This window comes from Ruegeria sp. AO1 (assembly GCF_056535985.1).
This window is the reverse complement of the sequence record NZ_JBQFJC010000001.1, coordinates 956769-1013120: the sequence shown is the minus strand read 5'-3', so window position 1 is coordinate 1013120 and position 56352 is coordinate 956769. Positions and strand designations below refer to the sequence as shown.

Genomic DNA, 56352 nt, shown 5'->3' with positions numbered 1-56352 from the left:
CGCGGATTCAGAGCGAGTTGGCAACATGTATCCGCAGTGAAACGGTCAAATCCGCCGACGAAGCCACCGCCCCAGATAGATCACCGGCCAGCGCAGTATCGACATACCCATAACGAGGACTATCAGCCCGACCCATGGGCCGTTCTCATAGGTGACATATCCAAGCAGAGGGATACCGACCGCGATCAGGATATAGGCGCGGGTCCAGTGGTTGTCCTTGCTGGGGATCATCGCCAGAAGGTTCGCAACAAGGCCCCAAAGGGCCGCGAGGGCAAGAGAGAAGGTCATTCCATCACCTCTCCGCGCACCCATTTGCGCCAGTAATAGCGGATCGGGTTGCGGAACATCGAGACGAAACCTCCGAAGGCCAGAACCGACCAGACCCATCCATGGTCATAACCCAGCCAGATGATCATCACCGGCGCGCAGAGCAACAGGACAATACCCGGAGGGAATTGCAGCCGCATCGGCAACAAGGCCACGATAGTGGCGCTGATCGCCCAAAGGGCGGCAAAGATGGTCGAATAGTCCATTGTCCCCTCCTGGGACGCGGTCTTGGCAATAAGTCACACACCCTCAGGTTGTGCAGTAAATAAGATCAGCCGTCAAACAGCCTGTTTTCGTTGCAACCGCTCAGGCAACCCGTTCGCCCATGCGCTGATTGTCCCTGCCCCAAGGCATACGACCATGTCGCCCGGGCGAGCTTGTTCGCGGACCAGACGCTCCAGATCGTTTTCGTCCAGCAAGGCGCGTGCGTGGCGGTGGCCGTGACGGATGAGGCCCTGCACCAGATCATCGCGCGAAGCACCTTCGATCGGGTCCTCTCCGGCAGCGAAGATGTCGGCGATTGCAACCACGTCAGCGTCGTTGAAGCAGGTGCAGAAATCGTCGAACAGGTTGGACAGACGCGAATAGCGGTGCGGTTGGTGAACGGCGATCACGCGGCCCTCGGTCGCTTGGCGAGCGGCTTTCAGGACGGCGGCGATTTCGACCGGGTGGTGGCCGTAATCGTCGATGATGGTGACACCGTCGATCTCTCCGACCTTGGTGAAACGGCGATTGACGCCGCCGAAATTGGCCAGCGCCTCGCGGATTTCGGATGCCTTCATCCCCAGATGACGTGCCACCGCAACAGCCGACAACGCGTTCGAGACATTGTGGTCACCCGGCATCGGCAGAGTACAGCCTTCGATCACCTTGTCTTCGTATTGCAGGTGGATGTCGAAATGCGCGACGCCGGCTTTGTAGGTCAGGTTTTCGGCCCGCACATCGGCCTGCGCGTTGAAGCCATAAGTGCGCACGCGGCGGTCGGTAATGCGCCCGACCAGCGCCTGTACTTCGGCATGGTCCGTGCAGCACACCGCCAGACCGTAGAAGGGCAGGTTCGATACGAACTCATAGAACCCATCACGTAACCTGTCGAAATCACCCCAATGCTCCATATGCTCGGGGTCGATATTGGTGACGATGGCGATGGTTGCCGGCAGGCGGTTGAAGGAGCCGTCGGATTCGTCGGCTTCGACCACCATCCATTCGCCCTGCCCCATGCGCGCGTTCGAGCCATAGGCGTGAATGATACCGCCATTGATGACGGTTGGGTCGAAATCTCCGGCCACCATCAGCTCGGCCATCATCGTGGTCGTGGTGGTTTTGCCATGCGTCCCGGCGATTGCGATGTTCGAGCGCAGGCGCATTAGTTCGGCCAGCATATCGGCGCGGCGAACGACGGGCAGGCCCTGCGCGCGCGCTTCGTCCAGTTCCGGATTGCCCGGTTTGATCGCGGTCGAGGTAACGACCACGGCGGCGTTTTGCAGGTTTTCAGCCTTCTGACCCACAAAAATCTCGGCCCCCAGAGACGCCAACCGATCCGTGATTTTTGAGGCTTTCAGGTCCGACCCCTGCACCCGGTAGCCAAGGTTCAGCAACACCTCGGCGATCCCCGACATCCCGATCCCTCCGATCCCAACGAAATGGATCGGTCCTACGTCCTGCGGCAGTTTGGTTGCGGGGTTCATGTGGTCTCCTTCTGCGCCAGTTGCTCGACAAGGGCGACCAGGCGCTCGGTGGCGTCGGGGGCTCCTGTCGAGAGGGCGGCATGGGCCATTTTTTGTGCGGCTTCCGGGTTGGTTAAAACCGTGGTCATTTGCTCGGTCAGTGAGGGAACGTCAAGCGCCTTTTCGGGGATCATGATCGCCCCACCCGCCTGCACCAGCCCTCGGGCGTTGGCGGTTTGGTGATCCCCTGCAGCGGCGGCGAAAGGGATTAGGATCGAGGGTCGACCGATGACCGAGATATCGGCCACGCTCGACGCGCCCGAACGGCTGATGACAAGCTGCGCATCCGACATGCGGCGCGGAACGTCGTCAAAGAACGGCTGCACATCCGCGCGAATGCCGTGATCGGCGTAGAAGGCCGCGACCCTCTCGCCATCCTCGTCGCGGGCTTGATGCGAGACGCGGATGAATCCGCGCAGGAACTCCGGCAGAGCGGCGATCGCCTCGGGCAACACATCGCTGAGGATCCGTGCACCCTGACTGCCCCCCATCACCAGCACCGACATCGGATACTCGCCGGGTGGGATATAGGGCGCACCGGCCCGCTCCAGCACCGAAGCCCGGACCGGGTTGCCGGTGTGAATACCGCTGGACCCTTCGGGCAGATCGGTCGGCCAAACACCGCAGGCCACTTGCGCCACGCGTGTGGCGAAGAGCTGGTTCACACGCCCCAAAACGCCGTTCTGTTCGTGGATCATACGCGGCAGTTTCAGTAGCGTCGCGGCACCCAGTGCCGGGATCGACGGGTAGCCGCCAAAGCCCACAACCACGTCCGGACGGTCGCGTAACATCTGCATCGCCATGCTGGTTACGCCACCTACAATCTTCGGCCCCACCAGCGCTTTTGCGGCCAAACCGCCGCGTGCAAAAGTGGCCGAGGACGCCTCGACAATCTCGGTCGTGTGCGGGAAGCCCCCGGTGTAGCGAGCACCCCGAGGATCGGTCGACAGACGCACGCGCCAGCCTTTTTGCAGCATCGCTTCGGCCAGAGCCTGCGCCGGGAACATGTGGCCCCCGGTGCCGCCAGCCGCAATCATCAGGTAAGGTTTGCCCATCAGCCTCGTCCGCGCAGAATATCGCCAAGCTCACCCTGTGGGCGCGAGCGTGTGAAGGCCAGCAACATGCCAACCGCAATACCACCTGCGATCAGCGATGAGCCGCCATAGCTGACAAAAGGCAGCGTCATGCCCTTTGCAGGCAACAGGCGCACGGCCACACCCATATTGATCATCGCCTGAACGCCAAACATGCAGGCCAGCCCGGTGCCTGCCAGACGGATAAACATATCCCGCTCGCGCATCAGGCGCATCAGTGAGCGCACAACGATGATCGAATAAAGCGCGATGATGATCAGCACCAGGATCAGCCCATATTCCTCGGCCGCGACGGCGATGATGAAATCCGTATGCGCGTCGGGCAGAGACCATTTGACCTGCCCCTCCCCTACGCCGACGCCGAACAAACCACCCTCACGGATGGCATTGGTCGCGTAGCCCAGCTGAGTGGTCGGATCGACCTCCTGGTTCAGGAATCCGTCGATACGGCGAGCAAAGTGGTCCGAGTTGGAATAGGCGAACATCCCGCCCAGAACGACCACTCCGGCCATACCAACCAGCAAAAGCATCGGCGCACCGGCCACGAAATACATCACGCCCCAGCCGAAGAGGATCAGGCAGGCTTGCCCGAAATCAGGCTGCATCACCAGCATGCCGACAATCGCCATACACAGCGCAAAGGACCACAACCGCCCCGGAGGGCCATTGATCTCTTGCGAGGCCGCCAGCAACCACGCCGCAACGACTACAAATCCGGGCTTGAGAAACTCGGACGGTTGCAATGAGGCGAAGCCCAGCGAGTACCAGCGTACAGCGCCTTTGCCGAAATCCGTCCCGAAGACCGGCAGGAAGGCCAACGCCACGAAGGCCCCCAGAAAGCCCAATACCGCCAGACGGCGCACCAGTGTCGGAGACATCATCGAGGTCAGCAGCATCGCGATCAGCGCCAATCCGCCGAAGAGCGCCTGTCGTTCAACATAGTGAAACGGATCAAACCCGTTGCGCCCGGCCAGAGGCGGCGACGAGGCCAGCCCCAGCAACAATCCGATGACAAACAGAATCAGAACGCAGGACATCGTCCAGCGATCAATCGTCCGCCACCACTTTGGTAGAATCGGTTCCCCGCGCTGGTCCTGGACCGCGCCATACACCATCTCAGTCATGAGATACCGCCACTTACTGCCTCACTCGCGCCCCGTTTTCGGGATCTGTTTGAGAGTCTACAGTGAAATTGGCGTTTGGGCTAGGGAAATGAGCCGTGCAAACGAAAACGGCGCCTTAACGAGATGTCATCCGCCCCTGTTGGCATGAGCCGTTCTTTGAACCACTGGCTTGCCGTTTTTCACGTGCCGCTGAACTAGATTGCGCATTTGCCTCCCCCTCCTCGGGACCAGTCGCGCGGGTTCCGGCTTGTGGGTGTCTAAAAACAACTGCGGAAAAATTTGCCGCAATTCTTTGACCGCATCCTTTCCAATCGCCCTAAGCGCTTCGGGCCCCGTGAACAGGCTTTCCGTCGGCGCGCCCTCGGCAAAGATGACCTCGTGGCGGTCAAGGAGAAGGTGGATATACGTAACCGTCGCGCCTCCCGTCTGCACTGAAACGCCAGGCAGATCGAGCAGTTTGCAGGCCGGGACAAAGACCTCATCTTTGGCGAACATGCGCTCAGCAATGGCTGACTTGACCAGCATGCGGTGTTGTGGCGAGACACACAGATCACGCGCAGGAACGCCCTGTCCCAAAGCACCCTGCGCGATATGGATTGGCCTTAGCTTGGGTTTCAGCGTCAGATCTATTTTGTCGAGGTCCTGCGTGCCGATCCAACGGATCGGTTGAGCACCATTATCCTGAGCGAGAACCAAATCACCTGGGTTCAGATCGTCAATCAATCGTGGGCCATCAGGTGTATCGATCAAGGTGCCAGACGTGAAACAAGGCACCACAGTGTCGATGTCGATGTTCGGGCCGTTGTCGATGATTGCGGTGATCGTCAAAGTGGTGTTCAGCGGCGGTACGGTACCGCCAATAAATGCCATAAAGAACCCGTCTTCACTGTCGACCCCGATTGAGTTTCCGTCGCCGTTGATGTCATAGTCAAACAGGCCGATCTGATAGGTGTTGGTGCCATCCGTCACCGAAACTGTAAAATCCCAGAAGATCGTATTGCCATTAAATGTTTGTGTCAGATCGTTCGCGGTCTCGTTCGACTGATCGTCTCCATCAAAGATCGTATCGTCCGCCCCATCTTCGATGGTGATCTGGCTGTAGGCAGAGATTGTGAAAGTGGAGTTTACAACGGCGCTGGATGCGCCCGCATCGCTCAAGGTGGTATCGGAGCGAAAAGCACCAAAAATCGTTGAGGGCATAAAACCAAAACTCCGCCTACAATTGCAAACGCATAAATTTTCGCCGGCACTCTGGAAAATTGGTATGGCTTCGCGTCTAGGGGGTCAAGTTCAGCCGCCTTGTTTTCCTATTACTGTGGTTCCGCTACATCTTTGCCAGCTGCTGATTGTGCCGCTATTGCGTTTGCTGACAAACCAAGCCATTCGCAGCGCATGACCTATGACACGATCATCCTCGGGGCCGGTGCTGCCGGTATGATGTGCGCGGCGCATTGCGGCGGGCGGGTTCTGGTGATCGATCACGCAAAAGCCCCCGGCGAGAAGATCCGCATCTCGGGCGGCGGGCGCTGCAACTTCACCAATATGTATGCGGGGCCTGCCAATTTCCAGTCGCATAACCCGCATTTCTGCAAATCCGCGTTGGCGCGCTATACGCAATGGGATTTCATCGATCTGGTCGGGCGTCACGGCATCGCATGGCATGAGAAAACGCTGGGGCAGTTGTTCTGCGACGACACCTCGAAGCAAATCGTGCAGATGCTGCTGGATGAGATGACCCGGGCCGGGGCTGACCTGTGGCTGAGGACCGAGGTCAAAGCGCTGCGCAAGACCGAAGCCGGGTTCGCGCTGGAGGTCGACCGCGAAGGTGCGCGGCACAGCCTGACCTGTCGCAACCTTGTGCTGGCAACCGGCGGCAAGTCGATCCCCAAAATGGGTGCAACCGGTCTCGCCTATGACATCGCGCAGCAATTCAATCTGCGCGTTACAGATACCCGCGCTGCGCTGGTTCCGTTCACCTTCTCGGACGGGAGGTTCAAGGAGCTGTCTGGCGTCTCTCTGCCCGCACGCCTGTCCAACGATCGCACCAGTTTTGACGAAGCACTTCTGTTCACCCATCGCGGCCTCAGCGGGCCTTCCGTGCTGCAACTGTCCTCATATTGGCATGAGGGAGAAGCGATCCGCGTCAATCTGATCCCAGACCTGCCCTTGTTCGATCTTCTGCGCGATCAGCGACAAGCCGGAGGGCGCAAGGCTCTGACCACCGAACTCGCCCGGCACTTGCCATCGCGGTTGGTGGATCACCTCGCCCAGCATATCCCGATGAAGGGCAACCTTGCCGATCAGTCGGACGCGGCGCTGAACGATCTGATCTCGGCATTGTCAGAATGGCAGCTGACCCCCTCAGGGACCGAAGGTTACCGCACCGCTGAGGTCACTCTGGGTGGGATTGACACTGATGACCTGTCGTCAAAAACGATGGAGGCCAGGGATGTCCCCGGCCTCTATGCGATTGGTGAAGCGATGGATGTCACCGGTTGGCTTGGCGGCTATAACTTTCAGTGGGCTTGGTCCTCGGGCCACGCCGCCGGAAAGGCCATTTCCGCGCGTTAGCCGACGCGATCGATTGCGCGGCCCTAGCCGACGACGTTGTAGCCGCGTCCGCGCATGCAGTTGCGCACGATGACTTCCTTGTTCTGGTTCTTCGCGATCACGTCTGCCCCGGCCCCGATCAGAGCACCTGCCGCAGCAGCGCGACCCAGATTGTCGCTGCTGTCCTGAATGATGGCAGTGGTCGCCGCAGCACCGGCCGCACCAATCGCCGCGTTACCCGCGGTCGATCCATCGACCGCTGCCTGAGACGCCGCCAGTTGCTGACATTGCAGCAGGTCCGACTGGTAGTTGGGGCCAACCGGGCCATCAATAACGGGCACGTAGTTTGCGCCTGTATTCGTGCAAGCCCCAGCCAGCAGCAGAGCCGGGACGATCAGAAGGGATTTCGGGTTAGGCATATTCATGACCTCTTTTTGAATTTCCGAGCAGAAAAGCAAATCCTTAAACGGCTTCAAGCCGATACCCGCAAACTGTCGCCCAATCGGCAAGGAATTGCAAACGGGCTAGGCGTTTAGGCACTTTTGAACCTGCGCTGCGAAGTCATCCCCGCGCTGCTCAAAATTGTCATATTGGTCAAAACTGGCGGCTGCTGGGGCCAGCAAGACGGTCTCCCCTGCCTCGCTGTCGGCTATGGCCTGCTCAACGGCAGCGGCCATTGTGGTACAGACCTGCGCCTCGACCTTTAGCTGCATGGCGAAACCCGCCGCCTCGCGCCCGATCACATAGGCCTTGATAACCTGATCCGAAGCACCGTTCAGGGCGTCAATGCCTCCTTCTTTCTCCAACCCACCGCAAATCCAACGGATTTTCTTGAACGCACTCAGAGCTTTCACCGCACTGTCCACATTCGTCGCCTTGGAGTCGTTCACGAAAGTCACCCCACCCGCTTCGGCGATGATCTGACTGCGATGCGGCAGGCCCGGATAGCTGTGCAAGGCATCCTCAATCACGCGCGGCGCCAGACCCAGAGACCGACAAGCGGCATAGGCAGCACAGGCGTTCTGGTGGTTATGCGCGCCCGGCAGCCCCTTTATGCCGCGCAGATCAATCGAGCCGGTCTGCCGCCCTTTGCGATACTCCGAAAGGAAGCCTTTGCGGGCAAAGACCTGCCATCCCGGACCGGTAAGTTTGCGCTCAACCGAGATGCGGATCACCCGATCATCCGCCGGACCCTCGGCCAGTTGCCCTGCGAGGAACGCGCCTTCGGCTTCATCAATGCCAATCACGGCACGGTCTGGCCCGCCCTCGGCAAAGAGGCGTCTCTTGGCGGCGAAATAGCCACCCATTCCGCCGTGTCGATCCAGATGGTCCGGCGACAGGTTGGTGAACACCGCTACATCGGGCGTCAATGCGCGGGCCAGCTCGGTCTGGTAGCTCGACAACTCCAGCACAACGACCGATCCATCGCCGCCGGGGTTTATATCCAAGACGCCACGCCCGATATTGCCCGCCAACTGTGCCTCACGCCCCACCTCGGACAGGATGTGATGGATCAGGGCCGCCGTGGTCGATTTGCCGTTCGATCCTGTCACCGCGATCACACGCGGCGGTGTGTCGTAGTTGTTCCACTCCGGCCCCGCAAAGGATCGAAAAAACAGGCCGATATCGTTGTCCACCGGCACGCCGGCCTCCAACGCGGCGGCGACCACCGGGTTCGGTTGAGGATAAAGATGCGGAATACCGGGTGAGACGATCAGCGTGGCGATCTCATCAAACGCCCCGTGGCGGCGCAGATCAAGGCATTGAAACCCCTCACCTTCAGTAGTCTCGCGCGCGGCTGGATTGTCATCCCAGCAGATCGCCTCCGCCCCACCAGCACGCAACGCACGCGCCGTCGCCAAACCCGACCGACCAAGGCCCAAAACGGCGACCTTCTGCCCTGAGAAACCTTTGACCGGGATCATGCCGCCCCCCTTCTTTCAACTTGAATGCGCGCCACACTGCACTGAAGAAAATCCCAATGGCAAGGGCACTTCAGGCTCGCGTGCCAGCGCGAGCCGGGCCCAACAGGTGGCAAGAAGGCCGCAGGCCCTCTTAACCTGGCGGGAGGGCTATCGGACTTTCAGTGTCGCCAGACCGATCATCGCGAGGATCAGCGAAATGATCCAGAACCGGATCACGATGGTGGGTTCGGCCCAGCCCTTTTTCTCATAGTGGTGATGAATCGGTGCCATCAGGAACACGCGCTTGCCAGTGCGTTTGAAGTAAAGAACCTGAATGATCACACTCAGCGCCTCGACCACAAACAGGCCGCCGACCACGGCCAGCACCAACTCGTGCTTGGTCGCCACGGCAATCGCGCCCAGCGCGCCACCCAAAGCGAGCGACCCAGTGTCGCCCATGAACACAGCCGCAGGCGGGGCGTTATACCACAGGAACCCAAGGCCACCGCCGAACAGGGCCGAGGTGAAGATCAGAATCTCGCCCGTTCCGGGTACGTAGTGCACATCCAGATACTCAGTAAAGTCGACGCGCCCTACCGCATAAGCGATGATTCCCAGAGTCGTAGCAGCAATCATCGCGGGCATGATCGCCAAACCGTCAAGACCATCGGTCAGGTTCACGGCATTGGCAGAGCCCACAATCACGATAACGGCAAACGGGATGTAGAGGATCCCTAGATTGACAAGCGTATCCTTGAAGATCGGCACCGCCAGTTGGTTCTGCAAAGCCTCCGGATGATGCAAGGACGCCCAAAAGGCCGCCAACACTGCAATGATTATCCCCAGTGCCAGGCGCATTTTGCCAGACACGCCTTTGGTGTTCTGCTTGGACACCTTGGCATAGTCATCGGCGAACCCGATGGCCGCATAAGCCAACGTCACAAACAGCACCATCCAGACGTAGGGATTGTCCCAGCGCGCCCATAGTAGCGTTGACGTGACCAGCGCCCCTACGATCAGCAAGCCACCCATGGTGGGCGTTCCGGCTTTGGAGAAATGCCCCTCGGGCCCGTCATCACGGATCGGTTGGCCTTTACCCTGCCTGCGGCGCAGTACGTTTATCAAAGGTTTGCCAAACAGAAACCCAAAGATCAGCGCCGTCAAAAAGGCCCCACCCGCACGGAACGTAATATAGCGGAAGAGGTTCCAGAAATCCCCTCCGTCCGACAGGGCGGTCAACCAATACAGCATTACAGTACCTTTCTCACACGAGGCGCACGGGCGCGTTACCCGTCAAGCGCGCCCCCTTGCCCCATTTTCCGCAGACCGTCAACAATCCGGGCCAAAGCCATGCTAAGCGAGCCTTTCGCCAGCACGGTATCGCCACTTTCGATCAAGTCCGGCAGGTGTTCCGCCATCTCGGCGCTAGTTTCAAACCACAGGCCTCTCTTTGTATCCGACAAAGCCTCGTGCAGCGCTTTCATCAACGGACCGATGCAGTGAACCTGATCGACCCGCGTCATCGCGCTCACCTCGGCCATGCCTGCGTGCATTGCGACCTCTTGCGGGCCCAGTTCCTTCATGTCGCCCAAAAAAGCGATGCGGCGCGTGCCGTTCGAGGCGGCCAAGACGTCCAGCGCAGCCTCCATCGAGGTCGGGTTCGCATTGTAGCTATCATCCAGCAGTTCGATCCGACCACCACTCGCCACCGGCAGAGTCTCCCGAACCCCGCGCCCTTTGACCGGGGACCAACGGCGCAGACCGTCTATTGCCTGATCCAGGTCGACACCCATCTCAACACAAGCGGCCAACGCACCCAGCGCATTCATCGCAAAATGCGTACCTGCCGATTGGACGTCGAAGGCAAACACAGTGTCACCAACCTCAGCCCGTACTTGAACGGTTTCGGACCCGGTAGTCACTTCGATCAGCTTGTAATCTGCACCTTGCCGACCGAACTCAACGATTCCAGCGCCAAGGTTTTGTGCTGCCTGGCGCAATATACCCGCATGTTCGACATCCGCGTTCACGATGGCTGCACCACCGGGCTCCAACCCTTCAAAGATCGCCGCTTTCTCATGAGCGATACCGGCAACGGACTCGAACGCTTCGAGGTGCACAGCCGCCACCGTCGTCACCAAACCCACGTGCGGGCGCGCCTGACGGGCCAACGGAGCAATCTCGCCCGGATGGTTCATCCCGATCTCAATCACCGCAAATTCAGTGTCTTGCGGCATCCGCGCGAGCGTCAGTGGCACACCCCAGTGGTTGTTATAGCTGGCGACACTGGCATGGGTTTTTCCCTGCGTTTCCAGAATGGTTGCCAACATCTCTTTGGTCGAGGTCTTGCCGACACTCCCTGTCACGCCCACCACACGCGCCTCGGTCCGGGCGCGGGCGGCCTGTCCGAGCGCTTCCAGCCCGGATTGCACATCATCGACAATCAACAGAGGCGCATTTTCGGACACCCCTTCAGGGACATACGACACCAAGGCGGCGCCAGCGCCCTTCTCCAGCGCCTGAGCCACAAAATCATGGCCATCCCGCGCGGCCTTCAACGCGACAAACAGGTCGCGCGGTTGCAATGTCCGTGTATCAATCGACACGCCATCCACAGTCCAATCACTGGTGGCGCGCCCGCCAGTTGCAGAGGCGGCCTCCGCCGCAGTCCAGAGTGTCATGCGACCCTCCCGTCAAGGGCAGCCACGGAAATGCTGGCCTGCTCTACATCATCAAACGGCAGGACCTGATCGCCTACGATCTGACCTGTTTCATGGCCTTTGCCTGCAATCAGCAGCGCATCGCCGGGCTGCAAAGCGTCGATACCCCGCAGAATAGCCTCGGCGCGATCACCTACTTCGGACGCCTCTGGCGCACCGTCCATCACGGCGGCGCGGATGGAGGCCGGGTCTTCGCTGCGCGGGTTGTCGTCGGTGACAAAGACAATATCCGCGTGGTTGGCGGCGGCCTTTCCCATCAGCGGGCGCTTGGTGGCGTCGCGATCTCCGCCCGCACCAACGATCGCGATCAGACGCCCCATCACATGCGGGCGCAGCGCTTTCAAAGCCGTAGCGACCGCATCTGGCGTATGGGCATAGTCCACAAACACCGCCGCGCCATTGTCACGCGTTGCGGCCAGTTGCATGCGGCCTCGGACCGTTGTCAGATGCGGCAGGGTCTCGAACACCCGTTCGGGGTCGTCGCCTGCTGCGATGACCAGCCCACAGGCCAGTAGGATGTTTTCGGCCTGGAACCCTCCGATCAGGTTCAAGCGCGTCTGGAAGGTCTTGCCCTGCCACGAGAACCGCAAATCCTGCCCGGTCGAGTCAAAGCGTTGGTTCATCAAGCACAGGTCGGCCTCACCCAACCCAACGGTCAGCACAGACTGCCCCCGCGCCTCAGCGATCTTGCGCACCTGAGCGCCCTTCGGATCGCTCAGATTGATGACTGCGGTGCCGTCCTCAGGCAGAACCCGTTCGAATAAGCCCATCTTAGCCGCGAAATACGCTTCGAACGTCTCATGATAGTCCAGATGATCCTGCGTGAAGTTTGAGAAACCCGCAGCGGCCAGATGCACTCCGTCAAGGCGGCGCTGTTCCAGCCCGTGCGAGGACGCCTCCATCGCCGCGTGGGTTACGCCATTCTCGGCGGCCTCGGACAGGCAGCGATGCAGAGTGATCGGTTCAGGCGTGGTATGGGCCAGCGGCGCGGTCCATGTGCCTTCGACCCCGGTGGTTCCAAGGTTGACGGCGGCGTGACCAAGTTCGGACCAGATCTGGCGGACGAATGTGGCGACCGAGGTTTTGCCATTGGTTCCGGTGACCGCAACAATCGTCTGCGGTTGCGCACCGAACCAAAGTGCAGCGGACCCGGCCAATGCCTGTCGCGGGTCTTCAACCACCACCAAGGCAGCGTTGGATGCGGCCAGTTCCACCTCAGCGATCTGCGCGCCTTCGGCATCGGTCAGAATGGCGGCGGCCCCCATGCGCAGGGCATACTGAATGAACTCACCCCCGTGGACGCGCGTACCGGGAAGCGCAGCGAACAGGCAACCGTCTTTGACCTCGCGACTATCGACGGCCAATCCGGTGATGTCGGGATTCGCGCCTCCGCGTGCTGTCAGGGCCAGTTGGCTGAGTTTCTTTGTTCTTGCGCCCATGACCCACCTGTTCTCTGGCACCCTAATTCGAGGTCAGGGTTATAGCAGCGCTCGCCTCAGGCTCAAGCCGGGGTCGCAGGCCCAACAAGGGCGCGACCCGACCGATCAACTCAGCCGCCACGGGCACTGCCGTCCAGCCCGCCGTGCGGCGCTTTTCGCCATAAGCCAGGATAGAGGGTTCATCCAAAGTGACGATCAGTACATATTTCGGGTCGTAGGCCGGGAAGATGGTCGCGAAGGTGGCGATCACCTTGTCATCATAGTACCCGCCACGCGGTTTGGGCTTATCGGCGGTACCGGTCTTGCCCGCCACATCATAGCCTTTGACCTCGGCAAAACTGGCCGTGCCGTCCGTCACCACTTTGCGCAACATCTTCTGCGCCTGACGCGCTGTGTTCTCCGACATCACACGTGGGCCGTATTGAGGGCCATTGCGACGCAGGATCGTCGGGCTGACATAGTGCCCTCCATTGGCAATCGCCGCATACCCCGCCGCCAGATGCATCGGGCTGGTCGACAGACCGTGGCCGTAAGAGATGGTGACCGTGCTCAACTCACCCCATTTCTTGGGCTTGAGGGGCGCACCGCCTGCGGCTTCGACAATCTCGAACGGGGTGGGTTCGAACATGCCCAGCGTTTCCAGAAAGCTCTGCTGGCGTTTTGAACCGATCTGCAAAGCCAGCCGTCCAGTCCCGCGGTTCGAACTGTGAACGATCACGTCCGCCACGCTGATCTTGCCATAGTTCTTGCCGTTGAACTCACCAATTGGGAAACGGCCGATCTTCATTGGGCCCGAAGTGTCGATGATGGTGTCCGAATTCACCAATCCAAGTTGCACAGCCTGTGCGGCGGTGAATATCTTGAAGACCGATCCAAGCTCATAGACACCCTGCACGTAACGATTGAACAGAGGGCTGTCGGACGGATCAAAGCCCGAGGTCGGCGGGCGCGGACGGTCATTGGGGTCAAACGACGGCAGAGACGCGGCAGAGATTACCTCGCCCGTATGCGCATTCATCAGAACCGCCGAGGCGCCTTTGGCGTTCATGATCTTCATCCCGCCATACAACACCTGCTCGACCGCTGCCTGAATGGTCAGGTCGAGCGACAGTTGCAGCGGCTTACTGCCGTTGGCCGGGTCTCGCAGGTAGTCGTCGAACTTCTTTTCAACCCCAGCAACACCGATTACCTCGGCCGCGCTCACACCTTCGCGGCCAAAACCGGAGCCGCCAAGAATATGCGCCGCCAGCTTCCCATTCGGGTAGAGGCGCATTTCGCGTGGCCCGAACAGGATGCCCGGATCGCCGATATCATGCACCGCCTGTTTCTGCTCTGGTGAGATACGTTTCTTGATCCACAAGAACTTGCGCTTTCCAGTGAAGTCCTTGACGAGACGCTGTTTATCCAGATCCGGGAAAATCGCGACCAGCTGATCGGCTGCCGCAATCGGATCAATCATCAAAGGCGGCTGCGCGTAGACGGAATAAGTGTCCAGATTGGTCGCCAGAATACGCCCTTCGCGATCAACAATGTTGGCGCGCTGCATGGCAATCGAAGCACCGGGCGCGCTGGCCAGCGGCTCTTGCGCCTCGGACGTCGCCAGCATGCCCATGCGGACGCCCACAACCGAGAAGGCGCAAAAGAAGAACAGGCCCAAAACCAAAAGACGCCCCTCGGCACGAGCACGGGCGCGGTCTTTCATCTTTTCATGACGTTGGCGGATATTCTCGCGCTCGATTACTTTTGGGTTTTCACCCTTCGCGCGGGCATCCAGAACACGGGCAAGAGGGCGGAGGGGGGTGCGGGTCATGGAATCTGCACCTCACCCAGAGCCTGAATATCGGTGATCGCCTGCAGCTCGATCGGGTCAACCACGGGCAGGTCGGGGTCCTCGGCATAAGCGATCTGGTCCGCACGTCCGAATTGCTCAGCCCGCAAAGGCAAAAGGCCCATGCGTTCGAAATTCAAATCAGCCAGCTCACGCAGACGATCGGGGCGGTTCAGATAGGCCCATTCGGCGTTCAGAACCGCTAGCTTAACCTGCGCCAAGCCGATCTCACCCTGCAGCGCCTGCATTTCCTTTACAACTTGCTGGGTCCGGTAGTTCTCCTGATAGGCCCACAGAGCCAATCCAAACACGGACAGAGCGGTCAACACATACAGAATACTCTTCATCTTGCCCTTCCCCCAAGTTGCGGCATCCCGATGGCGCGAGCCTCAATTTCCCCCGCCGGAGCCTCAGTGCGGATCGCAACACGCAGCTTGGCCGAGCGCGCACGCGGGTTTTCCTGCAATTCCTGCTCGTCCGGCCCGACGGCCTTGCGTGTTTTGAGCGTAAATTGCGGCAGTTCCTGATCCATCTCGGGCGCATAGCGGTTGGCCCGCCCAGTCTTACCAGCCCGAGACTGGAAGAACCGTTTAACCATGCGGTCTTCGATGGAATGAAAGGTCACAACGGCCAGTTGCCCGCCGGGCTTCAAAGCCCGCTCGGCAGCCATAAGACCCTGAAAAAGCTCGTCATATTCCGCGTTCACCGCAATTCGCAGGCCCTGAAAACTGCGCGTCGCCGGGTGCGATTGTCCCGGCTTGGGGCGCGGCAGGCAGGATTCGATGATCTCGGCCAGACGCAAGGTCGTGGTGATCGGCTCCTCAGCGCGGGCTTTGACGATGGCCTTGGCGATACGCCGACTTGCACGCTCCTCACCGTAGTGGAACAGGATGTCGGCCAATTGCGCCTCGGTCGCCGTGTTGACCAAATCGGCGGCGCTTTCACCCTCCTGGCTCATGCGCATGTCGAGCGGGCCGTCTTTCATGAAAGAAAAGCCGCGCTCGGCCAGATCCAGCTGCATGGACGAAACCCCGAGGTCCAGTACAACCCCATCAAGATCCTGCGCATATTCATCCATGCGCGAGAACACTCCTGGCTGCATCACCAGCCGGTCGCCATAGTCACCCGCCCAGTCTGCGGCCATTTCAAATGCCAGCGGATCGCGATCCACGCCGATCACTTTCTCAGCCCCGGCCTCAAGCAAACCCCTCGTATAACCGCCTGCACCGAACGTACCGTCCAGCCAAGTGCCCGACACCGGAGACACCGCCGCCAGCAAAGGGCGCAGCAGGACAGGAATATGTGGGTTAGAAGATGAGGAGACCGCGCCGGACATGCCGTTACGCGTCCCCAACGCCGTCGAGGTAGACCATCGGGTCGAAATCATCCGGCAGATCGTCCATCCATTCCTCGGCTTTGGCGAGCTCTTCGACCTCATAGGTCTCAGGCTTCCAGATCTGGAAGGTGTCACCGGCGGCTATGAAGAAGGCCTCATTCTCAAGGTCGATCTTGTTGCGCAGCTTGGCCGGCAAAACCAGACGCCCGGTTTCATCCACATTGGTGGGAAAGGACTGACCATGGAACATACGCTGAAGCATCTTACGCTCCATCGAGCCACGCGGCAGAGCGTCGATCTTATCGTCGACCTCATCAATTGCCTGCATGGTATAGCATTCAAGGTATTTGCGGCGGTGGTCGCCATAGACAATCACAAGCTCAGGATTGTCACCGGGCTGCCAATTGGGGTCAGACGATTCAAGCACACGGCGAAACGAGGCCGGGATCGAGACCCTGCCCTTCGTGTCCACCTTATGGTGGCTTTCACCTCTAAACCTGCGCGCCAAGACGACTGTCCCTTTCGCTTGCGCCCCACTTGAATTTCACGTCCCCCCGGATGAAAAACGGCGGGTTGATCTGCTGCCACTGATCAACCCGCCGCATTGGCCCGCTTTGCGGGATGTCCAGCTGCACGCGCCACCTGGGGGGATGTCTGCTCGCCCGCGCGCCGGATCTCTTGAGTGATGAAAGCGAGATGCCTGTATGAAACCTGATTATTTTTGGTTGGGGTCGTTTGCTGCCCCTGCTGCCTCGTCCTCATCGGATGCATTAGGGATGACATGGGAATTCATGGAAATCAACAGGAATTTTTGAGCACCATCTAATACGGGTTATGAAAACAAGGTGTATTTTGAGCCAATTTCAGAACCAACACACCTCATATCGACACCAAAAGTCATTCGATCACTAGATATGGTGACCTCATGAACCTCCCGCGATCACCCATGATTTCCCAAAAAAAATTTCGAATTCTCAGAATAAATGCCGGCTGAGACCCGTCAGCAACGCAAAAAGCAAAGAATCACACAGAAGGAAACCGCGTGGAATTTGGCCGCTTTGATCTGCTCCCACGAATTCCCAAGCCACGATCTAAGATCGCTTTCCCGTGATCGAGTTGAAACAAAGCGTCCATCAAACGCACAAACTTTCGCAGCTGCGCTCAAACTCCGGGCAAGTCGAATGGTGAGAAGGAATCTTTGCTCGACCAAGACTTAGCGCCCAAGGTCCCGCAAACCCCAAAAAATCATGGGTGATTTCAAACCGCGACTGACAAGGCTCTGATATCCATGCATTTGCTGCATAGCAGCATTGACGTTGCGGGCTATTGTGCAATCGCAGCATTCACTTATTTTCATCCTCAAGCAAACGCTGGCACCGGTCAGCAAGACAAGAATGAACGGAACAACAAGATGGCAATGGCAACAAACACACCGGCACTCAAAGGCACTCACTTTGGCGGTATCACCACATTGGTCGAGGCCGCAAAGACACGTTTTGCCCGCTACCGCCTGTACCGCCAGACGGTAAGTGAGCTGTCGGCGCTGTCGAACCGCGAGCTGGCCGATCTCGGCCTGAGCCGCGCAATGATCCGCGGCCTGGCCCGTCAGGCGGCTGACGACTTCACAGCGCGTTAAGCGCAAACGAATACACGAGATCAGACCCTTCCTCCTCCCTTTAGGGTCTGTAATCAGCGGCGGCGTCTCTCCTCCTCCCTGACGTCGCCGCACCAAATACCGGCCTCGCAACGCTGGACCAAGACACACCGGGCTCTCCTCCTCCCTGCCCGGTGTTGAAAGCGCGCGGTGACGTCTTCCTTCTCCCTGACGTCGCCGCGTCTTCCTCATACCGGGCTCAAACCCGGGTTCAGATACATCGGGGCTCTCCTCCTCCCTGCCTTGATGTAGAAAAGAACGGCGGTTTCCCTTCCTCCTCCCTGGGAAACCGCCGTTTTTGCTTTTCGGGCAAACGGAATAATATCGGCGTAGTTACGATTACTCAGGAGTGAGTCATGGCCGCCTATTTCATCGCCCAGATTTCCATTCATGACCCTGACGGGTATCAGAAGTATCTTGAAGGTTTCATGCCCATCTTTGACCGTCACGGCGGGCGCCTGCTGACCATTTCGTCAAAACCCGTCGAGATCGTCGAAGGCAGTTGGGCCGAAGAAGGTATCGTGCTGATGGAGTTCCCGGACATGGCCGCAGCCCGGGCGTGGAAAGACGACCCAGACTATGTCGAGCTGGCCAAGATCAGACGCAAGACAGCAACGGCTAATCTGGTGCTGGTCGAAGGTCTCTAGCGGTCAGAACGGAACGTCGTCCTTGGCGGTCAGGAACCGAGAAACAACCTTTTTCACCCCCGCCTTATCGAAATCGACCTCGACCTTATCGCCTTCGATACCGGTAACCGCGCCGTAGCCGAATTTCTGGTGAAACACACGCTCACCCAAAGTCAAGCTGGCAATGGCCGTGGCATCAATCACCGTATTCCGACTTTCTTTCGGCTGGGACATCCCATACTGGCCCTGCCGCGCCTGCATCCGCTTCCACCCCGGAGAGTTGTAGACATTCGCCTCAGCCGCGCGGGTTTCGATCGTCGCGGCCGGTTGCCCGCCGCCATACAGCCCCGGAGGCGTCAGAACCTCCACATGATCCTCGGGCAATTCGTCGATGAACCGCGACGGCATCGCGTTCTGCCATTGCCCGAACACCCGTCGATTGGCTGCGAAAGAAATCGTGCAGACCTCCTCAGCGCGGGTAATGCCCACATATGCTAGACGCCGCTCTTCCTCGAGGCCTTTGAGGCCCGATTCGTCCATGGAGCGTTGCGAGGGGAACAAACCGTCCTCCCACCCCGGCAGGAACACGGCAGGAAACTCCAACCCCTTGGCCGCGTGGAGGGTCATGATCGAGACCTTCGCTCCGTCGCTCTCTTGTTCATTGTCCATAACCAAACTGACATGCTCCAAAAACCCTTGCAGGTTCTCAAAATTGTCGAGCTGATTCACCAGTTCCTTGAGGTTTTCCAACCGGCCCGGGGCCTCCGGCGTCTTGTCGTTTTGCCAATGCCCGGTATAGCCGGACTCGTCCAAGATGATCTGCGCCAGCTCGATATGCGTGTGTTCAGGCGCGCCGTAGCGAATAGGCGACACCCCGTCGTCAACGACCGAGTCGTCATCGACCTCGATCCGAGGCCCGCGCGTCAGCGCATTCCACCTCGCCAGCCCGTCGATCAATTCACGTAGCGCCTTACCGCCCTTACCCTTGATCAACTGGCTCTCAACTGCGATCCGCGCCCCTTCGACCAGAGACACCCCGTTTTGGCGCGCAACAACCTGAATCGTCTGCTGCGCCTTGTCACCAAGACCACGTTTGGGAGTGTTCACGATCCGCTCGAACGCCAGATCGTCCTCAGGGCTGACCACCAGCCGGAAATAGGCCATGGCATCGCGAATCTCCATCCGCTCATAAAAACGAGGGCCGCCAATCACCTTGTAAGGCAGACCAATCGTCAGAAACCGATCCTCAAACGCGCGCATCTGGTGTGAGGCGCGAACCAGTATAGCGATCTGGTCGAGGTTCATCGGACGCACACCTCGCGTGCCGCCCTGCATCGCGTCGATCTCTTCCCCGATCCAGCGCGCCTCTTCCTCACCATCCCAATGGCCGATCAGCCGAACCTTTTCCCCGTCCTCGGCATCGGTCCAAAGCTCCTTGCCCAGACGGCCTTCATTGCCACGGATCACATTCGACGCAGCCGCCAGAATATGTGGGGTCGAGCGGTAGTTCTGTTCCAACCGCACTACGAAGGCGCCGGGAAAGTCCTTTTCGAACCGCAGGATGTTGCCTACCTCGGCACCGCGCCAACCATAGATCGACTGGTCGTCATCGCCCACGCAACAGATGTTCTTATGCCCTCCGGCCAGCAGACGCAGCCAGAGGTACTGAGCGACGTTGGTATCCTGATACTCATCCACAAGGATGTAGCGGAACCAGCGCTGATATTGCTCCAACACGTCCTGATGGGTTTGGAAAATCGTGACCATGTGCAGCAGCAGGTCACCGAAATCCACCGCATTCAACTCGCGCAGGCGGGTCTGGTACTGGGCGTATAGCTCGATGCCCTTATTATTGTATGCCACCGCATCTATTGCGGGCACTTTATCAGGCGTAAGAGCGCGGTTCTTCCAATCATCAATGATCCCCGCCAGCATCCGGGGAGGCCAGCGCTTCTCGTCAATATTATTGACCTTTAGCAACTGCTTAATCAATCGAACTTGATCATCTGAATCCAGAATCGTGAAATTCGATTTTAGACCGACTAACTCTGCGTGCCTACGCAACAACTTAGCGCTGATTGAATGAAAGGTACCCATCCACCTTAGCGGTTCCTTAACGTAGTAAGGGGTAACTTCAAGCCGATCCTTCATCTCTCTAGCGGCTTTGTTTGTAAAAGTTACCGCGAGAATCTCGTTGGATTTAACGCCGTGTCTTTGTACGAGATGCGCGACACGGGCCATCAACGTCTTTGTTTTCCCCGTGCCTGCGCCAGCCAATATCAGCAGCGGACCATCAACTTGTTCAGCCGCTTCTCGCTGCGAGGGGTTAAGGTCTTCAAGATACAAACCTTCATTTTGCCCAAAGCGAGCCATCGCCCTCTGGGACAGCGATGCGCCCTCAAAGGCGTCCATTTCGTCAAAACTGCTCATATCGGTAAACTACGCTGGATGGGTCAAAAGGAAAAGGGTTTGTTCACGGCTTGTTCGCGCGAATTTTCCTTCGGGGTCATACAAATCTTAATCGTTTTCACGCCCCCACATGCAACGAAGTTTACACTCTGTCAAAACCTCTTGCCGATGCTCCTCCGCACTTTGTGGGAGAACGCGGGTATGGAACAGACGGCAAAAGCACGCCTTATGGGCAAGCTAAAGGTCTTTGTCAGCTCGGCAACGCTGGTCGCTCTGACAGCTTTGGCTGGTTGGGGGATATATACTCTGCCCGCACCGCTTGTAGACCGCATGCTGGAATCGGATCTGCGCCATCACGCCGTACGCCTTGAAAGGAAAGTGGAAAGCCAGCTTTTTGACGTCAAGACCAGCTTCGAACGGCATATCCTCAGCCAACATGATGAGGCTTTTCTAAGCTTGCTGCCTGAAACCTCGGATATCTACCGCTTCAAACTGTTCGATTCCTCGGGTGAGGTGTTCTGGTCCACGCGGGACGGCGATGTCGGTTCGGTGAATACCAAACCGTATTTCAAGGACGTGGTGGCCATGGGCAACCTGTTCTACAAGCATGAGGAAAAGCCCATCGCCGAGGTGGACTCGCTGAACGCCGACCAGTTGGAGAATCTGGACAGCAACACCCGCCACGTAGCCGAAATTTATACGCCTGTGATTCAGAGCGGCAAGTTCCTCGGCGCTATTGAGTTCTATTCTGACATCACGGATGTGAGGAACCTGTTCATTGATCGGGTTCAAATGTCGCTGATCGCGATCAGTGCTGTGGTCCTGCTGGCGTTGTCGGCTGTAATCCTGATCGTGCACAGCAACAATCGCAGGCAGTTGGGCGTGCTACGCGTGCGTGCGCAAAAAGAACGAGAGTTGATGGACGACCAACTGCGCCTCGCACGCGAGGTCCGACTGCTAGGCGAGTTGAATGAATGGCTGCAGTCCAGCCGCTCGCTGGATGAACTGTTTGACATGGTCTCACGTTTCATGACCCACATCCTGCCCGAGGCTGAGGGCAGTGTTTATGTCTATTCCAACTCGCGCGATGTTCTGGACGGATGTGCCAGTTGGAACGGTGGCACCCATAAGGCGCATATCCACCCCGAGGGCTGCTGGGGCTTGCGCCGTGGACGGACCTATGAATTCGGTGCCTCCGAGATTGATTTTGTCTGCGAGCATGCCGAGCCCCATGACGGTCGGGCCTATTTCTGCTTTCCGATTCTCGCGCATGGCGAAACGGTCGGTCTGTTGCACCTGCGCGCGCATGAAGGAAAGTGTGAGGCCTTTCACGCCAGCAAGAAACTGGCGCAGCTCTGCGCGGAACAGATCAGCATGGCGATTGCCAATGTGCGAATGCGTGATCAGTTACACGACCAGTCCGTGCGCGATCCTCTGACAGGATTGTTCAATCGACGCCACATGACTGATAGCCTCCGCCGGGGAATCAGCCGCAGCCAGCAAACCGGAGCACCGCTCAGCCTGATCGCAGTGGACGTGGATCATTTCAAGAAATTCAACGACACACATGGGCATGACGCGGGTGATATGGTTCTGCGCGCCGTGGGCGCCGCCTTGGAACAAGGGTGCGACCGCGATGAGATCGCCTGCCGCATCGGTGGCGAGGAGTTCATGCTGGTTCTCCCCGACAACACGCCAGATGATGCGGTGACACGGGCTGAAACCCTGCGCCAAGCGGTCGAGGCCGTGTCGGTTAGATATGGTGACAAGTCCCTGCCTCGGATCACGATCTCGGTCGGAGTAGCGCATTACCCTGCACATGGGACAATGCCGCAAGACCTGATGCGAGCGGCTGATGACGCCCTCTATTCAGCCAAGGACAACGGCCGAAATCAGGTTCGCGTTGCAAGTGGTCATACCGACTCGGCGGCTGAATGTCCGGGGCCAAAATCGCTCAAACAGAAGCCTGATGCGGCGTGATCCTCTTGCCGAATCGCAGCGCAGGTTGGATCAAACGCCATGGACCTGCACAGCACCTATCCCGGCATCGCCGACCTGAAACGCCGCGCCCGACGACGGCTTCCGCATTTTGTTTGGGAGTATACCGAAAGCGGAACAGGGACCGAAACGGCCATGCTTCGAAACCGAACGGCATTGGACTCGGTGCGGCTACTCCCCGCGATTCTAAAAGGTGAACTGGAATACGACACCAGCAAGCGCTTTCTGGGGCAGGACTGCCCACTTCCTTTCGGAATCGCGCCGATCGGCATGTCGGGTCTGATCTGGCCGGACGCAGAGGGCATTTTGGCGCGTGCGGCGGCGCAGGCCTCTCTGCCCTACACATTGTCAACGGTAGCCAGCCAATCCCCGGAGGATCTGGCCCCTCATCTGGGTAAAAACGCCTGGTTCCAGCTTTACCCGCCTAGGGACCCCGAGATTCGAGCAGATTTTCTGGCCCGCGCCCGACAGGCTGGATTTAAAACGTTAGTCCTGACGGCAGATGTTCCTTTCGCGTCCCGCAGAGAGCGTCAGACACGTTCAGGGCTGACCCATCCGCCAAGGCTGACGCCGAGATTGTTGGCCCAAGTCGCGCGGCGCCCCGCTTGGGCGTTTGGGATGCTGCGACAGGGCATGCCCAAAATGCGCACGTTGGACAAGTACATCGACAACACAATATCGATGCCGCTCACGGCCCATGTCGGATACTTGCTGCGCACGTCACCGGACATGGAATACGTCAAACGGTTGCGCGATCAGTGGGATGGGCCCTTCGTAATCAAGGGAATCATGTGCCCAGACGATGCCGAAATGCTTGAGGAAGCCGGGGTGGACGCGCTTTGGGTCTCGAACCACGGAGGCCGTCAATTTGACGGTGCCCCCGCCAGCATCGAAGTTCTACCGGAGATTCGCAGCGCCACCGGACTGCCTCTGATCTTCGACAGCGGCGTCGAAGGCGGGTTGGACATCCTTCGCGCTTTGTCCAAGGGGGCCGATTTCGTCATGCTTGGACGGGCCTTTTTGTATGGCCTGGCGGCACTTGGCCCCAAAGGGCCAGCTCATGTGATTGATCTGTTACGGCAGGATATGCTCGCAAATATGGGACAGATGGGCCTTGCCGACCTGACCCAAATCAAGACGATTCATCACGAAGATTGATGCTGCGGCGCAGCAACGCTACAAGAAACGCGCGAACAATGGCCGTTTGCGAGCGTTAACATGCCGGTTATACCCAGAACCACTGATACACCTGCGCGTATTCTCCGCCTATGAACACGGCCGAAACACCAAGACCGGGACCCAAAATGACCGATTTCAAGAAGATCCTGATCGCCAATCGCGGCGAGATTGCCATTCGCGTGATGCGCGCAGCCAACGAGATGGGTAAACGCACCGTTGCGGTCTTTGCCGAAGAAGACAAGTTAGGCCTGCACCGCTTCAAGGCGGACGAAGCCTACCGAATTGGCGAAGGTCTTGGCCCTGTCGCGGCATATCTGTCGATTGACGAGATCATCCGCGTTGCCAAGGAATCGGGTGCGGACGCTATCCACCCTGGTTACGGTCTGCTATCCGAGAACCCGGACTTCGTGGATGCCTGTGTTCAGAACGGCATCACGTTCATCGGCCCTAAGGCCGAAACCATGCGCGCCCTAGGCGACAAGGCCAGTGCCCGCAAGGTTGCCATCGCCGCCGACGTGCCGGTTATTCCCGCCACCGAAGTTCTGGGCGATGACATGGCCGCGATCAAGAAAGAGGCGGTCGAGATCGGCTACCCTTTGATGTTAAAGGCCAGCTGGGGCGGCGGTGGACGCGGCATGCGCCCGATTCTGTCCGAGGATGAGCTGGAAGAGAAAGTTCTGGAAGGCCGCCGCGAAGCCGAGGCCGCATTTGGCAATGGCGAAGGCTATCTGGAAAAGATGATCACCCGTGCCCGTCACGTCGAGGTTCAGATCCTTGGTGACAAGCATGGTGAGATCTACCACCTGTATGAACGTGACTGCTCGGTCCAGCGCCGGAACCAGAAGGTCGTTGAGCGCGCCCCTGCCCCCTATCTGACCGAAGAACAACGCGCCGAGATTTGTGAACTGGGCCGCCGTATCTGCGCCCATGTGAACTATGAATGCGCAGGCACCGTCGAATTCCTGATGGATATGAACACCGGCAAGTTCTACTTCATCGAAGTGAACCCTCGCGTTCAGGTGGAACACACCGTCACCGAAGAGGTCACCGGCATCGACATCGTGCAGGCTCAGATCCTGATCGCCGAGGGCAAGACGCTGGCCGAGGCCACTGGCAAAGCCAATCAGGATGAGATCCGCCTGAATGGCCACGCACTGCAGACCCGTGTGACCACCGAAGACCCGCTGAACAACTTCATCCCGGACTATGGCCGCATCACCGCCTATCGCTCGGCCACAGGTATGGGCATCCGTCTGGACGGCGGCACCGCTTATGCGGGCGGCGTAATCACGCGCTACTATGACTCGCTGCTGACGAAGGTCACCGCTTGGGCACCGACGCCCGAAAAGGCGATTGCCCGGATGGACCGCGCCCTGCGTGAATTCCGCGTGCGCGGCGTCTCTACCAACATCGCATTTGTGGAAAACCTGCTGAAGCACCCGACCTTCCTGTCGAACGAATACACCACCAAGTTCATCGACGAGACGGCAGACCTGTTCGCCTTCAAAAAGCGCCGTGACCGGGGTACCAAGGTTCTGACCTATATCGCGGACATCACCGTCAACGGCCATCCCGAAACCAAGGATCGCCCCGAGCCGCGTGCTGATTTGAAAGAAGCAAAAGCCCCCGCTCAGAAAGCCGAACCCCAGATGGGTACGCGCAACCTGTTGGAGCAAAAGGGGCCTCAGGCCGTGGCCGACTGGATGAAAGCCCAGCGTCAGCTGCTGATCACTGACACCACCATGCGGGATGGTCACCAGTCGTTGCTGGCGACACGGATGCGCTCGATCGATATGATCAAAGTCGCGCCCAGCTATGCCGCGAACCTGCCGCAGCTGTTTTCGGTGGAATGCTGGGGTGGCGCGACATTCGACGTCGCTTACCGCTTCCTTCAGGAATGCCCCTGGCAGCGTCTGCGCGACCTGCGCGAGGGGATGCCGAACCTGATGACCCAGATGCTGCTGCGCGGCGCGAACGGAGTTGGCTATACCAACTACCCTGACAATGTGGTGCAGGAGTTCGTGCGCCAGGCCTCGCAAGGGATCGACGTGTTCCGCGTGTTCGACTCGCTCAACTGGGTTGAAAACATGCGCGTGGCGATGGATGCGGTCGTTGAAAGCGGCAAGATCTGTGAAGGCACCGTTTGCTATACTGGCGATATTCTGGACCCGGATCGCTCGAAATACGATCTGAAATACTATGTCGGCATGGCGAAAGAGCTTCGCGATGCAGGGGCGCATATTCTTGGCCTGAAAGACATGGCAGGTCTGTTGAAGCCGGCCTCGGCCAAGATCCTGATCCGCGCGCTGAAGGAAGAGGTCGGCCTGCCGATCCACTTCCACACGCATGACACCGCAGGCATCGCCAGCGCCACCATTCTGGCGGCGTCCGAGGCGGGCGTCGACGCGGTAGATTGCGCGATGGACAGCTTCTCGGGCAACACGTCTCAGGCCACGCTGGGCACTGTGGTCGAAGCGCTGCGCCATACCGAGCGGGACACCGGCCTCGACATCAAATCGATCCGTGAGATCAGCGATTACTTCGAGGCTGTGCGTGGCCAGTACGCGGCCTTTGAATCCAGCCTGCAGGCTCCGGCCTCTGAGGTGTATCTGCACGAGATGCCCGGCGGCCAGTTTACCAACCTCAAGGCGCAAGCGCGTTCTCTGGGGCTGGAAGAGCGCTGGCACGAGGTCGCGCAGACCTATGCTGACGTGAACCAGATGTTCGGTGACATCGTGAAGGTGACTCCGTCGTCCAAGGTTGTCGGTGACATGGCGCTGATGATGGTCAGCCAGGGCCTGACACGCGAAGAAGTGGAAAGCCCAACAACCGATGTGGCCTTCCCCGACTCGGTCGTGGACATGATGCGCGGCAACCTGGGCCAGCCTCCGGGCGGCTTTCCGCCTGCGATCCTTCAGAAGGTCCTCAAGGATGAGGCCCCCAATACCGAGCGCCCGGGCAAGAACGTACCCGCCGTCGATCTCGAGGCCACCCGCGCCGACCTGTCCAAGCAGCTGGACGGCAAAGAGGTCGATGACGAGGATCTGAACGGCTACCTGATGTATCCGAAGGTGTTCCTTGACTACATGGGTCGTCACCGCACCTATGGTCCGGTGCGCACCCTGCCGACCCGTACCTTCTTCTACGGCATGGAGCCGGGCGAAGAGATTACGGCTGAGATCGATCCGGGCAAGACGCTGGAAATCCGCTGTCAGGCGATCGGTGAGACCGACGAGAAAGGCGAGGTCAAAGTGTTCTTCGAACTCAACGGCCAGCCCCGCGTCATTCGAGTGCCCAACCGTCTTGTAACAGCCACCACGCAGGCCCGCCCGAAGGCCGAAGTCGGAAATATCAACCACATCGGCGCGCCGATGCCGGGTGTTGTGGCTACTGTTGCGGTCACCGCTGGCCAAGAAGTCAAGGAAGGCGATCTCCTGCTGACAATCGAGGCGATGAAGATGGAAACCGGCATCCACGCCGAACGCGACGCGGTGGTCGCTACCGTCCATGTACAGCCCGGCGGCCAAATTGACGCAAAGGACCTGCTGGTCGAACTGGAATAACCAGTTTAGTTTTCGAAAGCACAAGGGCCGCTCGGGGAACCGGGCGGCCTTTTTCTACTCAGGAGGAACACGATGCTGTCCATCACCCCAATCTACGCCTCGTTGCTGGCGATCCTTTACATTGTTCTGAGCTTCCTGGTCATCAGCCAGCGCCGCAGTGACAAGGTCTCCTATGGCGATGGTGGCAAGCCGGACATGCTCAAGGTGATCCGGACGCACTCCAACTTCATCGAATACACGCCCTTTGCCCTTCTGCTGATCACCATGGTCGAGCTTCAGGGTGCCGGAGCGCTGATGCTGAACCTGTTGGGCCTCTGCCTGCTGGGCGGTCGCTTGTCGCACGCCTACGGCTTTGGCCGCAGCCCGCAGATCGTGATTCTGCGCCAGATCGGGATGGTCCTGACCTTCACAGCTATCCTCGTTGCGGCAATTGCGAACCTCGTGTTGGCGCTTTGAGCCAAGCATCCGTTTTTTGGCGAACGCCTATATTTTTCGGCCCAGTGCGATCAAGCGACGACGGAAGGATGACAACGGTTCCATTGGCTGCCTCCAGTAAAAATCGGAGTGTATGAATAACGTTGCAAACTGGATGAATTAGCGGGTTGCGGGCCTAAAAATTTTGCCCTATACGCCTGCTCATCCAGTTGGCCGTTGCCCAGGGAACATAGACCAAAATGTTCAAGGTGACGCTTTAACTTTTATAACTTAGCCTTTCGTGGCTTGATCTGAACGAGAAAAAGATCTGGCTCTGCACCAAAGGATCGAGTTGAAAAAGTGCCCCTATAGCTCAGCTGGTAGAGCAACTGATTTGTAATCAGTAGGTCCGCGGTTCGAGTCCGTGTGGGGGCACCATAACCTAATGTTTTCAAGGGGTTTTTCGGGTTCATGCAACTGGAAGTGGAGCCTTTTGATATGGATTTACGGTTAACCAAAGGCCTCTTTAAGAGGGGAAAAGGTTACGCCGTTAGAGTCGCAGTTCCGACCGAATACCAACTGATTCTCGGTAAGAAAGAGATAGTCAGAGGACTTGGAACACAGGACTTGGCGGAGGCCTTGGTGCTTCATAAGGAAGCCATCGCCAAAATAGTGTCGTCTATAAGTGAGGGGGACGTCACCCCTACCGTTGGCGAAACAAACAAACGACGGCCTGCAAAACAAGGGGCAACCATCAGCGAAACAGCGCACCGGTGGTTGGCTGGGGCCGATGGAATCAAGAACGCAACGAAGGCAAGGTATCGGCAACACCTTGAGACCCTTGAGGTCTACACCGGGAACGTTGAGGTGACGCAGATCAACCGAGAGCTTGCTCTGAGGTTCATGGAGCATCTCAAAAGAACGCCTTCCGAGAGGACCGGAGAACTTCTCTCGGCGCGTTCATTACAGTCCTACCAATGCTGCCTAGCGTCCTACTGGCGTGTCTTGGATCACTGGGGTTTGGTTGATCCCGATGTTCGCAATCCCTTTTCGTCGCTTCTGCGACGTGTGGCGGGGCAGAAAAAGAAGGATGTGTTAGGGCGTGAAACCTTGTTGGAGATTGATCCGGATAAGGTATGTGTTGCCGCGTAGCTAAACGTATGGTTTGCGGAAACTGTCTGCGGATCCCCGGATTTCGGATTTGAGCACCGGCACAATGGCTACCAAGCTCTATAGGCGGAGATACAGGCGATAAGCCGAAGGCTCTGCTTCGCTGGTTCGAATTTCGTTCGGAGAACTAGCTACCATTATCGCTTTGAGCGCCATCTTGTTCATTCAAAAAATGATCGCACACGTGATCCATCAGGCGCTTACGAACTATGAGATCTTCCAGGCGGTTGTCTCTTCTTGTGATCGCGATAAATGGACCAGGCTCACTCAATATCGTTCCGACCTTTTCGCGTTCAGACAAACCCCTTAACTCCGACTTGCGAATTGAGGACGTATCAAGATCATCGCCAAGAAGACTTTCCAATCGATCACCATTTAACCAACTGGCATGTTCGACCATGACGGGAGGATCGTCTGGGTCTGAAACTAGTACCCCATCTTCGTCCTCAAAGTCCTCCGGAGAGAATACGGTTCCGCCAGAGAGTGGCGGGTTAACCACAAGGTTGGCTATCCCCTGTTGCTTCTGAAGAAGAGTCAAATAGTTGCTTAGGACCTGTTGTGCGGCAAAGACTTCAAGCAAGCTTTTCTCTGGAATCGTTGTCATGGCTCTGCGGTAAGCCTCTTCAAGCCAGGGAAGTTTAGCTCCTAGGTTTCGATATACTGCACCTGCATCTGCGACGCCCACAAAGCTGCGTCGCGCATCAGTCACAGATTCTAAAAACACGATCGCCCTGATCCCGCGCAATTCTGCCATCAAGACCGATAAAATGAACAATCGTGAGTCCAGCCATTCGTTTCCTCGCCCAAGGTCGACAACGGCGTAGTCTGCCTTGTCAGAGGCCTCCAATTGCTCGCGGAACATTGCCGAAGTAGAGTCAATAACATGGGCGGCAGTGCCGCTTTTTCTGTAGTCCATTCTATTGTCTGAGTACTGTATTTTCGCTTCTTGGGCCTTAGATTCCGAAAGCTCCAGGGCGAAGCTTCCAAAAGATACCCTTGTGACATTGGGAAGCGTACGTTTTGCAATTGATGAAATCTGATCTCTGTAGGCCAACAACAATATGAGGGCGACCACCGGCCAAGCTATTGTCGAAACGAAATTCACGAGATCGAATTGCGAACCATTTGATGCTGCGCTCGCTGTATCCGCCGACTTGCCGATCACACAATGACAAAGCGGCAGAAGATGTGAAGTAGAAATATCCGCCATCAATCATCCTCACAAATAACGTAAGCATACCTCAAATCGGAACTTTTCCAAACCAAGGACACAACCGATGATGCTCACGACGATCCAGGAGCGTTGGTATCTGGTTGGCACGGCAACTCGCGTCATGAGCGTTAATACGGTTACCAATAGACCAAGCTGAGTGAACAGATACTGCGACGCGATGCTTACTCCGCTGTATTTGAGTTCTTACCGCGGCGGGTCATTGGGTTCTTTATGAGCTCTCGGGTGTCAGTATGAAATCGCGTGAAAGTAGAAATTTAGGGCATTTTGTGTTAACGTCTGGACATATTTTCAATGAACTTTTTGGAGAAAAACTATGAGCAAAGGGAAAAGCCTGAGCATTAATGAGGCACGCAATTTAGTCGAAGCTGCAGCTGGCGTAACAATATTTGGCCAACGAATTAAAGAGGGGTCATCAAACAAACGTAGCAGCCTCGGCCGAGGTTTATGGGAGACTCATTTCCCGATCTTGTGGTGTTTTTGTGTGCAAGACTCGCCCAACAACCCGTGCCCATGCACTGGGCCAATAGTCTGGATCCCGCACAATTCAGTGGTCAAATCAGAGCAATCCAAGTTTCGCAGCGAGGCTGACGAAACTATTGATCAAATTGTGGTCCACAGAAATACAATGATCGTTGTCGAAGGAGACTCGCGAGTTTCCATTGAGCACTTTTTGCAGAATCCCCGTGGTGGTGGCGATTGCGGGTGTGGCAAAAAACAATATTCAGATGTCCAAGATGTATTGTCGGCTGGAAGAAAGGCGCTCGATCAACTCCGACGTGTTGACGAAATACTGTATCAACGAGCCAAGCAATCAGCCAATCAAGCAAATATTGACGTTCACCGAATTGTAACTTCGCCTTGGATATCCCAAGGACGCCAAATTGCCGAGAATGCTCTCTGCCATCTTGCAATCGAAGCCCAGTCTGGAAACGTTCCGAGCGTGGATGGCATGTTGAATAATATTCAACGACAAAGCGAGGCTTTGAGTCGATTGGAAGATAGGCTGCTCGGCAGCCAGCCACAAACGCAAGCCAGTGACGATTGCGCATCTGAAGCAGGGTGGGCTGGTGCTAGTATCGCATTTGGGATCGGGGCATGCGCAGCAAGCTTGGGGTTTGGGTGCTTTGCCAGCGCGGTTTTTGCAGTGAAGGCACTGGACGACGCCACTGAGGCCTGTCAGTGATTAAGTTGGTCAACGACATTTTGAGTGACTTATCAAATTGATTGACTTGTCGGAGCACTATGGAAAATCCACAGTAACTTCGACAGGTCCAGTTAGAGTGTTGTACCGAGAAAGCTGATGACCCAACGGTCGTAAGTCGGGCGGTGGGCGACGCCGCAAATCTCAACTGCGGATAAGTCAGTCATAGGCCAGTTCCTCTTGATCGATAATCACGAGATCAGGATCGCACGAAACCAGACACAGTAAGATGCACGCCTGTTTAACTCATTCAAAGCCAGCGAGCAGACAAGGTACTTTGTTCGATGGCCAGACGTCCACTGAGAGGTGTACCATTAGAGAACATTCTGTTGACCTGCCCGAAGAACAAATGGTTTGTCGGGGGAAAGAGTCCGAAGGTCAGTTCAGATGGCGTCGAAATGGGTAGGTATCAACCTGGCCCCTATGCCAAAGGTTCAAGGCTTCAAGGCCGTGGCGGTCGTATTCATTGGTTACCCAACACGACACGGGGAACAAACGACTACAAGAACGCCACCCACCTGATTTACCTCTACAACCAGTACATCAATTCAAACATCTTGAGTTTTCTCGGGGCTGGATCAGTCAGCCAAGACGACTACGCACTCACAGAATTGATCCAGTGGGTTTGGCGGTCTCGGATCAGGGACAAGAAACCTATCACGCTGTACCTGCCCAGCCGCAGGATGCGAAACCTCTTTCTGAGTTGGCTTTGGGAAGACAAGATTCCAACCCAAATTCTCGACTCTGTAAATCAGTGAGGCAATTCCGGACCTCATCCACATTCAACTAAGACATTTAGAAAATTGGAAATTACCTATGGAGTATGTCTCAAAATACGCGACCATCATCCCATTGCTGGTTGAATATTTTTCGCTGGCGAAAGCCGGTCCCTATCATCCGCTTCAAGTCCGCAATGACCTGAACCTGTCCCAGAACTTCTGGCGTGTCGCAATGAAGTCCTTTGTGTACCCTGAGGGTAGCGAGGGACGCAAAGCCTTAGCCTCTGTCGGGGTCGTTGTGATCCCAGAAGCCTTGCAACGCCTCAGAAGCGGTAAAGTCAGGGTTAACTCGCTGTTGCTCAAGGACGGTACCGGGAGTGGCTAAGCTGCCTTTGTCTACCATCCCGGCAGGAAGAGGTAGCGCAGCTTCACGCGAGGCACTCAGGCAACGGCGTGTTGCTCAAGAACGTGCAAACAAGGATCGAAAGTGTTCAGTCGTAGGATGCAAAAACAAACGCCACAACTTGTCCAGTTATTGCCGGGGTCACTATCAGCGAAATCGTAGATACGGTCATCCAACGGGACGCTTGCCGACCCAAGGTGAACTCAGGGTCATCGAAAACGCTATCAAAGATTGGCTCGAAGACGACTACCTCTCAACCGACTTTGCTAAACGATCCTTTAAGTCCTCTTGGGGTTCAGCCCAGCGCACAATTACCCACAGCCCTTCATATGCTTTGCCATTCTTTCGGCTTGAGGGGGACATGGGCTACACCCAAATGCAACACCAAATGTCGCAATGAAAGCTGTGTAAAACTCCAAAGGAGTTGAGAAAACAAGGTGCTGAACAGCCTCAAACATAGGTGATTCCTTAATTTCTCTGTCGAGTGCGAAAGCTTCCATTATGTGTTGTGATCTAAATATGTGCTTTCAACCACCGGGAGCGATCTGCCTATAGTTAGGCCTAAAAGCTGGCTTCATTATCTCGCGTCTGGTTACTTCGTCTGGGTAAATTGGAAGGAAAGGCGAGTAACACTCTCAGTGGCGTCTTCGCGGCGCCTCAATTCCGCGCTTGAAGCTTTAGGATAGCTTGCGAGCGCTCGGCTTCCGTTTCCCAATCTGCAATCGAAGCTACAGGAACCAACATTAAGCCAGACACTTGGCCCAGCTGCTTCCCGCGTAGAATCTCTGCTTCTTCTTGTGCGACCATGAGCTTGAAAAGACGGTCAAACGCTTTGACCGCATGCTCGGACTCCGCCTTCGTAACGTCAGCTTGGGCCATATAGTCTTCGAACGCTGTTTTTAGCTGCTCCAGCGTATTGCACTCACTGAACCGAACAGGACGAATACGCTTAGACTTTTCGTTGAATAGAGTGCGGGCAGCATCGGCGTCGCCACCTTGCGCCCGTAGTAACAACGCGTCGTTAACTCTGGCTTCTTGTTCGGGCGTCACTGCAACTGTCTCCTTTATTTTTTTGGGTCATTCTACGACAGTTTTACAGTTGTCGCACTGCGCAAAAGTCAGTCGCCCCACTTAATGTATAATAAAAAACAATCTTATTTTTCATGGGCTTGAAGTTCATTTTTTATTACAATGATCGCAAGAAAAGCAAAGGGTATGATCAGAGGGCTGTTAGGCGGCCGCTGGAAGCTGTTTCCTGAACATAACCCGCAATCTTGCCGTCAGGTTCACGCGGACCTCTGCAACTGAGGCAGTAGCAGTGATGCAATGCCAGCTTGCACCGCGCCTTGCGTTGTCTTTGTCCGAGGAAGTCCTTGAGCACATGTCCTTCGATCAACCACGGTTTGCTGCTGGTATCGGCCGCAAGTCCGTTGTTCCCAATCCAGCGAATGACGGTTTGGCGATGACATCCTAAAACGTCCGCCACCTCCCAGGCCTTATAGACAAGGTGCGATTTGACTTTGTGTGAGGGGAAGGACTTTGCCATTACACACCCTCCCCGGAAATCGGTCCGCATGTATTCTGGCAGACCTGCGCCTCCTCAAAGGCTTCGATCACGCCTTCATCGTATAAAACGCGTGCGCCGATCTTCAAAAACCTAGGGCCCTTTCCGAGCCAGCGCCACTGCTCCAGCGTCCGCGGCGACATGTGCCAGCGTTCCGCCAGCTGATCTTGTGTCAACTTGGGCATATCAACCTCAATTGCTCACTGCGGCACGAGGAAGTTCGGTCCGCTTCTGTTGAACAAGTAAGGGTTCGGATCTCTAAAATCTGAGGGCGCCGCCAATAAAGGCGTGACACATGCCAGGGCTAAATCATTGAAATTATGTGACTTGAATCAGAAAGGTGTGACCCATCCGCAAAATGCGTAACCTTGCCACCCAAATCGCAGGGAGTCAGCGGCTGCAAAGTGACCCGAAAGCTGACGTTAATCAAAAATGCCTGGAAGACGGCTTCGAGCCCAATCTGGACATTGACGAAAGGCTATGCGCACTGTGAATCATGTCACTGACGAAAGACCTGCAGCAAATTCTAGAAACTGCTCTGCCAATCGATCCCAGCTTTCGTCGGATCGATAAGGCCGTGATAGATAGCTGCATTAGCGAAACCCAGCGATACGCCGCGGACGGCTCCGTCGAAGCCTTCCTGATGTCCGCGATGCGCCTATTGGCGCTCCCTCAAAATGGGCACACAAGGCTGATCCCGAATGATGCGATCTCGGTGCTGCCGCTGAGGTTTGTGAGCGTGGGGCGTTCTGTGCAAGTTTTCGGGGCAGCACCGGGGGTAATTGCACCGCGAGGAAAATTGATAGCAATCAACGGTGCAGCTTTGAGCCAGATTGAAGCCGCAGCAAAGAATTTTCTGGCGGGAACTCGCCAAAGGAAGGGGGTCATCGGTCCGATCCTTTATGCGTGGCCGTACGCTTTGGCCCGTTTGGGTTTTTCGTCATACGGTAAAGCGACCGAATATCGTGTACAGGACGAAAACGGTCAGATAGCGAATCTGAAACTGGCAAATGAACTTACAGTTCCTGGATCGATACTCTACCCGAGAAACGAGCACGGCAAGGCTGATCCAGCTTGGGAGCCCAAAACATTTGTGGAAATACAGGACTGGCAAGAGCTTGGGCTATCAATAGTGCTACCAAGCTTCTTTGATCCGAATGAAAGTGCGCTACCCAAAGCAATCTCAGCCGCAGTGGAACGTGTGTGCGCCGGCTTGACCAAAACACTATTGATTGACGTTCGCGGAAACACTGGTGGCGACTTTTGTCTAGCAATGCCATTGATCGACGCGATCTCGCAAAGCGCGAGTAGTCAGGTTGTTGTGATTGTCGATAAATTCACATTCTCCGCAGCGATAGTGTTTGTAGCCATCCTTAAACATCGATTGGGAAAGCGGCTCAAACTCATAGGCGAAGAAATGGGCGATGGGTTGACGTTTTACGCCGAGGGTGGGTTGCTGGAATTGACGGCTAGCGGAGCGGTCGTACGATACTCATCAGCCTTTCACGACTGGAAGAATGGAACGTCTGACGAAACTACACCCCCCGAGATAGCGAGACAAATCGTACCGGCAGAAGCACTGAGTTTGGATTTAGAATGGATCGCATGGCCTACTGCTGTGGATGCGAACGTCGCGTTCTATCAACAAGTTCTCAAAAGAGTGAGCGACTAGACGAACGGCCGGTAAGCACGCGATGCGTCCTTCACGAAGTTTCGACGAGCGGCTGTAAAGAGCCCAACCCGGACATCTGGCAAAACAGGCTCCGATGGGTGCATGAGAGCGCCTTGCGCCAAATTGGAACAACCAAGACTGCCTCGAAATTGCGAGCTGCTCTAAGCTCTAAGTTATTGCCCAACAGAGTCTACAGCACTATTGTTGTAGCGCTAAGCAGGGAAAATTTTTTTCATATAACTATCAGAAATATGAAAAATTATTATAGCTTAATCTCAAAATCTTTACAAAAGCAAATGAGATAAGAAAAGAAGTTTACAAAATTTTGCTTCAATTCCAGTAATTTGTTGTGAAATTTTCCATCGGTTTCTCATTATTGTCTTGCACATAAGTGCGCTTTCGTCTGCTGGAAGAGGAGCCAAACGACGAAAGAAAGGGAAATGGGAGGAATTAATGACCAATAAATCTGTCACACGCCGCGGCGTGTTGAAATCTGGTGCCGTCGCAGGTACCGGTCTGGCCCTGCCTACGATCTTTACGGCTTCGTCGGCTGCTGCTTACACCAATGAACCTACTGGAGGGTCCGTAACCCTCGGTTTCAACGTACCCCAGACCGGGCCGTACGCCGAAGAGGGTAATGATGAGCTGCTGGCGCAACAGTTGGCCGTCGAACATCTCAATGGTGAGGGAGATGGAGGTTGCTTGAATACCTTCACCTCGAAGGCGCTTAAAGGCAACGGTATCCTTGGTAAGAAGGTCGAGTTCGTTACAGGCGACACGCAGACCAAATCAGACGCTGCACGTGCGTCGGCGAAGTCGATGATCGAAAAAGACGGTGCCATCATGATAAACGGCGGCTCGTCATCCGGCGTGGCCGTTGCTGTGCAGGGCCTCTGTCAAGAAGCAGGCGTGATCTTCATGGCAGGCCTGACCCACGCCAACGACACAACTGGCAAAGACAAGAAGGCCAATGGTTTCCGCCATTTCTTCAACGCTTACATGTCGGGAGCAGCGCTCGCGCCAGTGTTGGCCGCCGAGATGGGCAAAGAGCGCCGCGCTTATCACCTGACAGCTGACTACAACTGGGGCTGGACCCAGGAGGAGTCGATTGTTGCTTCGACCGAAGCCTTGGGATGGGAAACTGTCAACACTGTCAAAACACCGCTCGCCTCGACGGACTTCTCGTCCTACATCACCCCCGTATTGAACTCGGGTGCTGATGTTCTGGTTCTGAACCACTACGGCGGTAACATGGTGAACTCGCTCACCAACGCAATTCAGTTCGGCTTGCTCGACAAAGTTGCCAACGGAAAGGACTTCAAGATCGTCGTTCCGCTGTACTCGGAACTAATGGCCGCTGGTGCGGGCGAGAACATCAAGGGCGTGCTGGGTTCCATGAACTGGAACTGGCAGCTGCAAGATGAGGGCACCAAGGCTTTCGTGAAGTCGTTCGGTGAGAAGTACGGTAAACCGCCGTCCAACTCTGCACAGACATGCTACGCACAAGTTCTGCTTTATGCTGATGCCTGTGAGCGTGCTGGTACATTCAACCCATGCGGTGTTGTTGAAGCTCTGGAAGACTTCGAGTTCGACGGTCTAGGCAACGGCCCGACCTGGTATCGCGGCGCCGACCACCAGTGCTTCAAAGACGTGTTGGTTGTTCGTGGTAACGAAAACCCGACCAACGCCTACGACACTCTGGAAATCGTCGAGATCACGCCACGTGCGCAGGTCGAATACGACCCCGAGCATCCGATGTTCTCGGGTGGCTCACTGGGTGAGTGTAATCCGGGCGCGTAATTCCGCGTGTCTGAGTCTGGCCGCCACAGCGGCGGCCAGACATCTGCAACAGGGTTGATCCTGTTACACCACTCAATTCACACTGACCAACCCTGAGGTGGGGCCAATGGACGCCATCCTATTGCAAATTTTGAACGGTCTGGACAAAGGGTCGGCCTATGCGTTGATTGCGCTGGGGCTAACGCTCATTTTTGGAACGCTGGGCGTAGTGAACTTCGCCCACGGAGCACTGTTCATGATCGGTGCGTTCTGTGCCGTTACTCTGCAAAAGCTCATGAACCTGAGCTTTGTGACCATCGACGAGAGTCAGACCGACTTCCTAGGTAACCCACTGAAGGTTGAAACACCCTACGTCGAGGCTTGGTTCGGCCCAGAGACCGGTGCGACGATCATCGATTGGTCTGTTCCACTGGCTGTCTTGTTTGCGATCCCGATCATGCTAGCAGTGGGCTACGTGATGGAACGCGGGTTAATCAAGCACTTCTACAAACGTCCTCACGCTGACCAGATCCTTGTAACGTTTGGTCTGGCGATCGTGTTGCAGGAAATCGTGAAGTATTTCTTCGGCGCCAATCCAATCCAAACTCCACCGCCTGACGCGCTGAGCGGTTCCATCGATCTTGGCATAATGGTTGGCTTTGACCCTAACGCCATAATCTATCCAATTTGGCGTCTTGTGTACTTCGGATTTGCCGTTGCGATTATCGGTGCTGTTTTCTCATTCCTGCAATTCACCACGTTTGGCATGGTCGTGCGCGCTGGGATGGCGGACCGCGAGACCGTAGGTTTGCTGGGTATCAATATCGACCGGCGCTTTACGATTATGTTCGGTATCGCTGCCGCAGTGGCCGGTTTGGCCGGTGTAATGTACGGGCCGTTAAACCCGCCAAATTATCACATGGGTATGGACTTTCTGGTCCTAAGTTTCGTTGTGGTTGTTGTCGGCGGCATGGGCTCGCTGCCCGGAGCCGTGCTGGCTGGCTTTCTATTGGGCATCCTAGAGAGTTTTGCTTCAACAACCTGGGCCACCACGACTATCCCCGGGATTAACCAAATCATCATCTACCTTGTTGCCATCATTGTGCTGCTGACACGCCCGCGTGGGTTGATGGGACGCAAAGGCGTGATGGAGGAATAATCGATGTTTGGACTGAACAAAAAAGACACCAGCCTTCTGATCATCGTCGGCCTTCTCACCCTGCTGGCCCCGTTCATCCTGAACCCGTTCCCCGAAGGCAGCGCCATGGCGCAATTTAACGCGGGTTATCCGGACTTGATGCAGCGCTTCGTGATCTTCGGCATCTTTGCCATCGGGTTCAACATTCTATTCGGCCTTACAGGATACCTGTCATTCGGTCACGCAGCCTTTTTGGGTGTCGGATCGTATTCAGCCGTGTGGATGTTCAAGTTGCTGAGCTACAACATCATTCCGGCGATTGCGCTCAGTGTTGTGGTCGCCGGGGTGTTCTCACTGTTGATTGGCTATGTCAGTCTACGTCGGTCGGGCATCTACTTTTCGATCCTGACTCTGGCATTTGCGCAAATGAGTTTTGCATTGGCCTACTCTGTCTTGTCGAATCCCAAGTTCAACCTCACCAACGGTGAGACTGGTTTGCAGGTTTACGCAGACGATCCACAAATCTTGCAAGGTGCCAACTCTCCGGACCTGCCACATCTATTCGGGCTGCCGATGCGCGCAACCTATACTATGGACGTGGGTGCGTGGAGTTTTGATTTTAACGCGGGATACTATCTGTGTGCGATAATCATGATGGTGGTATTCTACCTGTCCATCCGCATCTTCCGCTCGCCCTTTGGCATGATGCTAAGGGCTGTCAAATCAAACCAGCAACGGATGAACTATACCGGCCTAAACTCAAAGCCCTACACGCTGGCGGCGTTTGTTATTTCTGGCATGTATGCCGGTCTAGCTGGTGGTCTAATGGCCGCAATGGACCCGCTGGCAGGCGCAGAGCGTATGCAGTGGACTGCTTCGGGTGAGGTCGTTTTGATGACGATCCTCGGTGGTACAGGTACTTTGATCGGTCCAGTACTCGGTGCGGGCTTTATCAAATACTTCGAGAATATTTTCTCGAAGATCAACGATAACGTGTTGCACAGTTGGTTTGCATTCCTGCCTGACGGTTTAGAGGACGCGGTCGTGTTCGTGATCCATCCGTTCATTGGAAAAGGTTGGCATCTGACGCTTGGCATCCTTTTCATGCTGGTCGTAATCTACCTGCCGGGTGGTCTTGTCGAGGGTGGTCAGCGTTTGCTTAACCGGATGAAGCGCAAGAAATCAAAAGCTGACGATGCAAAGTCAGGCAAAACAGAACCGGCGGAATAAGGGGCAAGCCATGGCAATTCTAAAAGTCAAAGACGTCAGCAAGCGCTTCGGCGGCCTCAAGGCATTGACGGACGTAAACCTAAGTGTAGAGGAAAACTCGGTTCACGCGATCATCGGACCTAATGGTGCTGGGAAGTCGACTTTGCTAAATTGTCTAGTGGGCAAGCTTATGCCAGACACTGGATACGTATTGTTCGACAACGCCTCGGTGTTAGGCCTTGAACCTTTCCAGATCAACCAAATGGGTATTAGCCGCGTGTTCCAGACACCGGAGATTTTTGGTGAACTGACGGTGATGGAAAACATGTTAATCCCGATTTTCGCCATGCGGGACGGAGCATTTCGGATGCATGCATACGAGACCATCGCAAACGAACGCGAGATCGTCGAACAAGCCGAAGCCATGCTGGAAGAGATGAATATGGCGGACAAACGCGAAATGCATGCTGCCTCGTTATCGCGCGGCGACAAGCGGCGGCTTGAGATAGGCATGTGCCTCAGCCAAAACCCAAGGCTATTGCTGCTGGATGAACCCACTGCTGGGATGGCGAGGGCGGATACAAACAACACAATCGACCTGCTAAAGCAAATTAAGGATGAGCGCGACATCACAATTGCAATCATCGAGCATGACATGCATGTAGTTTTCAGCCTTGCCGAACGCATCACAGTGCTGGCTCAGGGTACACCCTTGGTTGAAGATACTCCCGAAAACATCCGTGGAAACCCGAAGGTTCGCGAGGCCTATCTAGGCGAGGCTGCGTAAGGAAAAGCTATGAACGAGAAACCGGACTTTTCGAAAAATGCCAATTTGGCCAGCACGGCCCCTGCGTTTCTCTCCGTTTGGGATATGCACTCCTACTATGGAGAAAGCTACATCGTGCAAGGTGTCAGCTTCAATGTGCACGAAGGAGAAATTCTTGCTCTTCTTGGGCGCAATGGTGCGGGTAAAACCTCAACACTTCGTTCGATAGCGAGAGTTGGAGAGCCCGAAGTAAGACATGGCGAAATTTGGCTAGATCATAAGCCCTTACACAACATGAGTAGCTACGAAGCCGCCGCGGCAGGCTTGGGTCTTGTACCGGAAGATAGGCGCATTATTCCTGGCCTTACCGTTGAAGAAAACCTACAGCTTGCTCAAATAGCCCCGCCAATCGGATGGTCACTGGAACGACTCTACGAGCTATTCCCACGTTTGGGAGAGCGCAGAAAGCAAGAGGGAATTACACTGTCAGGAGGCGAACAGCAAATGCTGTCAATCGCCAGAGCCTTGGCGAGGGACATCAAGGTCCTGCTCTTGGATGAACCATATGAAGGGTTGGCGCCCGTTATCGTAGATGAAATCGAAAAGACCCTTATTCACGTCAAACAACAGGGTATGACCACGATCATTGTTGAGCAAAACGCTGTACGCGCTTTGGAATTGGCAGACCGTGCGATCATACTAGATACCGGGACCATAGTATTTGATGGTACAGCTAAAGAGGTGCTTGAGGACAGCAACCTTCGCGAGGAATACTTGGCGATCTAGCTCGTATATTGCACGTTAGTCAGACAAGAAGAGCAAGTTTAAAACGTTTCCAAAGCAATTTACTGCTTCGGACCTGGATACATTGCCTTTCATGAAAAGGACAAACTGAATCCACTCGGCCGAGCAATCCAAGCCAATGGCCGAAATCCTGAGGTAACTCTGGTTTTTACAGGATCTGTTTGTCCACTACGTCCGCGAAGCAGACATTGAACAGAGTTGCGACGAATGACCGTTTGTCGGCGATGAAGGCAGCCAAGGCATCTTCGTTATCCAAGCCAGCCTCCGCCATAACGTCCCAACCGCTGTCATATGCGCCTTGCCAAACGCGGCCGACTTTCTCTTGCATCTCCGCTGGCTCAACGCCTGCCATGCGGGCCATGCGTCCGATGGTGCCTTCGTCCATGTCGCCTCGGTGAAGGATACTGTCCACCATCTTGAAGAGATCGCCGGGGTTCTGCCCTTTCAGGAACTCTTGCATGGTGGCGTCAGCGTCTTCCCCAAAAGAGACCCCCGAAGGTTCCGCTTTCGGTGTCTCAGGGTCGTCTGCCTGTTTAGCAATTGCCTTCGCGTCGGTGGTCGGGTTCTTTAGGGCAACCGGGGCCGCAGGGTCCGAATAGGAACCGTCTTGGTTGCAGACCAGAAGTCCAGCGTTCACGGCAGCCGCAATTGTTGTGTTCATTCCGGCAATACTGACAAGGTCGCTGCCATTGGGGTTGCGGTCGCCTATTGGGCCGCCGTGAGGCGCCTTCACGGTCGCCATAACGCTGCCGCCTATTGGCCGCTTTGTCCGCAGAGCGGTCATTGGTGAAAATTCTGCGAACGTCTGCACCGAGCCCAAAGCAGAAATTGCTCTTCGGAAGCAAAGTCTGCCATTCTGAACCCTAGATTTGACTTCAACTGATCGCCTCCCCAACTACTGCAGTTGCAATATATCCGGAACGCATAGCTTTCTTTGTTCCGGCATTTTGTCTGCACCATCCGATCGTTTCAGTCGTTTCGGACCGTCTTTGACTTTAATCTTCGGTTTGGCTAGCGGGCCCTTCAAGGTCACGGGCCAGGGGCTCTTCGACAGAGGTTCGCCAATCTTACGGGGCTGCAGATTTAGGTCCAAAACCTTGCCCGCCACATCAACACCGCCAAAGACGACAACTTGGACCTGGTCTGTCTCCAATGTGGTTTGTTTCGTCGAAATACTCCCATTTGAGATACTAATCGGCGCACGCAAGCATACGATTGGAGCTACCTTTTGTTTCTCTTTGGTAAACACCCAAGGTAGCACCCCTAGCCCTGCCAGATCCAAAAGCTGGGTCTCGATCGAGCCATCACGCATTGAAACTGTGGCATTGCCGTTCATGCTGTTTGCAAAATGCTTCGGTGAATCGGTTCCTCCGGTCACCGAAAAATCTGCATAGATCGTACCGCTCGCACCTTTTTTGAAGTTCAGGTTGTGAAGAATATCATCCAGCTGCCAACCGCCCGCTTTGCCGGTCAACGTGAGTAGATGCGTGTCGTTCGAAAGATCCATCTGCCCGCTGACGTCGAAATGAGCACCTCCATATTCAAACTTCAAAGGTCCGGCCTTTAGCTCATTTTCGTTGAGCGTCAGTTCGCTCTGCAAACTGCTGATGCCCTTGGCTCCTTCGATGTGACGAAGGTCAACGTGGACATCCATATCCATACCAGACAAGAGAATTGAGCGCCCGATAGGTTTAAGCGTTACATCTCTTAACGCGCCTTGGTCGCCCTCCTCTTCTTTCTTAGTTTCTTTCTCTTCCAGCTCTGGGCCGCCTAGTTTCCGCAACTGTGCGGCAGCCTGAACGATAGTTCGGATCTGATCTATCTTTATCAGGTCACTCTCAATGGAACCCTGCAGTACCGGGTCACTTGTTGCATCATCAAGATCGGCCATAAACTGCAAGATAGAGTCGGCGACCTCAACATTGGCACTAGCGTTCCAATCGGTGCCTTCGCTAACGAGGTTGATTTCAAGGCGAGCCTGCCCGGTTTCTACACGTTCAAGCGATAGTGCCTCCAAGAGGTCAGCTCCGGATGGGACTGAGACATCAATTGCTAAATCCAGGTCTTCGAATTTGAGTACATTCTCAACAGTGCCATGCACCTCAAGGTTCCAGACGTCCGTATCGCTTGTCTTTCCATCCAAATTCGACAGCGAAAGCTGATTAATGTCGCCGTTCAAATGGAAGTCACCGGAGAACCTGCCAAGCTGGTCGTCTGGGCCCAACAATTCTGGCGAGATCAAACTGCTTGCCGGTATGTCCATTAGGCCTTCTGCTGATATGCCTTGCAACTGAAGAGCGTCATCGACCGAACCGTTCAAAATGATAAACGGATTGGCAGGGTTCCCAATTCTAAGGTTGATGTTTCCGACTTTTAAGGCGCCTTCTGGTGTTCTGGAAAGCTCGGTGAACTTAATCGGGGGCGGGCCTTCGCCGGACGTGTCCAACGTGAAACCGTTGGTCTTAATGACCATTTGTCGCTGCGGCACCCGCCCGGGTACGCTGTCGATAACCATGTCGACTGCGATAAGTTTAAGATCATATCGCGAGGCGGCCGGGGCTGGTTCCGCATCTTCTGGGTACAACCTAATTCGGGTTGTCAGCGATACGTTTTCCGGGTTCCCCAATTCTCCGATCTGCCCCGTCAGCGAAAGGCTTTGCCCGCCATCTAATTCCGCCAATACAGATAGGTCATCAATCCGTGCTACGCCGTCGACTGATGTAAACGTTGCGCCAATACTCCCTGTGCCTTCCAAAACGCGGCTCAGCTTCAGGATATCGAGAAGCTGGCTAAGTTCGGCAATCTCTACGGTCGTTGCCACTTGCAGACCGTTCTCTTGAGGGACTTCCTCGGCGACAATCGAAGTCTGTTCGAAGTTCACCGCCAACCGAAACGGGTCTTCCGTGGGGAATGTCGCGTTCAGATCAAACCTCTCTCCGTTCAGCGAACCGGCCCCGACTGCCGTCGCAACATCAGTCTCCGTATCACGCTTTAAGAGCAGCTCAGGAAGCCGCAGCTCCAACTCAAGTCCGTTTAAATTGTTCTTATAATGAATGGCGATATCAGTCAGATCAATTTTGCGGTCCGTTAGAATTCCCGCCAACAGCGGTGTCGGAGATTTTGTAGGTTTCCCGACTTCAGTTTCCGTTTGGGAAATAGACTGCCAGTTTCCGATGCCGTCTTTGTCCGTGATCAGGTTCAGGTGAACACCCGAGAGCGAAAGACCACTCAGTGACATTTTACTGTTCCAGAGGTCGCGTGCGGAAACTTCAAACTCAATCTCATCGATTGCCGCAAGGTTCACACCAGCATTCCGAGAACCGGGTAGTTCCAGCCCTGCCGCTGACACCTGCAATTGCCGACCAATACCCAGACGCACTTCATCTTCAATTCTAACCTCCTGGCCAAGTTTTTTAGAGATCAGATTTTCGACGAAAGTAGTTCTGACCGAGGAAAACAACGCAGAAGACAGGAAAAGCCAAGCTGCAAACACTGCGACAAACGCGACAGCGCAACAAATCAAAATACCTTTTGCAACGTATCGCACGTTCTTCTCCTAAAATTCCGATTCATCCAATGGGAAGCCTAGACCATTTAATCATTTAGTTAATGGAATATATCTGGTCGGTAGATGATCTAAATTCCGAATGAACTTGACTATATTGCTGATATTCTAGCGTGTTTTGTCGAACCGCCAGGGTCAGGACTCATAGCCAATAGATAACGAGTGCTGCGAGGGCGATTGCTGACAGGAAGACCTTCGGGCACCTGTCGTAGCGGCTTGCCACAGGCCGCCAATCCTTCAACCTGCCGAACATGATCTCGATCCGGTTGCGCCGTTTGTAACGACGCTTGTCGTACTTAACCGGTTTCTTCCGCTGCTTCCGGCCGGGGATGCAGGCGCGTATCCCTTTGTCTTTCAACGCCTCCCGGAACCAATCGGCGTCATAGCCACGATCCCCGAGCGGCCAATCGACATCCGGCAGGCCGCTCAGCAGTGCCCGCACACCAATGTAGTCGCTGACCTGACCGGCGGTGATGAACAGGTTGAGGGACGTCCCCGGCTGTCGCAGATGGCATGCAACTTGGTGTTCATGCCGCCCTTGGTGCGGCCCCTCTCGGCAGCATCCTCCGGATGCGCCTGCCGGGCAGTGAATCAGGCGTCCGCGCCCCTTTTTTGAAGCCCAAACTGCTTGCGGTACGGTGGGCCTTCAGGTCGGTGGCATCGACCATCACAGTCTTCTCTTCACCGTGTTCGGCAGCCAGACCAGCCATCATCCGGGCGAAGATGCCTTTGACGCTCCACCGCTTCCAACGGTTATAGAGCGTTTCCGGGGCTTACGTGGCCCCACTGGGTCCACGATCCCCTTCAACTGTGTGGGCCATACGCCGAAGAGGCATCGCGCCATCTCAACCCATTGCGATTAATGAAGACAATGCCGCTCAACACACGTCGATCATCAACGCGTGGTGTGCCGTGGGACTTGGGGAAGAAAGGCTCAAGACGCGCCATCTGCGCATCCGACAGCCAGAAAAGATCAGACATGGTCACCGCTCGATTTTCGAACCGTGAATCACGCAGCCAAGCGGAAATAAATGGGTCCTGACCCTAACCATACTGATGGCGCGCCGCCGTCCATCGGTATCCGTCACCGGCTGTTTCCAGATATCCCAGACCGGGAAGAGAGATGTGCGACCCGCCCATCATTATGCGATCCGCAGCAACCATATCCATAGTCTTGACGCGGGTTTCACGTGCCAAATCCTGATCAGTGTCAAAGCCAATGGTCACGGCGGGCATAGCGAGTTGCACCGCGGGAACATGAACAATGTCGGCCGCAATAAGCAGGACATCGCCGTCACTTTCGAGCATCAGGCCCGTATGGCCGACGGTGTGGCCGGGCAGCGCCATAGTCGAGAGCCCAGGAGCGATTGCGGTTTCTTCAGCACCAAAAGGCTCAATCCGTTCGCCAAAACCATCGAGGGCGGAGCGTGCAAGGTCAAACGCAGCTTTGAAGGCATCAGGAGCCTGCGCCTGAATCTCCTCGCTGGTCCAGAAATCGATGTCAGCGCTCGCTACCCGGAGTGTCGCGTTCAAATAAGGATTACCAGCTGGCGAAACCGTGCCGCCGATGTGATCGCCGTGCAGATGGGTGAAGACCACCGTGTCAATAGCGGCCGGATCAAAGCCGAGGGCGTTCATCACGGAGGGCAACTTGCCAAGGGTCGGTCCGAAGATTTCGCCGGTCCCCGCGTCGACCAATATTTTTCTATCACCAATTTCGACCAAAAACGCATTGACCGCACTCGGATGCGCGTCGGTGGCTATGTGCGCATTGTCGAGCAAGGTCGCGAACTCTTCTGGTGTTACACCGGAGAGCATTTCAGGTCCGATCGAAATGAACCCATCGGACAGCACGTGCACCGTCGCCGAGCCCACCTGGTAGCGCCGCGCCGCTACGAGGCCTTTCGCTCCGAGGGGCGCGACGTTCCACCCCAATGCAGCGAGGCCCGAAGTGATGCCTGTTCCGGCCAAGAATACGCGTCTGTCCATGATCATTCTCCCAAATTTCTCGAGACTACCCCTCACTGTTGCTACCCTAGCAGTAATGGGGACGGCGTGACACTAAGGTTGAATGCGGCGCCCGTTGAAAATTCAGTGATCAGCCAATCGCCGCTCGGTCTAGGCGAGCTCTGCAAAGGAAATCCATTGATTGCCGCGCAATCGACAAAGGTCCGGTATCACTGGCTGCGCTGCAACGCCAAAGTGTTCTGGCGAACGACCGCTTTGGGCCGTCTTTGCCTCTCAAAGCAGGCCAGATCATGCTGATGCTGCGCTGCCTCCGTGGTCGGCCGTGAGCCCGATGTAGCTGTGAGTTTCCAGGCCGTTGGCAAGAAAGTCAAAGGTATTTAGCTTGCAAGCATTTCTTCGACGCACGCGTTAAATCGAACTGCGCGCCCAGGTATTTAATCTGATCGGAGCCGTGCAGTATTTTCCCATTTCGATGAACGCGATTGGGGGAATGTACGAAAAAAAACGAACGCCAGCGAATTGACTGCACGTTTTTCCAAGCAAATCTCAGACACGGTAGACAGCTTGTTCGGGTCGTCAAACTGACGCGTGCAGAACGGAAGTGACCGATCAGGGATTGTCACTTTGTTTCGTTGGCTGACCGCAGGTGGGACAGTGATCAACCTGTGACATCGTTTCGGCATGCACGCGGTTGCGGATATGATCCGCAGCGCGGCGCGAGAGACCCAATTGCTTGCGAACAGCGTCAATTTCCTTCTCATCAGCCTCGCAGATATCGCCATCTTCCAACGCCTTTCGAAATTCGAGCTCCAAGCTCGCACGTCGGCGGTGCAACTGGTCGTTTAGACCGCTTGCGATGATCCCTGCTGGCAATGCAGCCATACCAATGCCAATCACCGTGATCGCAGCACCGAAGATCTTTCCGGCCACAGTAATAGGTGTCACGTCGCCATAGCCGACGGTTGTCAAAGTCGCCATCGCCCACCACATCGCCGCTGGGATTGAGCCAAAGGCTTCTGGTTGCGCCTCGTGCTCTGCTAGCCAAGCGCCACTTGCAGCAAAAATCAGCATCACCATCAGGATGAAGAAACCCGCAAAAAAGGCGCCCGCTTCTTCCTCGAACACCGCAAGCAGCATGCCGAGCGCGGGTGAGTACCTTGTGAGTTTGAGCAAGCGCAACATACGGAAGGTTCTTAGCAGCCGCAGGTCAACCGGAAAGAGTAGGTAAAGCAGCGCTGGGAGTATGGCCAATAGGTCGATTATAGCGATTGGAGAAACGGCCCAGGATGCGCGCGTTTTGTAGATTGGGTTTTCTGTCGCAACCCAAAGCCTAGCCGCGTACTCCACTACGAAAACGAACAATGAAAGACTTTCGAACAGATTGAGTGCGAACCCCCAGCGGTCATAGATTGAATCGACCGTTTCAAGGATAACGGCGGCCACGTTCAGCGTGATCAGAGCGATTAGTGCGAGTTCAAGCACCCAAGGTCCGGTCGCAGCACGGTCTGGGCGCTCGAGCCACCAGTACACTCTTTTTCTCAGGTAGTTTGCACCTGTCACAGCTTCAGTCATGGCGAAGCTTCGCTCTGGCGCGCATCAAGGGAACCGCGATTTGCGACAGCAAGGCTGTGCCCCAAATCATATTGCCAACCAACGAGGGGACATGCTGGACAACATAGAAACAGGCGATTGCCAAAACGATCCCAAACACCCGCACATCCCAACGCCCGAAATCTGAGGCCACACGGTGTTCAATGACGTTCTGAAGTACCCAAAGCATGGCGATATAGCCTGCAAGGCCGAAACAGCCAATGGCAGCGTATTCTGTTGGGTAAGGCTCCCAAAACCCGACCTTAACCTCGGCCGCAAGGGCCACGCCGACCATGACGCCACACAACATCAAGACCAGATGAGCAAGCCACCAGATCACCAAGGTCGAAACCTTTTTGTCTTTAGGTTTGGCGTTGCCAACGAAGTCGAAATAGATCCAACACATCACGAACATCGAAACGCCGCCAATAACAAAGTTGACCAGCACGTCGGGTGAAACCTTGTAGATGCCTTTCTCAGACAGTGTGACGACTAGTTTGAAGAACCCTTCACCCAAAACGATCAGCGTCAATAAGGCAAACCGCTCTGCCATATGACCGAGGCGCGGGACGAACCGTTCAAAGCGCAGGACAGTGACGCCGGGGATCATGTACATCGCCTGCGTGGCAACCATCGCGGTAGCAAACGCCCAATAGGCAAGCGGTTTAGGCAGAAACGCCGTGATGGCAAAGATCACTGCAAAGGCCGAGAAGTTGCGGATCTGTGCCGCCGACATCGAAACGCCCGAGGAATTGGTTCGCTGAGCACGGAAATATAGCGCGGCGATCATGGCTCTGTTCGCGGCAAAACCTAACGCGAAGAAAACCCAGCCCTTGCTGTCGATGGCGGGGATGGCGGCGGCCATGAACATCACCGTACAGATCATCACGGCCATGATCAGGCGATGCCAGAAATCGGTGCTGACGTAGATCGAGTTGAAAATACTGAGCTCACCCCACGCGTACCAGAGCGTGATGAAGACACCGGCGAACACAAGAAACCCATTCAGATCGAGGTGGTGTGACAGGTAGTTCCCAAGAAGGAAGATCGTCACAACATGGATCAGGTCATAGAACAACTCGGCCCAGTGGACATGGTCGTGAGTGTGGTCGAGGTCTTGATGATGTTGCGGCTTCCGCCACATGGGGTGGTTATGCAGTGCCATAAATTAGGGACCCTTCAAAATTCCAAGGTTGTAGTGGTCGGCAAGCGATCACCCCGATTTAGTGTTTTTCTATAGGATGAAGGTTGTCTTGGAGACCCTCGCCTTGCAACCCTGCAACGGTTGTTCAGCGAAGGCGCACTGGAATTTCCAGTCCGATCGTGTGGTGATCATGCCGGAAATACCCGGCATTCACCGCTTCAGCTTCCTTTCACATCGCTCGAAAACCGCGCTGCGTTTTCCTTAGCAAAGGCGCTGGCATCTGCGGCGGCGTCCCAGAACTGAGGGTTGGCCTTGGGAATGGTCAACGCCCGCTGCACGGCGGGCCGGGCATCAATGCGGTCGAACCATGCGTTCAGATATGGCAGGTCCGATACATCCACCCGTGCCCAGACATGAGCACGCGCCCACGGGTACAGCATCATGTCGGCAATGGTGTATTCGTCCGCAGCGATCCATTCACGCCCGTCCAGACGTGTATTCATCACCTCCATCAAGCGGCGGCTTTCGTCCACGTATCTGCGGATTGAAAAGGGCTCTTCGTGGCCATTGGGTGCTGCAATGTGCTGGAAATACATTGCCTGTCCCATCATGGGGCCTACATGGCCGACTTGAAACAGAACCCATTGCATCACCTCGGACCGTTTTACTGGATCCGCAGGCAGGAACTTTCCGTATTTCTCGGCCAGATGCCACAGGATTGCACCGGATTCGAAGATGGCGCGCCCTTCCAAACGATCCTCGATTGTTGGGATCTTTCCGTTAGGGTTCAGCGCCAGATAGTCCGGCGCCTTTTGTTCCTGCTTGGAAAAGTTGATGTGAGTCAGGTCATAAGGGACGCCTGCCTCCTCTAGAAAGATAACCGGCTTGTACCCGTTCATCGTTCCCGCAGTGTAAAGATGGATATCAGGCTGGGACATGTTCAACCTCGGCAAATGTGGTTTTCAGATGTACGTCAAATCGAGCGAAATCGGCCTCGATTTCCGGGTTCTTCATAACATCAAATGCAGCAAAAGTCGGAAGGGGCTGCATGGCAAAGAACTTTGCGTTCAGGTGCATCGGCGCCAGCAGGTCGTCGACACTGGCGCCCGCTAAGAAAGGCTCGGACGCATCATCGAACGCTTCTTTCGGGGCGTTGAATGTAACCGACAGCAAGTATTTCTTGCCGTGCAGTGATCCACCCATGCCGTAATTGGCCTTTGGTGCGTCGGCGGTGCGACCGTCGCCTGCGCATAGGCGGCCATCCATTCCGGCTGTGTAGACCTCATCCATATATTTCTTAAAAATCCATGGGACGCCCATCCAGTTTACCGGGAATTGCATGATGACCGTATCTGCCCAAACATGCGCCTCGACCTCTGAATTTGCGTCATAGCCATCAGCAACGGTGGTTATGCGTACTTCGTGGCCAATTGCGGCCAACGTGTTACGTGCGCGTTCGACGAGGCTGGCGTTCAACTGTCCGGGGGCGAATTCGTAGGGCTGGGTGCCATTTACGATCAGGATTTTACTCATGTCTATATCCTATATGTGCAATCTCTGAACCCTTGACTTTCGCCGGGTTCAGAGAGCATTTGAGAGTGTAAGTATGAGAAATCAACTAGTATACTTTTAGTAACCTAATTTTCTTAGCGGAAGGATGACGATGCGAGCGCGGATTGAAAAGGACGCCAAAGGTCGTCGACAGGTCTCAGAGGCCTGTCTGGAGCCATGCGCAATCGAAAGAGGTATGCGGATCATTGGCGGAAAATGGACCGGATCGATCTTGTGGCACCTCAAAGATGGTCCCGTACGTTTCAATGACCTGGCGCGAATGATCGGTGGTGCCAGTAAGAAGATGATTGCCGAGCGGCTGCGCCAGCTAGAGGATCAGGGGCTGGTGAGCAGACACGTGATGGATACCGCACCGGTTTCCGTGCAGTATTCTATCACTGACCTTGGCTGCACGGCACTTGGGTTTCTCGACGAATTGCGAAAGTGGAGCGAGGAGCTGCCTAACGGCTTAAAGTAATGAATTTAGTCAGTGTTCACTGATCTGAAAGCTTGAGTTTTTTTGACCGCGTACCGAATGAGGTTTTCACCAATCCGCGGATGAAGTGACAAGGTTACTTACAACAGTAGTCCAAGGGTTTGCTTTCCCGAAGAAAGCAGTGCGAACAACCTTCTGTAGGCTGCTCAGTACCATTTGAACCGACAGGTGACGAAAAAGCTGTCCCGCAGGCGACGAGTTTTTTGAATTTGGTTCTGGCATCCACAGCGAACGGCTGCTTTGGCGGCCGCACCGCGGCTGCGGCTTTGCCAAGTAAGCGGCAGCAAAAACCAGTCGATATGCATTGCGATTTCCGCCTTGTCCGCTGCGCCGTCATTTATTCCCTCGGAATGCTGCACCTAATATCAACGTCCGCTTCCGGGAAGCTGCGCTGCGGCGAGTTTATACCACTTGAACGGCGGCATTGGGCCGTCCGCTAGACTTTGCAAAGTGAGCTTTCAGTGCATTACGGTCATTGGGGCACCGTAAAGCATTGATCAAAGAGGGCTCGGAGCAGATGTTCGCCTGAATACCGCGAGCGACCGCTATACGGACTTTACCGCCATTCGCCCGAATGATTTGAATGACTGTTTCCCATTCAAGGCATTCAGGTGTTCTCCGCTGAGCGCGATTTGAGCCATGCCACAACGTTGGTCACCGACCCATGGTTTTTAGTTGCTCGCGACATGAGGACATAGAAGTCATTTCTACCCACGTCCCAGGCTGCACCAACCTCGACCAAGCGTCCGGCCTCAATGTCATGAGCTACTAGAAACCGGCTTACCAAGGCCACGCCCTGCCCAGCGATGGCTGCGTCGACCGCAAGCGACGTTTGGCTCAAGCGGAGGTCACGGGGAGACTGGTCCTCGACGCCTAATTGCGCAATGTAGCTGGGCCATAGATCATGGGTGTCATGGATCTTCGGCAGTTTGGCGAGGGTTTCTGGCTCAAGGAGACTACCGTCCTTGGCCGCGAATTTTGGCGCGGCTACCGCGATGAGCGATTGCTTGAACAAAAGCGTTACATCCAGTGAAGCGCCGAAGGGTGGCGACCCTTGGCGCACTGCAAGGTCTATCCCGTCGCTATGAAAGCTCGAGATTTTCTCAGTGGCCATGATCCGCAAATCAATATTCGGGTATGCTGCCGAAAAGTCCGGTAAGTTGGGGATCAGCCATTTTGCTGCGAATGTCGGGGTGACGCTGATAAGGACTTTGTTCGGCTCTGGCTTCAACTCTGCCGTTGCGGATCGAAGGTCTGCGAACACGTTAGCTATCTGGTTGTGAAAGCTGCGTCCGACCGATGTAAACCGCAGACCCTTCGGCACCCGTTCAAACAAGGCCACATCAAGATGCGCTTCGAGCTGACGCACTTGTTGCGCCACGGCCCCTTGCGTGACGCCCAATTCATCAGCGGCGGCTCGGAAACTAAGGCGGCGGCCTGCTGCATCGAAAGCACGCAAACTATTGAGCGGGGGAAGGTCAGTCATTTTGCGATAGTATTTCTACTGTCATGTAACATCAATTCTCAATCGATCTCTCTCATATTGATATCCATATATAGTCCAATCATGAAAGGACACTCGTTATGTCAGTAGAAAAAGTAGCTCTAGTCACAGCGGGCGGTAGCGGCATGGGAGCGGATGCAGCCCGTAAATTGGCGGAAGATGGGTTCAAGGTTGGCATCCTGTCCTCGTCCGGCAAGGGTGAGGCGCTCGGCGGAGAACTCGGCGGCTTTGGCGTGACCGGCTCTAACCTTGACGGAGAAGCGCTGAACGCTTTGGTCGAGGGTGCGAAGGATCGTTGGGGCCGTATTGATGTCTTGGTGAACTCTGCTGGCCACGGACCGAAGGGTCCGGTTCTCGAAATCAGCGACGACGAATGGCATAAAGGGATGGAAGTCTACCTGATGAACGTGATCCGCCCGACAAGGCTTGTCACACCCACAATGCAGGCGCAGGGCGGCGGAGCAATCATCAACATCTCAACCTTTGCGGCATTCGAACCCGACCCTCTTTTTCCAACGTCGGGGGTATTCCGGGCCGGGCTTGCTGCATTCACGAAGCTTTACTCGGACAAATATGCGTCAGACAACATTCGTATGAACAACGTCCTTCCAGGCTTCATCGACAGCCTGCCCGAAACCGAAGACCGCAAAGCGCGTATTCCCATGGGGCGTTACGGGTTGGCGTCGGAGGTGTCTTCTCTTATTTCGTGGCTCGCCTCGGAAGATGGTGGCTATATGACGGGACAAAACCTGCGTATCGACGGAGGCTTGACCCGTGCAGTCTGATGTTTTGGTCCTTGGATCGCCTCGCGAGCGCCTTGTCTTCGCGGTCAAGTGGGGCGCATCCGCCGTTCAGATCATGGGATACACTGCGACGGGTTTTGGCTGGGCACCTTGGAACCTATACATGTTTCTTGTCGGTGTCGTTGGTTGGTTCGCCGTTGGCGCACTGTGGAATGACAAGGCGCTGATGCTTGTCCACCTTGTCGCGCTAGGCGCAATGATTGCTGGTATGGTTAGCGACTGATGAGCGAGAACAACCATCTGGCGCTGGGAAGCATTAGGGAGGTGTGGGCTTGGAGCGGTCATTCGCCGAAATTTCCCGAGCGACCGCTTTGCGGACTAAAACGGACATCCCATCCAGACAAAAACAATGCGGTTCGCTTCTTGACAGCTATTCTGAATTTGCGTCGATCCAACAAAAGCGGTTTGGTACCCGCGTGGTAGTTTTCAAGGCTTGGGCATTTTTACAACTACACGCCGAGATGCCGCTGGCTGATTTCACTATCCAGATCGCCAATTGCGCCTGACCAGACCGATCTGCCTCGCTCAAGGATTGTCGCGTGATCACAGACCGCTCGCAACTCGCTAAGCGATTTGTCGATTACCAGAATTGAAAGACCAGATTCCCGTTTCAGTTGCTCCACAGTCGCCCAGATTTCTCGTCTGATATTAGGCGCAAGCCCTTCCGTAGCCTCATCCAGTATGAGCAAGCGTGGATTGGTAACTAACGCGCGCCCTATGACCAGCATTTGCTGCTCCCCGCCTGACAAGGAGCCCGCAAGCTGATCGGCGCGCTCGCTGAGACGCGGGAAAAGCGCAACGACCTTGTCTATATCCCAATGGCCAGGCCGGGAAACAGCTACGAGGTTTTCAAGCACCGTTAGATCGCAAAATGCGCGGCGGCCTTCGGGGACAAGGCCGATGCCCAACCTTGCCACTTGGTGGCTCGACAGTCTGCGAATGTCGGTGCCGGCAAACACCATCGAGCCTTTGCTTCCGATCATTCTGCAAATAGCGCGAACGGTGGTCGTCTTGCCCATACCATTGCGCCCCATAAGGGCGACGACTTGGCCCGCTTCGATCGTCAGATCAACGCCAAAGAGGGCTTGGCTTTTGCCATAGCTTGCGACTAGGCCGGAGATGGAAAGAAGGCTCATGGGTCCTCTCCAAGATAGGCGCGCTGAACTATTGGATTTTTGCGAATATCTTCGACTGATCCGGTTGCAATCACGCTTCCGTAGTCAAGAACCGTTATTCGGTCAGCCAATTTGAAGACGACATTCATGTCGTGTTCCACAAGCAGGATCGGAGCCTGATTTCGCAAGTCACTCAGCAGCTTCGTGAGCAGCTTCGTGCCTTCCGCGCTTAAACCGGCCATTGGCTCGTCCAGTATGAACACCTTTGGTTCAAGGGTCAGCGCAACTGCGACTTCCAGTTGGCGGCGCTGACCATGGCTGAGTTCGCCTGTTCGCTTGTCTGCAAAGTCGATCAGGTCCACACGACGCAATGCATTCTCTGCGTGATCGCGCAGGTTTTTGTCGTCAAGAACGGGTAGGAAGAATTGCCAGGGTCGGCCTTTGGCCCCAAGCGCGCCCAGCATGGCATTCTGCAAGACGGTGTCGTCTGACGCTAGAGCGGAAATCTGGAAGGTGCGTCCTAGCCCGAGCCTTGCCCGGTTTTTAGTGGTCTCGTGAGTGATATCCTGGCCCTGAAGGCGAACCGAACCTGCGTCAGACTTTAGGCCGCCGCAGATCTGAGCGATGAGCGTCGATTTACCAGCCCCGTTTGGGCCGATCACGGCGTGAACTTCGCGGGGCCTCACGTCCAATGTCACGTCGTCGTTTGCAATCAGGGCGCCAAAGCGTCGAGTAAGACCGTCAACTTGCAACACGGGCCGCATCATCGGTCGGACCTTCCCGTGATGACGCCGTACAGGCCGCCGCGGGCGAAAAGGACGACCGCCAACAAAAGCAGACCAAGAAAGAATAGGAAATATTCGCTAATGCCTCCAAGCGCATGCTCGAGTACGACGAACAGAGTCGCGCCTGCAACTGGCCCGAACGTCCGGCCCAACCCTCCGAGGATTATGAAAACGATCAGTTCACCTGACATCTGCCAGCTGAACATCGTCGGACTGACGAAGCGATTAAGATCGGCAAAAAGCGCCCCCGCCAGCCCACAGATCATGCCGGAAATCACCA

Annotated in this window: 52 protein-coding genes, 1 tRNA gene and 1 pseudogene (1 of these 54 cut by a window edge); 21 read left to right on the top strand and 33 right to left on the bottom strand. The window is 55.9% G+C overall.

Features of this window, described 5'->3' with window-relative positions:
* Positions 1–45 precede the first annotated feature (45 nt).
* The 6 genes from ACR3FB_RS04995 to ACR3FB_RS04970 form a co-directional block, all read right to left on the bottom strand.
* Complete coding sequence (locus ACR3FB_RS04995; protein ID WP_480564647.1) at positions 46–288, bottom strand: DUF2484 family protein; 243 nt, start codon at positions 286–288, stop codon at positions 46–48.
* Positions 285–533, bottom strand: coding sequence for a DUF2484 family protein (locus ACR3FB_RS04990; protein WP_170374997.1), 249 nt, complete (start codon positions 531–533; stop codon positions 285–287). The genes ACR3FB_RS04995 and ACR3FB_RS04990 overlap by 4 nt, the downstream gene beginning before the upstream one ends.
* 72 nt (positions 534–605) lie before the next feature.
* Complete coding sequence (gene murC / locus ACR3FB_RS04985) at positions 606–2015, bottom strand: UDP-N-acetylmuramate--L-alanine ligase (protein ID WP_425084965.1); 1410 nt, start codon at positions 2013–2015, stop codon at positions 606–608.
* Complete coding sequence (locus ACR3FB_RS04980; protein WP_425084964.1) at positions 2012–3109, bottom strand: UDP-N-acetylglucosamine--N-acetylmuramyl-(pentapeptide) pyrophosphoryl-undecaprenol N-acetylglucosamine transferase; 1098 nt, start codon at positions 3107–3109, stop codon at positions 2012–2014. The genes murC and ACR3FB_RS04980 overlap by 4 nt, the downstream gene beginning before the upstream one ends.
* Positions 3109–4272: a putative lipid II flippase FtsW gene (gene ftsW, locus ACR3FB_RS04975; protein ID WP_170374992.1), complete on the bottom strand. Its 1164-nt coding sequence runs from the start codon at positions 4270–4272 to the stop codon at positions 3109–3111. The genes ACR3FB_RS04980 and ftsW overlap by 1 nt, the downstream gene beginning before the upstream one ends.
* A gap of 126 nt (positions 4273–4398) precedes the next feature.
* A complete protein-coding gene (locus tag ACR3FB_RS04970; protein WP_480564644.1) occupies positions 4399–5472 on the bottom strand; it encodes a Hint domain-containing protein in 1074 nt (357 codons plus the stop codon).
* Positions 5473–5664: 192 nt separating this feature from the next.
* Between ACR3FB_RS04970 and ACR3FB_RS04965 the strand changes: the two genes are divergently transcribed.
* The gene (locus ACR3FB_RS04965) at positions 5665–6843 is read left to right on the top strand and encodes a BaiN/RdsA family NAD(P)/FAD-dependent oxidoreductase (RefSeq protein WP_480564641.1); all 1179 of its coding nucleotides are present in this window, start codon (positions 5665–5667) and stop codon (positions 6841–6843) included.
* Between the two features lie 23 nt (positions 6844–6866).
* On the opposite strand, the gene ACR3FB_RS04960 is transcribed toward ACR3FB_RS04965, so the two are convergent.
* The 9 genes from ACR3FB_RS04960 to mraZ form a co-directional block, all read right to left on the bottom strand.
* Positions 6867–7247 (bottom strand): glycine zipper family protein, encoded by a 381-nt coding sequence (locus ACR3FB_RS04960; RefSeq protein ID WP_170374988.1) that lies wholly within the window; start codon positions 7245–7247, stop codon positions 6867–6869.
* A gap of 99 nt (positions 7248–7346) precedes the next feature.
* Positions 7347–8747 carry a UDP-N-acetylmuramoyl-L-alanine--D-glutamate ligase gene (gene murD / locus ACR3FB_RS04955; protein ID WP_480564638.1) on the bottom strand — a complete coding sequence of 467 codons (1401 nt, stop codon included), beginning with the start codon at positions 8745–8747 and terminating at the stop codon, positions 7347–7349.
* Positions 8748–8894: 147 nt separating this feature from the next.
* The gene (gene mraY, locus ACR3FB_RS04950) at positions 8895–9977 is read right to left on the bottom strand and encodes a phospho-N-acetylmuramoyl-pentapeptide-transferase (protein ID WP_170468019.1); all 1083 of its coding nucleotides are present in this window, start codon (positions 9975–9977) and stop codon (positions 8895–8897) included.
* 35 nt (positions 9978–10012) lie between these two features.
* Positions 10013–11407, bottom strand: a complete 1395-nt coding sequence (locus tag ACR3FB_RS04945) for a UDP-N-acetylmuramoyl-tripeptide--D-alanyl-D-alanine ligase (RefSeq protein ID WP_480564635.1) — start codon at positions 11405–11407, stop codon at positions 10013–10015.
* Positions 11404–12885: a UDP-N-acetylmuramoyl-L-alanyl-D-glutamate--2,6-diaminopimelate ligase gene (locus ACR3FB_RS04940; protein WP_480564632.1), complete on the bottom strand. Its 1482-nt coding sequence runs from the start codon at positions 12883–12885 to the stop codon at positions 11404–11406. Before ACR3FB_RS04940 ends, ACR3FB_RS04945 begins: the two co-directional genes overlap by 4 nt.
* A 22-nt stretch (positions 12886–12907) precedes the next feature.
* Positions 12908–14695 (bottom strand): peptidoglycan D,D-transpeptidase FtsI family protein, encoded by a 1788-nt coding sequence (locus tag ACR3FB_RS04935; protein WP_480564629.1) that lies wholly within the window; start codon positions 14693–14695, stop codon positions 12908–12910.
* Positions 14692–15060, bottom strand: coding sequence for a cell division protein FtsL (ftsL, locus tag ACR3FB_RS04930; protein ID WP_170468027.1), 369 nt, complete (start codon positions 15058–15060; stop codon positions 14692–14694). Before ftsL ends, ACR3FB_RS04935 begins: the two co-directional genes overlap by 4 nt.
* Complete coding sequence (rsmH, locus tag ACR3FB_RS04925) at positions 15057–16049, bottom strand: 16S rRNA (cytosine(1402)-N(4))-methyltransferase RsmH (RefSeq protein WP_480565858.1); 993 nt, start codon at positions 16047–16049, stop codon at positions 15057–15059. The genes ftsL and rsmH overlap by 4 nt, the downstream gene beginning before the upstream one ends.
* A gap of 4 nt (positions 16050–16053) precedes the next feature.
* On the bottom strand, positions 16054–16557 hold the full coding sequence (gene mraZ, locus ACR3FB_RS04920) for a division/cell wall cluster transcriptional repressor MraZ (RefSeq protein ID WP_170460901.1): 504 nt from the start codon (positions 16555–16557) through the stop codon (positions 16054–16056).
* A 903-nt stretch (positions 16558–17460) separates the two neighbouring features.
* Here mraZ and ACR3FB_RS04915 point away from each other — a divergent pair.
* Positions 17461–17685: a DUF1127 domain-containing protein gene (locus ACR3FB_RS04915; protein ID WP_170691847.1), complete on the top strand. Its 225-nt coding sequence runs from the start codon at positions 17461–17463 to the stop codon at positions 17683–17685.
* A gap of 374 nt (positions 17686–18059) precedes the next feature.
* Positions 18060–18350 (top strand): DUF1330 domain-containing protein, encoded by a 291-nt coding sequence (locus ACR3FB_RS04910; RefSeq protein WP_480564626.1) that lies wholly within the window; start codon positions 18060–18062, stop codon positions 18348–18350.
* 3 nt (positions 18351–18353) lie between these two features.
* Here ACR3FB_RS04910 and ACR3FB_RS04905 read toward each other — a convergent pair whose 3' ends face one another.
* Positions 18354–20759: an ATP-dependent helicase gene (locus ACR3FB_RS04905; protein WP_480564623.1), complete on the bottom strand. Its 2406-nt coding sequence runs from the start codon at positions 20757–20759 to the stop codon at positions 18354–18356.
* Positions 20760–20939: 180 nt separating this feature from the next.
* Here ACR3FB_RS04905 and ACR3FB_RS04900 point away from each other — a divergent pair, with 180 nt between their 5' ends.
* From ACR3FB_RS04900 to ACR3FB_RS04875, 6 genes are all read left to right on the top strand, one after another.
* Complete coding sequence (locus tag ACR3FB_RS04900; RefSeq protein ID WP_480564620.1) at positions 20940–22718, top strand: sensor domain-containing diguanylate cyclase; 1779 nt, start codon at positions 20940–20942, stop codon at positions 22716–22718.
* Positions 22719–22757: 39 nt separating this feature from the next.
* Positions 22758–23894 (top strand): alpha-hydroxy acid oxidase, encoded by a 1137-nt coding sequence (locus ACR3FB_RS04895; protein WP_425084952.1) that lies wholly within the window; start codon positions 22758–22760, stop codon positions 23892–23894.
* Positions 23895–24040: 146 nt separating this feature from the next.
* Positions 24041–27478 carry a pyruvate carboxylase gene (locus tag ACR3FB_RS04890; protein WP_480564617.1) on the top strand — a complete coding sequence of 1146 codons (3438 nt, stop codon included), beginning with the start codon at positions 24041–24043 and terminating at the stop codon, positions 27476–27478.
* Positions 27479–27550: 72 nt separating this feature from the next.
* Complete coding sequence (locus ACR3FB_RS04885) at positions 27551–27934, top strand: MAPEG family protein (protein WP_170554180.1); 384 nt, start codon at positions 27551–27553, stop codon at positions 27932–27934.
* A gap of 320 nt (positions 27935–28254) precedes the next feature.
* Positions 28255–28330: transfer RNA gene (locus tag ACR3FB_RS04880), tRNA-Thr, on the top strand.
* Positions 28331–28363: 33 nt separating this feature from the next.
* The gene (locus tag ACR3FB_RS04875) at positions 28364–29044 is read left to right on the top strand and encodes a DUF6538 domain-containing protein (protein ID WP_425084949.1); all 681 of its coding nucleotides are present in this window, start codon (positions 28364–28366) and stop codon (positions 29042–29044) included.
* Positions 29045–29189: 145 nt separating this feature from the next.
* On the opposite strand, the gene ACR3FB_RS04870 is transcribed toward ACR3FB_RS04875, so the two are convergent.
* Positions 29190–30272: a hypothetical protein gene (locus ACR3FB_RS04870; RefSeq protein ID WP_480564614.1), complete on the bottom strand. Its 1083-nt coding sequence runs from the start codon at positions 30270–30272 to the stop codon at positions 29190–29192.
* Between the two features lie 337 nt (positions 30273–30609).
* Here ACR3FB_RS04870 and ACR3FB_RS04865 point away from each other — a divergent pair, with 337 nt between their 5' ends.
* From ACR3FB_RS04865 to ACR3FB_RS04855, 3 genes are all read left to right on the top strand, one after another.
* Complete coding sequence (locus tag ACR3FB_RS04865; RefSeq protein ID WP_480564611.1) at positions 30610–31479, top strand: hypothetical protein; 870 nt, start codon at positions 30610–30612, stop codon at positions 31477–31479.
* Between the two features lie 302 nt (positions 31480–31781).
* Positions 31782–32255 carry a hypothetical protein gene (locus ACR3FB_RS04860; protein WP_480564608.1) on the top strand — a complete coding sequence of 158 codons (474 nt, stop codon included), beginning with the start codon at positions 31782–31784 and terminating at the stop codon, positions 32253–32255.
* A gap of 58 nt (positions 32256–32313) precedes the next feature.
* A complete protein-coding gene (locus ACR3FB_RS04855; RefSeq protein WP_425084945.1) occupies positions 32314–32601 on the top strand; it encodes a hypothetical protein in 288 nt (95 codons plus the stop codon).
* Between the two features lie 675 nt (positions 32602–33276).
* On the opposite strand, the gene ACR3FB_RS04850 is transcribed toward ACR3FB_RS04855, so the two are convergent.
* From ACR3FB_RS04850 to ACR3FB_RS04840, 3 genes are all read right to left on the bottom strand, one after another.
* Positions 33277–33669, bottom strand: coding sequence for a hypothetical protein (locus ACR3FB_RS04850; RefSeq protein WP_480564605.1), 393 nt, complete (start codon positions 33667–33669; stop codon positions 33277–33279).
* A gap of 169 nt (positions 33670–33838) precedes the next feature.
* Complete coding sequence (locus tag ACR3FB_RS04845) at positions 33839–34165, bottom strand: helix-turn-helix domain-containing protein (RefSeq protein WP_425084943.1); 327 nt, start codon at positions 34163–34165, stop codon at positions 33839–33841.
* Positions 34165–34368, bottom strand: coding sequence for a helix-turn-helix domain-containing protein (locus ACR3FB_RS04840; protein ID WP_058272705.1), 204 nt, complete (start codon positions 34366–34368; stop codon positions 34165–34167). The genes ACR3FB_RS04845 and ACR3FB_RS04840 overlap by 1 nt, the downstream gene beginning before the upstream one ends.
* Positions 34369–34679: 311 nt before the next feature.
* Here ACR3FB_RS04840 and ACR3FB_RS04835 point away from each other — a divergent pair, with 311 nt between their 5' ends.
* The 6 genes from ACR3FB_RS04835 to ACR3FB_RS04810 all read left to right on the top strand — a co-directional run bounded on the left by ACR3FB_RS04835 (position 34680) and on the right by ACR3FB_RS04810 (position 41533).
* On the top strand, positions 34680–35855 hold the full coding sequence (locus ACR3FB_RS04835; RefSeq protein ID WP_480564602.1) for a S41 family peptidase: 1176 nt from the start codon (positions 34680–34682) through the stop codon (positions 35853–35855).
* A 453-nt stretch (positions 35856–36308) separates the two neighbouring features.
* Entirely contained in the window at positions 36309–37655 is a 1347-nt protein-coding gene (locus ACR3FB_RS04830; RefSeq protein WP_170659324.1) for a substrate-binding protein, read from the top strand.
* Positions 37656–37761: 106 nt separating this feature from the next.
* Complete coding sequence (locus ACR3FB_RS04825) at positions 37762–38793, top strand: branched-chain amino acid ABC transporter permease (RefSeq protein WP_170764849.1); 1032 nt, start codon at positions 37762–37764, stop codon at positions 38791–38793.
* Positions 38794–38796: 3 nt separating this feature from the next.
* Positions 38797–40002 (top strand): branched-chain amino acid ABC transporter permease, encoded by a 1206-nt coding sequence (locus ACR3FB_RS04820; RefSeq protein WP_425084940.1) that lies wholly within the window; start codon positions 38797–38799, stop codon positions 40000–40002.
* A gap of 10 nt (positions 40003–40012) precedes the next feature.
* A complete protein-coding gene (locus ACR3FB_RS04815) occupies positions 40013–40768 on the top strand; it encodes an ABC transporter ATP-binding protein (protein WP_170659327.1) in 756 nt (251 codons plus the stop codon).
* A gap of 9 nt (positions 40769–40777) precedes the next feature.
* On the top strand, positions 40778–41533 hold the full coding sequence (locus ACR3FB_RS04810; protein WP_425084939.1) for an ABC transporter ATP-binding protein: 756 nt from the start codon (positions 40778–40780) through the stop codon (positions 41531–41533).
* Between the two features lie 166 nt (positions 41534–41699).
* On the opposite strand, the gene ACR3FB_RS04805 is transcribed toward ACR3FB_RS04810, so the two are convergent.
* The 8 genes and pseudogenes from ACR3FB_RS04805 to ACR3FB_RS04770 all read right to left on the bottom strand — a co-directional run bounded on the left by ACR3FB_RS04805 (position 41700) and on the right by ACR3FB_RS04770 (position 51351).
* A complete protein-coding gene (locus ACR3FB_RS04805; RefSeq protein ID WP_425084938.1) occupies positions 41700–42293 on the bottom strand; it encodes a hypothetical protein in 594 nt (197 codons plus the stop codon).
* 153 nt (positions 42294–42446) lie between these two features.
* The gene (locus ACR3FB_RS04800; protein WP_480564599.1) at positions 42447–45098 is read right to left on the bottom strand and encodes an AsmA family protein; all 2652 of its coding nucleotides are present in this window, start codon (positions 45096–45098) and stop codon (positions 42447–42449) included.
* 160 nt (positions 45099–45258) lie between these two features.
* Positions 45259–46097: pseudogene (locus ACR3FB_RS04795) on the bottom strand (IS5 family transposase).
* Positions 46098–46160: 63 nt separating this feature from the next.
* A complete protein-coding gene (locus tag ACR3FB_RS04790) occupies positions 46161–47105 on the bottom strand; it encodes an MBL fold metallo-hydrolase (protein ID WP_480564596.1) in 945 nt (314 codons plus the stop codon).
* Positions 47106–47693: 588 nt separating this feature from the next.
* On the bottom strand, positions 47694–48656 hold the full coding sequence (locus ACR3FB_RS04785; protein WP_480564593.1) for an ion transporter: 963 nt from the start codon (positions 48654–48656) through the stop codon (positions 47694–47696).
* Positions 48649–49839: a low temperature requirement protein A gene (locus tag ACR3FB_RS04780; protein ID WP_480564590.1), complete on the bottom strand. Its 1191-nt coding sequence runs from the start codon at positions 49837–49839 to the stop codon at positions 48649–48651. The genes ACR3FB_RS04785 and ACR3FB_RS04780 overlap by 8 nt, the downstream gene beginning before the upstream one ends.
* A gap of 197 nt (positions 49840–50036) precedes the next feature.
* Positions 50037–50756: a glutathione S-transferase family protein gene (locus ACR3FB_RS04775; RefSeq protein WP_170555710.1), complete on the bottom strand. Its 720-nt coding sequence runs from the start codon at positions 50754–50756 to the stop codon at positions 50037–50039.
* Positions 50743–51351 (bottom strand): NAD(P)H-dependent oxidoreductase, encoded by a 609-nt coding sequence (locus tag ACR3FB_RS04770; protein WP_480564587.1) that lies wholly within the window; start codon positions 51349–51351, stop codon positions 50743–50745. Before ACR3FB_RS04770 ends, ACR3FB_RS04775 begins: the two co-directional genes overlap by 14 nt.
* Positions 51352–51481: 130 nt before the next feature.
* Between ACR3FB_RS04770 and ACR3FB_RS04765 the strand changes: the two genes are divergently transcribed.
* Entirely contained in the window at positions 51482–51847 is a 366-nt protein-coding gene (locus ACR3FB_RS04765) for a winged helix-turn-helix transcriptional regulator (RefSeq protein ID WP_425084925.1), read from the top strand.
* Between the two features lie 164 nt (positions 51848–52011).
* On the opposite strand, the gene ACR3FB_RS04760 is transcribed toward ACR3FB_RS04765, so the two are convergent.
* Positions 52012–52170: a hypothetical protein gene (locus ACR3FB_RS04760; RefSeq protein ID WP_480564584.1), complete on the bottom strand. Its 159-nt coding sequence runs from the start codon at positions 52168–52170 to the stop codon at positions 52012–52014.
* Positions 52171–52472: 302 nt separating this feature from the next.
* On the bottom strand, positions 52473–53351 hold the full coding sequence (locus tag ACR3FB_RS04755; protein ID WP_480564581.1) for a LysR substrate-binding domain-containing protein: 879 nt from the start codon (positions 53349–53351) through the stop codon (positions 52473–52475).
* A 98-nt stretch (positions 53352–53449) separates the two neighbouring features.
* Between ACR3FB_RS04755 and ACR3FB_RS04750 the strand changes: the two genes are divergently transcribed.
* Together ACR3FB_RS04750 and ACR3FB_RS04745 are read left to right on the top strand one after the other, a co-directional pair.
* Positions 53450–54154, top strand: a complete 705-nt coding sequence (locus ACR3FB_RS04750) for an SDR family oxidoreductase (RefSeq protein WP_480564578.1) — start codon at positions 53450–53452, stop codon at positions 54152–54154.
* Positions 54144–54395, top strand: a complete 252-nt coding sequence (locus ACR3FB_RS04745) for a DUF6552 family protein (protein WP_425084929.1) — start codon at positions 54144–54146, stop codon at positions 54393–54395. Before ACR3FB_RS04750 ends, ACR3FB_RS04745 begins: the two co-directional genes overlap by 11 nt.
* Positions 54396–54621: 226 nt before the next feature.
* Here ACR3FB_RS04745 and ACR3FB_RS04740 read toward each other — a convergent pair whose 3' ends face one another.
* The 3 genes in view from ACR3FB_RS04740 to ACR3FB_RS04730 are tightly spaced (each overlapping or abutting the next) and all read right to left on the bottom strand, a layout consistent with a single transcriptional unit that may run on beyond the window.
* A complete protein-coding gene (locus tag ACR3FB_RS04740) occupies positions 54622–55308 on the bottom strand; it encodes an ABC transporter ATP-binding protein (protein ID WP_425084930.1) in 687 nt (228 codons plus the stop codon).
* A complete protein-coding gene (locus ACR3FB_RS04735; RefSeq protein WP_480564575.1) occupies positions 55305–56054 on the bottom strand; it encodes an ABC transporter ATP-binding protein in 750 nt (249 codons plus the stop codon). The genes ACR3FB_RS04740 and ACR3FB_RS04735 overlap by 4 nt, the downstream gene beginning before the upstream one ends.
* Positions 56051–56352 carry the final stretch of a branched-chain amino acid ABC transporter permease gene (locus ACR3FB_RS04730; protein ID WP_480564572.1) on the bottom strand. 676 nt of this gene lie beyond the right edge of the window, so 302 of the gene's 978 nt are visible here — the last part of the coding sequence; its start codon lies beyond the right edge, outside the window; its stop codon occupies positions 56051–56053. The genes ACR3FB_RS04735 and ACR3FB_RS04730 overlap by 4 nt, the downstream gene beginning before the upstream one ends.

What these genes read in the sequence shown, in the direction of transcription:
- ftsW (WP_170374992.1), bottom strand. Translation starts at nt 4,272, where the DNA reads ATGACTGAGATGGTGTATGGCGCGGTCCAGGACCAGCGCGGGGAACCG.
- ACR3FB_RS04990 (WP_170374997.1), bottom strand. Translation starts at nt 533, where the DNA reads ATGGACTATTCGACCATCTTTGCCGCCCTTTGGGCGATCAGCGCCACT.
- ACR3FB_RS04965 (WP_480564641.1), top strand. Translation starts at nt 5,665, where the DNA reads ATGACCTATGACACGATCATCCTCGGGGCCGGTGCTGCCGGTATGATG.
- ACR3FB_RS04900 (WP_480564620.1), top strand. Translation starts at nt 20,940, where the DNA reads ATGGAACAGACGGCAAAAGCACGCCTTATGGGCAAGCTAAAGGTCTTT.
- ACR3FB_RS04825 (WP_170764849.1), top strand. Translation starts at nt 37,762, where the DNA reads ATGGACGCCATCCTATTGCAAATTTTGAACGGTCTGGACAAAGGGTCG.
- ACR3FB_RS04840 (WP_058272705.1), bottom strand. Translation starts at nt 34,368, where the DNA reads ATGCCCAAGTTGACACAAGATCAGCTGGCGGAACGCTGGCACATGTCG.
- ACR3FB_RS04905 (WP_480564623.1), bottom strand. Translation starts at nt 20,759, where the DNA reads ATGAGCAGTTTTGACGAAATGGACGCCTTTGAGGGCGCATCGCTGTCC.
- ACR3FB_RS04940 (WP_480564632.1), bottom strand. Translation starts at nt 12,885, where the DNA reads ATGGGCGCAAGAACAAAGAAACTCAGCCAACTGGCCCTGACAGCACGC.
- ACR3FB_RS04805 (WP_425084938.1), bottom strand. Translation starts at nt 42,293, where the DNA reads ATGGCGACCGTGAAGGCGCCTCACGGCGGCCCAATAGGCGACCGCAAC.
- ACR3FB_RS04835 (WP_480564602.1), top strand. Translation starts at nt 34,680, where the DNA reads ATGTCACTGACGAAAGACCTGCAGCAAATTCTAGAAACTGCTCTGCCA.
- rsmH (WP_480565858.1), bottom strand. Translation starts at nt 16,049, where the DNA reads ATGTCCGGCGCGGTCTCCTCATCTTCTAACCCACATATTCCTGTCCTG.
- ACR3FB_RS04820 (WP_425084940.1), top strand. Translation starts at nt 38,797, where the DNA reads ATGTTTGGACTGAACAAAAAAGACACCAGCCTTCTGATCATCGTCGGC.
- ACR3FB_RS04755 (WP_480564581.1), bottom strand. Translation starts at nt 53,351, where the DNA reads ATGACTGACCTTCCCCCGCTCAATAGTTTGCGTGCTTTCGATGCAGCA.
- ACR3FB_RS04970 (WP_480564644.1), bottom strand. Translation starts at nt 5,472, where the DNA reads ATGCCCTCAACGATTTTTGGTGCTTTTCGCTCCGATACCACCTTGAGC.
- murD (WP_480564638.1), bottom strand. Translation starts at nt 8,747, where the DNA reads ATGATCCCGGTCAAAGGTTTCTCAGGGCAGAAGGTCGCCGTTTTGGGC.
- ACR3FB_RS04810 (WP_425084939.1), top strand. Translation starts at nt 40,778, where the DNA reads ATGAACGAGAAACCGGACTTTTCGAAAAATGCCAATTTGGCCAGCACG.
- ACR3FB_RS04885 (WP_170554180.1), top strand. Translation starts at nt 27,551, where the DNA reads ATGCTGTCCATCACCCCAATCTACGCCTCGTTGCTGGCGATCCTTTAC.
- ACR3FB_RS04890 (WP_480564617.1), top strand. Translation starts at nt 24,041, where the DNA reads ATGACCGATTTCAAGAAGATCCTGATCGCCAATCGCGGCGAGATTGCC.
- ACR3FB_RS04960 (WP_170374988.1), bottom strand. Translation starts at nt 7,247, where the DNA reads ATGAATATGCCTAACCCGAAATCCCTTCTGATCGTCCCGGCTCTGCTG.
- ACR3FB_RS04860 (WP_480564608.1), top strand. Translation starts at nt 31,782, where the DNA reads ATGGCCAGACGTCCACTGAGAGGTGTACCATTAGAGAACATTCTGTTG.
- ACR3FB_RS04855 (WP_425084945.1), top strand. Translation starts at nt 32,314, where the DNA reads ATGGAGTATGTCTCAAAATACGCGACCATCATCCCATTGCTGGTTGAA.
- ACR3FB_RS04865 (WP_480564611.1), top strand. Translation starts at nt 30,610, where the DNA reads ATGAGCAAAGGGAAAAGCCTGAGCATTAATGAGGCACGCAATTTAGTC.
- ACR3FB_RS04910 (WP_480564626.1), top strand. Translation starts at nt 18,060, where the DNA reads ATGGCCGCCTATTTCATCGCCCAGATTTCCATTCATGACCCTGACGGG.
- ACR3FB_RS04740 (WP_425084930.1), bottom strand. Translation starts at nt 55,308, where the DNA reads ATGAGCCTTCTTTCCATCTCCGGCCTAGTCGCAAGCTATGGCAAAAGC.
- ACR3FB_RS04760 (WP_480564584.1), bottom strand. Translation starts at nt 52,170, where the DNA reads ATGCATATCGACTGGTTTTTGCTGCCGCTTACTTGGCAAAGCCGCAGC.
- ACR3FB_RS04980 (WP_425084964.1), bottom strand. Translation starts at nt 3,109, where the DNA reads ATGGGCAAACCTTACCTGATGATTGCGGCTGGCGGCACCGGGGGCCAC.
- ACR3FB_RS04765 (WP_425084925.1), top strand. Translation starts at nt 51,482, where the DNA reads ATGCGAGCGCGGATTGAAAAGGACGCCAAAGGTCGTCGACAGGTCTCA.
- ACR3FB_RS04750 (WP_480564578.1), top strand. Translation starts at nt 53,450, where the DNA reads ATGTCAGTAGAAAAAGTAGCTCTAGTCACAGCGGGCGGTAGCGGCATG.
- murC (WP_425084965.1), bottom strand. Translation starts at nt 2,015, where the DNA reads ATGAACCCCGCAACCAAACTGCCGCAGGACGTAGGACCGATCCATTTC.
- ACR3FB_RS04790 (WP_480564596.1), bottom strand. Translation starts at nt 47,105, where the DNA reads ATGGACAGACGCGTATTCTTGGCCGGAACAGGCATCACTTCGGGCCTC.
- ACR3FB_RS04775 (WP_170555710.1), bottom strand. Translation starts at nt 50,756, where the DNA reads ATGTCCCAGCCTGATATCCATCTTTACACTGCGGGAACGATGAACGGG.
- mraY (WP_170468019.1), bottom strand. Translation starts at nt 9,977, where the DNA reads ATGCTGTATTGGTTGACCGCCCTGTCGGACGGAGGGGATTTCTGGAAC.
- ACR3FB_RS04995 (WP_480564647.1), bottom strand. Translation starts at nt 288, where the DNA reads ATGACCTTCTCTCTTGCCCTCGCGGCCCTTTGGGGCCTTGTTGCGAAC.
- ACR3FB_RS04875 (WP_425084949.1), top strand. Translation starts at nt 28,364, where the DNA reads ATGCAACTGGAAGTGGAGCCTTTTGATATGGATTTACGGTTAACCAAA.
- ACR3FB_RS04915 (WP_170691847.1), top strand. Translation starts at nt 17,461, where the DNA reads ATGGCAATGGCAACAAACACACCGGCACTCAAAGGCACTCACTTTGGC.
- ACR3FB_RS04735 (WP_480564575.1), bottom strand. Translation starts at nt 56,054, where the DNA reads ATGATGCGGCCCGTGTTGCAAGTTGACGGTCTTACTCGACGCTTTGGC.
- ACR3FB_RS04935 (WP_480564629.1), bottom strand. Translation starts at nt 14,695, where the DNA reads ATGACCCGCACCCCCCTCCGCCCTCTTGCCCGTGTTCTGGATGCCCGC.
- ACR3FB_RS04870 (WP_480564614.1), bottom strand. Translation starts at nt 30,272, where the DNA reads ATGGCGGATATTTCTACTTCACATCTTCTGCCGCTTTGTCATTGTGTG.
- ACR3FB_RS04895 (WP_425084952.1), top strand. Translation starts at nt 22,758, where the DNA reads ATGGACCTGCACAGCACCTATCCCGGCATCGCCGACCTGAAACGCCGC.
- ACR3FB_RS04785 (WP_480564593.1), bottom strand. Translation starts at nt 48,656, where the DNA reads ATGACTGAAGCTGTGACAGGTGCAAACTACCTGAGAAAAAGAGTGTAC.
- ACR3FB_RS04780 (WP_480564590.1), bottom strand. Translation starts at nt 49,839, where the DNA reads ATGGCACTGCATAACCACCCCATGTGGCGGAAGCCGCAACATCATCAA.
- ACR3FB_RS04770 (WP_480564587.1), bottom strand. Translation starts at nt 51,351, where the DNA reads ATGAGTAAAATCCTGATCGTAAATGGCACCCAGCCCTACGAATTCGCC.
- ACR3FB_RS04845 (WP_425084943.1), bottom strand. Translation starts at nt 34,165, where the DNA reads ATGGCAAAGTCCTTCCCCTCACACAAAGTCAAATCGCACCTTGTCTAT.
- ACR3FB_RS04830 (WP_170659324.1), top strand. Translation starts at nt 36,309, where the DNA reads ATGACCAATAAATCTGTCACACGCCGCGGCGTGTTGAAATCTGGTGCC.
- ACR3FB_RS04815 (WP_170659327.1), top strand. Translation starts at nt 40,013, where the DNA reads ATGGCAATTCTAAAAGTCAAAGACGTCAGCAAGCGCTTCGGCGGCCTC.
- ACR3FB_RS04945 (WP_480564635.1), bottom strand. Translation starts at nt 11,407, where the DNA reads ATGACACTCTGGACTGCGGCGGAGGCCGCCTCTGCAACTGGCGGGCGC.
- ftsL (WP_170468027.1), bottom strand. Translation starts at nt 15,060, where the DNA reads ATGAAGAGTATTCTGTATGTGTTGACCGCTCTGTCCGTGTTTGGATTG.